Here is a 55916-nt window from a genome sequence, read left to right as displayed (position 1 = left end):
GGATGGGGCCTTTGCGCAATTTTACCGCTGCCGGGCGGGCATTTCCTTGCGGATGGGGTTGTATCGGGGTGTCATATCGCAATACTGCCGCTGATCAGGTGGCGGTCTGCGCCATTTCCTGCCGGGGCTTGTACCAAGGGGCATGGTTCATGCCCCTTGGAGGCCGGCGACCGCCGGCCCGCCGCCCATGCGGCGCAAGCCAAGCCACCGGATGGTGGCGCCCGGCGCTGAGGGAACAGGCGAATAACCAAGCGGCACAGCGAAGCATCAGCCCCGGCGGGTCTCGATCCAGCCATCCACCACCTGTTCCAGCACGCCCAGCGGCACCGAGCCATTGGCCAGGATCGTATCGTGGAAGCCCCGGATATCGAAGGCAGAACCGAGTTCCCTCTTTGCCTTTGCCCGCAATTTCAGCAATTTGCGCAGGCCCAGATAATAGGCGCAGGCCTGACCAGGATAGACGATGTAGCGATCCACCTCCCGTGCGGCCACCTCGGCGGTGAAGGCGGAATTGCTGGTGAAATAATCGATGGCCTGCTGGCGCGACCATTTCTTCACATGGATGCCGGTATCCAGCACCAGCCGGATGGCCCGCCAGAGTTCGAAGCTGAGCCGTCCGAAATCGGCATAGGCATCTTCGTAAAATCCCAGCTCCTTGGGCAGCCGTTCCGAATAAAGCCCCCAGCCTTCCACATAGGCGGTGTGGGTCTGGTGGCGGCGGAACTCCGGCAGGCCGGTCATTTCCTGCGCCAGGGCCATCTGCATATGGTGGCCGGGCAGGCCTTCATGGAAAGCCAGCACCTCCATCTGCCAGATCGGCATTTCCTTCATGTTGGAGAGGTTGACGTAGTAAATGCCAGGGCGGGAGCCGTCACTGGCCGGCGGGGAATAACGGGCGATGGTCTCGCTGCCTTCCCGGTAGAGGTCAAACCGGCGCACCTCCAGCGAGGCCTTGGGTTTCAGGGTGAACTGGCCGTCCAGCACCCCATTCACCTTCTCCAGAATCAACCGGGCGCCGGCCAGATAGCCGGCGCGACCCTCTTCATCATTGGTGAAGTAGAACTGGGGATCGCTGCGGAGGAACTGGTTGAAGGCGACCAACTCGCCGCTGAAGCCGGTGCGCGTCTTCACCGCGACCATCTCTTCCTGCAGGCGGCGCACCTCCTGCAGGCCCAGCGCATGGACCATCTCCGGTTCCAGGTCCAGGGTCGTATGGCGCTTCAGGCACCAGCGGTAATAATCCAGCCCATGGGGCAGCTTCCACACCCCGTCACGGTCATCGGCCTGTTCCAGCAGATGGGTCAATGCCGCCGACAGCCGGGTCCAGGCCGGCGTGAACATTTCCCGCAGGGCCTGGGTGGCGGCAGCAACCAGCATTGCCTGTTCTGCCGGGGGCAGGTTTGTGCGCCCCAGCCGGTTGCGAAAGCTGGACAGCAGGCCCGAATCGCTCACGCCTTCCGGTTCGAACGGCCGGCCGATCAACGTATTGCGCACCGCTTGCAGGCTCTTTTCCACCGAAAAGCGCGGTGGGATGACGCCCTGTGCCGCCCGCCGCTCCAGCGCGCCGATCAGCTGATCCACCGGCTGGGCGATGCCGCGCACCCGCGCGATCCAGGCCTGGGCATCGGCCGCATCGCGCAACGGGTGATAGGTGGAAAGAAGATCAATGATCTGCCCATGGCGGCCGTTGAAATGGCCAGCCGGATAGGCATTGCCGCGCCAGCGCGCCGCCCCCAGCCTTTCCTCAGCCTGATATTCCCATAACCGCTTGTTCAGCCGCCCGGCGGGCGACAGGGTGGCGGCGGGGAAATCCCGCCGCAGCCGGGCCAGATCCTCGGCCAACCGTGCATCGTCGGCCGCCAATGCTGCCTCCGACAGATCATCCCAACGGCTCTGGTCGCCGGGCAGGCCCAGCCTGGTCCGCAATTCCGGGGAACGGTTGGCCTGGGCGGCAAAGGTCTCGGCAAAAAAACGGTTCAGCGCCGCGTCGCCACCGGCGCCGGCTGCCTGCACCGGCATTCCCCGCAGCAATCCCCAGCCCAGCAAAGCACCTCCGGCCGATAACAAGGCCCGCCGCCCGATCACGGGCGGTGCGGGGGGGTATTGCGGGCGGTGAGGCGGGTTCATGCACAATGTCCCTTGCAGCCAACATCCCGGACAGGCGGTGTCATACTAGCGGCACCAGCCTCCGCTGGCTTGGCTACGCCGCTACCAAGCGGCGCGGCGGCAGTCGCAGCATTACCAACGGACATGAATGATGACCGTTGGTATCAGACACCCATCCCTTCCGCGCAAACTTTAGGCACGGGGATGGCGGCGCGGCAAGTCGCACATTGGCAAAGCTTTAAGGTTCCGCATAAAGCGCCAGACAGGCAGCAGGCGGTGGCGGCGGCGCCTTGGGCGGGGCCGGCGGCTTGGGGCTGGGTGGGGGTGGTTCGAACCAGCTCATCAGCTCCGCCCCGCAGCCGTCGCCGGGCGGCGGTGGTTGCTGCCCCTCGCACTGGCCGGCCCCGGCGGGGCAGGACAGGCGGACATGGAAATGCGCGGCATGGCCGAACCAGGGGCGCAGCTTGGCCAGCCAGGCCCGGTCGCCGGTTGTCTGCTGGCAAAGGGCCAGCTTGATGGCCGGGTTGACGAAGATGCGCGACACGCGGGTATCTTCGGCCGCCAGTTGCAGCAATCTGGCCTGAGCCGGGCCGAAACGGCTGGGGTCTACCCGTTGGGCCTTGGCATTCACCATGCTGGCGAAATCCTCCCGCTCCCGTTCCGGGGCGGGCAGTTCGGGTAAATCCAGCACAAACCAGATATCGGCATCCAGCCCCATCTGGTGGCTGGCATGGCCGGTGGGCATCCGCCCGCCGCGCACCATGCCCAGATCGCCAATGGCCAGCCGGCCCAGCTTTTCCGCACTGGCCTTGCTCGTCAGATCATGCAGATAGGCCAGCAGGTCCGGATGGCCCCAGTTGCGGCGGCGGGACAGGTTCATCACCTGATATCCCGCTCCTTCCGTCGGCAGTTCCACCGCCCCCCGGATGCAGCCATTGGCATAGCTGCCAATGGGATCGGGCGCGCCCTTGCCCGGCGTGCGCAGGCTTTGCGGGGTGGGAGGATCGGCAGCCAGCACCGGGGTTGCCAACAGCAGGAAACCAGCCAGGGTCAAGGCCCACCCGTTGCGCAAAGCCGCCTCCGTCCGTCTGGGAACCCGCTTTATTCTGCCGCCGGTTTCGCGGCTTCGATTTCCGCCACCTTGGCTTCCACCAGCCCGACCAGATGGTCGACAATGCCCTGGTCTTTCAGCCGGTGCGCCGACATGCCGCCCAGATAAATCTGGTGGGTATTCTTGCCGCCACCGGTCAGGCCGATATCGGTCATGGTGGCCTCACCCGGCCCATTCACCACACAGCCGATGACAGAGACGGTCAGCGGCGTGGTGATGTGGGACAGCCGTTCTTCCAGCACCTCCACCGTCTTGATCACGTCAAACTGCTGGCGGGCACAGGACGGGCAGGAAATGACGGTCACACCCCGGCGGCGCAGGCCCAGGCTTTTCAGCATCTCGTACCCGACTTTCACCTCTTCCACCGGATCGGCGGAGAGCGAGACGCGGATCGTGTCGCCGATGCCGGACCAGAGCAACATGCCAAGGCCGATGGAGCTTTTCACCGTACCAGCGCGCAGGCCGCCAGCCTCCGTGATGCCGATATGCAGCGGATAGTCACAGGCATCGGCCAGCCCCTGATATGCTGCAACGGCCATGAAGACGTCTGACGCCTTCACCGAAATCTTGAACTCCCGGAAATCATGGTCTTCCAGGATTTTCGCATGGGTCAGCGCACTTTCCACCAGCGCGTCGGGGCAGGGCTCCCCATAGCGTTCCAGCAATTCCCGCTCCAGACTGCCGGCATTCACGCCGATGCGCATGGAACAGCCATGGTCCTTGGCGGCGGCAACCACCTCGCGCACCCGCTCATGGCTGCCGATATTGCCGGGATTGATGCGCAGGCAGGCCGCACCTGCCTCTGCCGCCTCGATGGCGCGGCGGTAATGGAAATGGATGTCGGCCACGATGGGCACGCGGGCGGCGGCGACAATTTCCTTCAGCGCCGCTGTGCTTTCCTCATCCGGGCAGGAGACGCGGACGATATCGGCCCCCGCCTCCTCCGCCCGGCGGATCTGTTCGATCGTGGCCTTGGCATCGGCGGTGACCGTGTTGGTCATGGTCTGCACGGTGATGGGCGAATCGCCACCCACCGGCACCGACCCGACATGGATCAGGCGGGACTTGCGGCGCAGAATCTGGCGCCAGGGGCGGTGGTGGCTGTGATCGGCGGTCATGGCGATGGGCGTCCGGGCCGTTGGCTGGGTGAACTGTTCAAAATGTAAAGGTCGGCCATCGACCCAGGGAAAACAAGGGGCGTCAGTGACTGACCAACGCCTCCGGCGTCAGCGATTGGCCAACGCCTCCGGCGTAAGGGGCACGCCGCGCATCACCTGCGACTTGGCCCCCAGTGGGGCCAGATCGCGCCCGTCCAGCGTGACCAGCAGGCCCCCGGCATTGCCGGTATTCAGCACCAGCCCCGGCACGTCGGGCGCGCGGAACAGGTCACCCCGGCGCAGCACACGCGACGCCCAGAGTGTGCCCTTGCCGTCCCTCACCTCGATCCAGCTATCCTCTAGCGCGCGGATGGTGAGGCGGACATTGCCTTCCGCCAGACCATAGATTCGGCCACTTGGTGGCACATCGGCGGTGCCGGCCGGCTTGGGTGCTGTGGCGGCGGTGGGTTGGGCGGCGTCGGTCGTCACCACCGGTTCGGCCTCTGGCACGGCCGGATCGGCCGGCGGCGGCGGGGCCATACCCTGGCCCAGGTCGGGCAGTTGCGGTACCTCGCTCTCCTCATCCCCTGTCTGGGCGGCGGGGCTGGTATCGGTGGCCGGCATCCCGGCATCGGCCGCCGTGCCGGCCAGGCTGGCCTGCGGCAGGGTAGGGCTGGAGGGGGAATTGCTGGCGCCGATTTCCGGGGCGGTGGGGCTGGAGCTTCCCACCAGCGCTTCCACCTGACCGGCGCTCATCTGCGTGGTGGTCGGGGCAGGCGGTGGCGGCGGGGTGGGCAATTGCTCCCCATAGATCAGCTTGGATAAACGTTCCGGCAGTTCCGGCACCAGATCGCCCACTGACCGGTCGGACGCCGAGAGCGCATACCAGCCGCCATAGACCAGCAGGCCCAGCAGAGCGGCGATCAGCAGCACGGCCCCGCCCGGCACGCGGCTTTCATTCACCGGCTCGGGAAAATAGAGTTCCTGCGCCTGATTCTGGCCCGCCGCATCCTGCTTGAAGCGCAGCAGCACGGCTCCTGCATCCAGCCCCACCGTCTGGGCATAGGTGCGCAGGAATCCCACCGTATAGGCCTGGCCGGGCAGTTCACCCCAGCGCCCTTGCTCGATCGCCTCCAGGTAATGCTGGCGGATGCGCAGGCCAGCGGCCAGTTCCGGCAGGCCATAACCCAGCGCCTCGCGCTGTTGGCGCAGCCATTCACCAACATGACGCGGGCCGCCGGCCGGCTGCGGCTCTGCTGTGGCGCCCGCCGCCTTGTCGCGCATGTCCTGTGATCGTCCTTGATGATCCGCCATGGCTCCCCTGCTGGTTTGGCCCCAGCCCGTCTGATGCCGGCACCAGTCCCCATCATGGGGCGCCGCCGGAATGACCACCTCTCTCTTAACAACCCCATCCTCGTGGCGCAACAAGGGTGCCGGGGGATGGGGGGTGTGACAATTGCGGGCGGCTCCCCTGTTGCCTGCATGGGGGTGCGGCAACAAGGCAGACTGGTGGTGCGGCAGGAACATCGTTATAAAAGTGTGTAACGTGATGTCCGGGTGCCGAAGGCAGGTGTCACCCCATCATGTGTTCGACCGCTGGCGCGGCGGGGTTATTGGAACGGCAAACCGTCCCCCCGATGCCGGACAACCAGCGGGGTTGGATTTATGGACAGTGTCAGCGATGTATGTGATTTACATGGCCCTCGGGCTTCTGATCGGCCTGCCGTTTGCCGGAATTTTCTACTACGCTATCTGGGTGATGCTGACGGGCGATGCGGCTGGGCCAGACGGCCGCTTCTGATGCGGGCCGGGAAGCGCTGCGGTCTGCTGTGCCCGGCGGCCTTCCTGGTTTTGCTGCTGCTGTTGTTCAGTTGGCGCCCCGCCCTGGCGGGTGCGGACGCTCCGCCGTTGCGTGCCCCCGGTGTGGCCGCCGATGATGCGCGCCGCATTGTCGATATCAACAGTCCGCCCTGGGATGCGGTTGCCCGGGTGCAGACCAATATCGGCAGCCGCTGCACCGGCACCCTGGTGGCCCCCCGCCTGGTGCTGACAGCGGCGCATTGCCTCTACAATCACCGCACCCGCCGGCTGTTGCAGCCGGTTTCGCTGCATGTGCTGTTCGGCTATGCGCTGGGGGAATATCGCACCCATCTGACCGTTGAGTCGGTGCAGGTGGGGGCGGGCTATGATGGCACCCGTCCCGGCGCCAGCCTGGGGCACGACTGGGCGTTGCTGCGCCTGTCGGGTGATGCTGGCGTGCGTCCCCTGCCCTGGCAGGGGACGCCCCCGACGGCCGGTCAGGCCGTGGCCGTGGCGGGTTTCAGCCAGGACCGCACACATCTGTTGATGGTGGATCGTGATTGCCCTTTGCGGGAGATGCGGGAAACTGATGCGGGACGCCTGTTGATCCATGGCTGCTCGGCAAGCCGGGGGACCAGCGGTGGGCCGGTGCTGCTGCACCTGGGGGGGGTATGGCAGGTGGTCGGCCTGAATATTGCGGCCGGCGCCACGGCCAATATCGGCCTCTGGCATCCCGCGATTCAGGCGGCTATCGCTGGTCGATCCCCTGCTGCGGTGGCACCCTGATCCTTTCGGGTTACTCAAAAAAAGCTTGGCTTGTCATCGTCCGATCACAGACCTCCGGCGTTTGTTTGTGGCAGGGTTTCGGCTTGAAACCCTTGCGCGCGCTGTCAGTGCGGGCGTTTAACAGGATATAGGAAAAAGCAGATGCGTCGTTCCATCGCCGCCGCGCTCGCGGTCCTTCTCGCCGCCGGAAGTGCCTTTCCGGCGCTGGCGCAGAATAACCCAGCCCCGGCCGAAGGGGCCCAGGCCACGGGTGCCGCCGCCGGTGCCGGTGCCGCCGGTATCGCCAGCGGCAATCTCACCACCGTTGCCGTGGTCGGTGGCGTTGCTGCCGTGGGCATCATTGCCGTTGCCGCGTCCGGCGGGGGCGATGATGAACCGTCGGCTGGTGGCCCCCCGACTTCCACCAGCACCAGTACGGCCACCAGCACGGCGCGCTGATACTAACGGTCATCATTTATGACCGGTTAGTACGGCGGCGACTGCCGCCGGCGATTGAGGGGCATGAAAGCGTGACCTTCGGTCATGATTTCGTGCCGCTGGTATGATATGGCGGCAAGGCTCCGGCCCCTTCCGGCGCCTGCCTGTCCGTTGAAGGCCCGGCCCCCGCGTGAAGCAGGGCCGGGCCTTTTTCGTTCCGGGCTTGGCCGGGTGGTGGCATTGCCGCTATAGTTCCCGCCTTGCCACCCGGTGGGCGGCACCCATGCCCCGTAACGGAGCCCTCACACCATGAACGACCTGTTGTCGGGCGACGATATTGACCGTTCCTCCGTCATGTCGGTGCCGGTACAGGTGTCGGTGCGCCTGGGCCGGCGCCGCCTGCGCATCAGTCAGCTGTTGCGTATGGGACCGGGTGATGTGGTGGATCTGGAACGTGTGGTGGGCGACCCGGTTGATGTGTTCGTCAATGACCGTATGGTGGCGCGCGGTGAACTGGTGGTGGTGGATGGCCGCCTGGGCCTGACCATCGTTGAATTGCTGCCCCAGGCCACACGCGGCCGCGAACCGCTTGGCCCCGGCCCTGGGGAATGACGGGACGAAGCGTCTTTACCCGGCCCGCACCCGTTCCAGGAACTGCTCCACCTGACGGGACAGGGCGTCAGCTTCGCGTACCAGCTCATCGGCCGCCCCCTGCACATCGCCGGCCATGCTGTCGGCTTCCGCTGCTGCCCGCGTCACCTGCCCGATGGTGGCGCTGACATTCTGGGTGCCGGTGGCGGCATGGGCGACGGAGCTGGCAATTTCCTGCGTGGCGGCCCCCTGCTGTTCCACCGCACTGGAAATGGTGGCGACGATGCCGCTGATCCGGTCGATGGTGCCACCGACGCCGCGAATGGCATCGGCGGCATCACCGGCCACCGCCTGCATGGCATTGATCTGACTGCTGATTTCCTCCGTCGCCTTGGCCGTCTGGTTGGCCAGGGCCTTGACCTCGCTGGCCACGATGGCGAAGCCCCTGCCGGCCTCTCCCGCTCTTGCTGCCTCAATGGTGGCGTTCAGCGCCAGCAGGTTGGTCTGGCTGGCAATATCGCCGATCAGGCGCACGATCTCCCCGATGCGCTGTGCCGCATCCACCAGCCCGGTGACGGTCTGATTGGATTTATCTGCCTCCGCCACGGCATCGCTGGCGATGGTGGCGCTTTCCGCCACCCGGCGGCTGATTTCGCGGATGGAGGCGGAAAGCTGTTCGGCGGCGGCGGCGACCGTATTCACATTCTCCGCCGCCTGTTCGGCGGCGCCGGCCACCGCCTCGGACTGGCGGTTCACTTCATTCGCCACGCCGCCCAACCCCTGCGCGGTGCCGCGCATCCGATCAGCGGCGCCGCCGACATTGGCCACGACGGCCTGCACCCCCTCCTGGAACTCGTCGGCAAGGGCAACCAGGGCGCGACGCTTTTCCAGTTCTGCCCGTTCTTCCAATGCGGCCTGCTCGCTGCGCAGCCGTTCTGTATCGCGCATGGAGCGCTGGAAAACGGAAAGCGCACGGGCCGTGGAGCCGATCTCATCCCGGCGACTTTCGCCCGATACTTTAACGTCCAGATCCCCATCCGCCAGCTTCGTCATGATGGCGATGATCCGGTGCAGCGGGCGGGTAATGCCGGCAATGCCCAGGGCAATGCCCAGAACCAGCACGATGGCGGTGCCCGTCAGCCCCGCCGTCAATGTCACCTGCAGGGCGTTGTCGAAGACGGTCTCGGCTTCTGCCCGATCAGCCTCCATCGCCTTCTGCACGTCATCCGTGGTGACCAGCAACCGGTCCAGCAGATCGGTCAGTTTGATATCGAACCGGTCCACCAGCACGGAGGCCGCCTGGCTGCCCTTGCCGGCCAGGGCCAGCTTGCGGGCCTGTTCGACGATTTCCATCATGCGAGCCACGTCTTCACGCGCCAGATCCAGATCCCCTTTGCGTTCCGGCAACAGCTTTTCGACATTGTTGAGATGTTCTGCCAGTTGGTCGCGTTTCAGGGCGATTTCATCTTTCATGGAATCCAGGATGAAACTGTCCGTTTCTGCCGCGATCATATAGCCAAGCCGGCCGATATCAGTGGCAGATTCGCTGGCGCGCAAGATGGACTTGCTCGATTCTGAGCGCTCCAGCATTTCCTGATAATGACCGCCGATATGGCGCATCTGCGACAAGGCGTAAAGCGAGGTGCCGATGGTCAATATGCCCATCAGGACCAGTGGCAGCACCAGCTTCCAGACGATGGGCAGGTTCTTTAGGGCGTTCATGGCGTCTCCCGGCGCGGATGGCACCCCGCCTTGTCGACGGTGGTGCGCTTTATCCGTCCATTCTGCGTGATATTGGTCATGTCGCCAAGGCTTCAAGTCACTTTTATTTAAATAATTTACGTTTATCGAAATGGTGACACAGGTTTGGCGCAGTCGTTAATGATGGAATTATGACAGTTGTGCTTAGGTTTTTAATGGGTTGTTCATAAAATGAAACTGATCGCTCTGTGATTATTGATGAGAGAAAATCTTATATGAATGATCGATAGAGAGCGGAACCGAGCCGGATTTCTGGGAGATGTTTTTGTCAGGGGACGAAAATCTGCCCACCATTGTTGTTGTTTCACTTACATTCCGTATAGGGGATGTAAGTGATTCATCTAGGTAAGCCGTGTTGATAATGTTGACGGGGCGGGAGAATGGGGAGGGGCACGTATAGGGAGGGGGAGGTGGTATGTATTGGGAAGCCGCCCTGCGCCAACATGGAGAACGGCTCCTTCTCGCCCTTCCCGCAATGAATCTGACCGGCCATGCGGGGCGTGCGCGGCTTGGCCCTTGTCAGGGGGGCAGCACTCCACTATACACACCCGCTCTATCGGACGGCGAGGCCGGGCGTGATGCCCGGGGCATGCCCACCGCCCATATAGATTGAAAAGGACCGAAAATGCCCAAGTTGAAGAACCATTCGGGCGCCAAGAAGCGGTTTAAGTTCACCGCTTCCGGCAAGGTGAAGGCCCAGGCCGCTGGCAAGCGCCACGGTATGAGCAAGCGCCCCCTGAAGATGAAGCGTAACGCGCGTGGTACGTTCGTTATGTTCAAGGCCGACGGCGAGAAGATCGCCGAGAATTTCCTGCGGGTTAAGTGAGGAGGCTGACTAATGGCACGCGTTAAGCGGGGCGTCACCACCCACGCCCGTCACAAGAAGATCCTGAAGCTCGCCAAGGGCTATCGTGGTCGCGGTTCCAAGTGCTATCGCGTTGCGATTGAAAAGGTCGAAAAGGCGCTTCGTTACGCCTACCGCGACCGTCGCAACAAGAAGCGTGATTTCCGCGGCCTGTGGATTCAGCGTATCAACGCCGGTGCGCGTCTGCACGGCCTGAAGTACTCCACGCTGATCCACGGCCTGAAGCGCGCCGGCATCGAACTGGACCGTAAGGTTCTGTCCGACATCGCCGCCCGCGAGCCGGATACGTTCAAGGATCTGTGCGGCAAGGCCCAGGCCGCGCTGCAGGCCGCCTGATCACCCGTTTGGGTTTTCAGCGGACAGACGTTTGGGAAAAGGGGCTGGCCCGTTGGGCCGGCCCCTTTTTTCTTGTCCGGCGTGGTCGCCCCTCTTTGTGCTATCATCGTCAAATCCAGTGATGATGGAGATTCCCCATGGGCTCGCTGCTCATCCGCAACCTTGATGACAGTCTGATCAAGGGGCTGGCGGATCGTGCCAGCCGTTCTGGTCGAACCGTGGAGGAGGAGGTGGCCAGCATCCTTCAGCATACGCTGGCGGCAGGGCAAAGCCCCGAGCTGATCGAGCGTCTGGCCTCCCTGCGTGCCGCCACGGCCGGCATGTGCCGAACGCCATCGGAACTGCTGCTGCGCGAAGATCGGGACAGCGACCACCGATGAGAGTCGTGCTGGATGCCAGCGTGGCCATCAAGCTGGCCACGACGGAACCGGATTCGTACCAGGCGGAGCCACTGGTTTATTGTGGGCTGCACGCACCAGACCTGATGTTTGCCGAAATCACCAATATCATCTGGAAAAAGCAGGCGCGCGGGGATCTGACGGTGGAACTGGGCCAGCAGGCGCTTGACGCATTGTCCAGCCTGCGCCTGACCGTGACCCCATCGCACGACCTGATGGGGATGGCGTTGGAACTGGCATCAGCCACCAGCCATCCCGCCTATGACATGTTTATGTGGCCCTGGCGATTCGGTCGGGTATCCCCTTGATCACTGCCGACACAAGGCTGGTGGGCCGGATACGGGCCTTGTCACCCACCCCCTCATGGGCGTACCTGATCACGCCGCTGGCTGAATTCCAACCGGGCTGATGCCCCTTCATTGTTTTCCAGGACCATCATGGACACGCTCGACACTCTTCAGTCCGAATTGCTGGCCACCATCGCCGGGGCCTCCGACAGCGCCGCGCTGGAGGAGGTGCGGGTGTCGGCCATGGGCAAGAAGGGCCGCATCACGGCGCTGATGGGCGACATGCGCACCCTGACGCCGGATGAGCGCAAGACGCGCGGTGCCGCCCTGAACGCCGTGAAGATCGCCGTGGAAGCCGCCATCGAGGCGCGCCGGGGTGAACTGAAGGCCGCCGAACTGGCCAAGAAGCTGGAGGCGGAGCGCATCGACGTTACCCTGCCGTCCCGCCCGGAAAGCCAGGGCCGCATCCACCCGATCAGCCAGACGGTGGATGAGATCGTGGCCATTTTCGGCGCCATGGGCTTCACCGTCGCCGAAGGGCCGGATATCGAGACGGATTTCCATAATTTCACCGCCCTGAACATCCCGCCGGAACATCCGGCGCGGCAGATGCACGACACCTTCTATCTGCCGCCGGCTGCCGATGGGGCGGCGCGCGTGCTGCGCACCCATACCAGCCCGGTGCAGATCCGCACCATGTTGACGGAAAAGCCGCCCATCCGCATCATCGCCCCGGGCCGCACCTACCGTTCCGACTATGATCAGACCCACACGCCGGTGTTCCATCAGGTGGAAGCGCTGGTGATCGGGGAAGATATCCATATGGGCCATCTGAAGGGGACGCTGCTGGAATTCTGCCGCGCCTTCTTCCAGATCGACGATCTGCCCATCCGTTTCCGCCCCAGCTTCTTCCCCTTCACCGAACCGTCGGCAGAGATCGATATCGGCTGCGCGCGCAAGGGCGGGGAGCTGAAGCTGGGCAATTTCGGCGATTGGCTGGAAATTGGCGGCAGCGGCATGGTGCACCCCAAGGTGCTGGAAAATTGCGGCATCGACAGCACCAAGTATCAGGGCTTTGCCTTCGGCATGGGGATCGAGCGCATGGCCATGCTGAAATACGGCATCCCCGACCTGCGCACCTTCTTTGAGGCTGATCTGCGCTGGCTGAAGCATTACGGCTTCGTGCCGCTGGACCAGCCCAATCTGGCGCAAGGGCTGGCCCGCTGACAGGAGCACGGGTTACGGTTGATCCCGTAACCCGCCCTATCGTTCGTAGATAATAAAAAAAGCCCGGACGGTGCTGCCACTGTCCGGGCTTTTTACGGAAACCACCGTGCCGATCAATCCTTCAGATCGGCCCAGAGTTCCTTGACCTTAGCGAAGAAGCCTTCCGACTCGGGATTATGGCCGGCCTCGGCCTCCTTATCGAACTCCTTCAGCAGTTCCTGCTGGCGCTTGGTCAGGTTGACCGGCGTTTCCACCACCACCTGGATATACATGTCACCGCGCGCCGGGCTGCGTAGCACGCTCATGCCCTTGCCTTTCAGGCGGAACTGGTGGCCCGTCTGGGTGCCGGCGGGCACACTGATCTTGGCGCGGTTGCCATCAATCGTCGGCACTTCGACATTGCCGCCCAGGGCTGCCACAGTCATCGGGATCGGCACCCGGCAATGCAGGTTGGCCCCATCACGCTGGAAGAAGCGGTGTGGCGCCAGGGAGAGGAAAATATAAAGATCGCCGGGGCTGCCGCCGCGCAGGCCCGCTTCGCCCTCACCGGCCAGACGGATGCGGGTACCATCCTCCACGCCCGCCGGAATATTGACCTGCAGGGTCTTTTCCTTGCGCACGCGGCCCTGGCCACCGCAATGGCGGCAGGGATCCTTGATCACTCGTCCAGCGCCACCGCAGGTGGGGCAGGCGCGTTCGATGGTGAAGAATCCCTGCTGGGCCCGCACCTTGCCGGCCCCGTTACAGGTGGTGCAGGTGGTGGGGCTGCTGCCCGCCTCCGCGCCTGACCCGCCGCAGGGATCGCACATCACGCTGGTGGGCACGCGCACCTGGGTGGTATTGCCCTTGAAGGCATCCTCCAGGCTGATTTCCAGATTATAGCGCAGGTCATTGCCGCGATTATTGCTCTGACCCGGGGCGCCGCCACGGCCACGGCCCATGAACTCACCGAACATCTCATCAAAGATGTCAGCGAAACCGCCGCCGAAATCAAAGCCGCCCGGCCCGGCACCGGGACGCCCACCACCGCCGCCTTCAAAGGCGGCATGGCCGAATCGGTCATAGGCAGCCCGCTTCTGCTCGTCCTTCAGGCAATCATAGGCTTCGCTGACTTCCTTGAATTTCTGCTCAGCACCCTTGTCACCCTGGTTGCGGTCCGGGTGGTACTGCATGGCCAGCTTGCGATAGGCCTTCTTCAGGTCATCCGCGCTGGCGGATTTCTGAACGCCCAGGACATCATAATAATCGCGCTTCGACATGGCGGCCTCAAGCCCCTTCCCAACCGGTCCGGCCGCCCACCATCGTGTGCTGCTGCCGGATTCGCACCATTCCAACATCTGTCATGCCTTGCCCCATCATGCAACAGGCCCGCCCGGAGATTTCCGGGCGGGCCCGCGCCATTCTGGAACCGGCGGTCCCGCCCCCTGATCAGGGGAAAGGCTGGGGATCAGCCCTTCTTGCGGTGATCGTCGTTGACTTCCTCGAAGTCGGCATCGACCACCTTGTCACCGGCGGGCGCGTCATCGTCGGACGGGCCGGCATCGGCAGCACCGGCGGGGCCTTCCTGGCCGGCCTTGTACAGCGCCTCACCCACCTTCATGGAGGCCTGGGCCAAGGCGTCGGTCTTGGCCTTGATGGCGGCGGCATCGTCACCACCCAGGGCGGACTTCAGCTCGGCAATGGCGGCTTCCACCGCACTCTTGTCGGCAGCAGCGATCTTGTCGCCATTTTCCGACAGGGTGCGCTCGGTGGAGTGGATCAGGCCGTCAGCGTGGTTGCGGGCTTCCACCAGCTCCTTGCGCTTCTTGTCCTCGGCGGCGTGCGCCTCGGCGTCCTTCACCATCTTGTCGATGTCGGCATCCGACAGACCGCCGGAAGCCTGGATGCGGATGGTCTGCTCCTTGTTCGTCGCCTTGTCCTTGGCGGACACATTGACGATACCGTTGGCGTCGATGTCGAAGGTCACTTCGATCTGCGGCACGCCGCGCGGGGCGGACGGGATGCCCATCAGGTCGAACTGGCCCAGCATCTTGTTATCGGCGGCCATTTCGCGTTCACCCTGGAACACGCGGATGGTCACGGCCGACTGGTTGTCTTCCGCCGTGGAGAAGACCTGGGACTTCTTGGTCGGGATCGTCGTGTTGCGATCGATCAGGCGGGTGAACACGCCGCCCAGCGTCTCAATACCCAGCGACAGCGGGGTGACGTCCAGCAGCAGCACGTCCTTGACGTCGCCCTTCAGCACGCCGCCCTGGATGGCCGCACCGATGGCCACCACCTCGTCGGGGTTCACGCCACGGTTCGGCTCCTTGCCGAAGATCTGCTTCACGGTCTCAATGATCTTGGGCATACGGGTCATGCCGCCGACCAGGATTACCTCGTCCACTTCCGACGCCTTCAGGCCGGCATCCTTCAGCGCCGCCTGGCAGGGGCCGACGGTGCGGCGCACCAGATCTTCCACCAGGGCTTCCAGCTTGGCGCGGGTCAGCTTGATGTTCAGGTGCTTCGGACCGGACGCATCGGCGGTGATGAAGGGCAGGTTCACTTCCGTCTGGACGGAGCTGGACAGCTCAATCTTGGCCTTTTCGGCGGCTTCCTTCAGGCGCTGCAGGGCCAGACGGTCCTTGCGCAGGTCAATGCCCTGCTCCTTCTGGAATTCCTCGGCCAGATAATCGATGATCTTGCCGTCGAAATCTTCACCGCCCAGGAAGGTGTCGCCATTGGTGGACTTCACCTCGAACACGCCGTCGCCGATTTCCAGGATCGACACGTCGAACGTACCACCACCCAGATCATACACGACGATGGTGCCGGCACCCTTCTTTTCCATGCCATAGGCAAGGGCGGCGGCCGTCGGCTCGTTGATGATGCGCAGCACTTCCAGGCCGGCGATCCGGCCGGCATCCTTGGTGGCCTGACGCTGGCTGTCATTGAAATAGGCGGGCACGGTGATAACGGCCTGGGTGACCTTTTCACCCAGATAAGCCTCAGCGGTTTCCTTCATCTTCTGCAGGATGAAGGCGCTGACCTGGCTGGGGCTGTATTTTTCACCATGGGATTCGACCCAGGCGTCGCCATTGCCGCCAGAGACGATCTTATAAGGAACGAGGGCGGCGTCCTTCTTGGTCACCGGGTCGTCATAGCGACGGCCGATCAGGCGCTTGATCGCGAACAGCGTATTGTCGGGGTTGGTGACGGCCTGACGCTTGGCCGGCTGACCGACCAGACGTTCGCCGCCCTGCGTGAAGGCGACCATCGACGGGGTGGTACGCGCACCTTCGGCATTTTCGATGACCTTGGCCTGCGTGCCTTCCATAACGGCCACGCACGAATTGGTGGTGCCCAGATCGATCCCGATAACCTTGCTCATGACGACCTCTCGTTTCCGGCAGAACGCCCGCGGCCCGATCCTGTTCCGGCACCGCAGGGGCGATCCCCATGGGTTTTGCTGTATCCATATATGGCCGTACCCGGCCAAACCCCAAGAGCTCGTGATCGGCCCTTGGTGCAAAGCAGATATAGGCACCTGTGACAGATGCTGCAACTGGCACCTTGCGGGTCCGCTCTGTTTCCCGGCCTCAGCACCGTGATCGGGTCTATCCGGCGATGATTCTTTCCCCGAGTCGGCACAGTCAACGTCATAGGACTGACACAGCAATATAAAATAGTATGAGTCCTACGGAAGGGGATTTGGAGAAAGATATGGGCCGCATACAGGAGAAACCAGGATATTTGTCTGGCGCATAGACTGCCCTTATCAAGGGGTTCCAATAAATCCTAAGGCGAGAGGTCGCCCATCAACCAGTTCAACCAGGGTTTGTTTGCACGCCGTTAAAACAGGTGTTATTGTTAAGGCCTGTAAAACGAAATATTAATACGTTTACATCTATCAAAATAGATGGATTTTATGTAAAGTCCTGGAGGTGAGGTAATCAACAAGGCCAGATGACGGCTGGGGGACTCATATGACTTATGCAAACCAGATGCTGATCGCCGAAAATAGCAGCAGCAACCGCGAGCAAGAGGTGGCGATCGCCATCAAGCGCTGTCTGGAAAGTCTGGTGGTGGACGCAAAACGCAGTCAGATGAAAGACTTGGCGGAGTTTCTGGCCCTGGCTGCCCTGGCGGCAGACGATGCGGCCCGGGCGGCGGCCCGCACGGCACCGCGTGCCATTCAGGCCCATCCGGCCTTCGGCGATCTCAGCAACAGTCGCGTTGTCGGCAACTGCTGATAGATAGTATTGGTGGGATGTTTGTGGTTTTTTGTCCGTCTGGAATATAGGCGGACAAGATTTCATTTAAAAAAGCAGAAATGCAGAAGCGATATCAACCGTCATTGATCATGCCAGATCAATGACGGCGGCCGTCGGCGATCCAGAAGGAGACAATGCCGGCGGCATCGGGCGGTGAGCTTTCCGGGTGATACCAGCGGTACACCGCCATGGCCGCGTCCAGGCAATAAGGCTCAGGCGCGCCGCTGGCGCGCATTTCCCGATAGGCGCGGGTGACGGCGGGACGGCAGCAATCGCCATCCCCCGCCATCCCCCCGTCACTGCCCCCTGTGCCGCAGCGGCGCATGGATCACATCTTCTTGGCGGCGGCCAGGCCACCGGCCTGCGGCTGGGTGACCGGGCGGTCCTTGCGCACACCGTACAATTCCAGACGGTGACCGATGAGCTTATACCCCAGCTCGTCGGCGATCTTCTCCTTGATGATCTCCAGATCCTCATTGGAGAATTCCACCACTTCACCGCTCTGCACATCGATCAGATGATGGTGATGTTCGTCGCGCGCCTCTTCGTAGCGGGCGCGGCCATCGCCGAAATCCAGCCGTTCGATCACGTTCGCCTCTTCAAACAGGCGCATGGTGCGATAGACGGTGGCGATGGAAATATGCGGATCGATCTCAATAGCCCGCCGGTAAACCTGCTCCACATCCGGGTGGTCCTGGCTGTCGGACAGGACGCGGCTGATGACGCGGCGCTGTTCGGTCATCTTCAGGCCCTTCTGGACACAAAGCTGTTCGAGGCGGGATGGCATGGGTCGGCTCCGAAAAACGGTCAGCGGCAAATGGTTCCGCCAACATATGGACGAAAACCTCGACGAAGGGGAGGGGGTACGGCAACGAAAAAGGATGTGGAAACAGCTATGCTGTTCCCGTTGGCCGGTATCCCCTTTCCGGCTACCGTCCGACGCGGGCATCGAATGGCGGTAAACCGTCAGTGATGACGCCCGTCCTATTCCTTGAACGGCCCCTTTATCCATCACCGGGGCGGGGAGGCCTTTACGCCAGGCCGGGTGTCTTTAACGGCCTCGACGACACCGCGACCGACTCGATAATTCCCACTGCTGTCGCAATCCCATTTTCACTGCGGATGAGCATACCGATCCGGGCCGCTGCCCGGCGCATGGTACTATCGGCGAGTGCCGACCGAATGGCATGGGCCAATTCATCGACCGTCAGACTTGAATAGGGCAATGCCGGGCCTGAAACGCCAATAGATGTCAAGCGTGCGCCCCAAAAGAACTGATCGGCCATGAAGGGCACGATCACCGACGGGATGCCGGCACGAAGGGCCGATGCCGTTGTGCCAGCGCCGCCATGATGCACAGCCAGCGCGACATGTTGAAATAACCAATCATGGGGCGCTTCCCCCACGACAAACACATCTCTCGATGGTGTCTCAGGTACCAGCCCACCCCAGCCTGCGGCAATGATGGCCCGGCAGCCCACCGACTTCAGTGCCGAGAGAATCAATCTCGTGGTCGATTGCGGATCAGGGAAGGTCATGCTTCCAAAACCGATATAAACCGGCGGCGCGCCCGCTGCGAGGAATTGGGTCAGTGCCTCGGGCGGTACCCATCCCGACGGTTTTTCAAGAAACCAATAACCCGTCACCGAAACATTATCGTCCCAATCATCCGGCCGCGGCACAAGATGCTCACTATAGGCCAGCAATGTCGGCCGCCGTTCGCGGTGAACCTTGGCAATGGGACCGGACAGCGGCCAAGCGGGCAGGCCGATAATGTTGCGCCGGGCCTTGTTCACATAGGATCGGGTCGACTGCCACAGCATCTGGTCGATGATGAAGTGATGAAGCCGGTTGCCCCATGGCGGCAACGGCTGTTGAGGGGGAGCGATCAACGGGCTTGGAAAGGCGCCCGTTGGGACAAGCGGCTGCATACAAGCCCATAGAAAGGGTCGATTGCTGGCCTCGGCAAGCGACAACATCGCGCTCAGGCTGCTGGTCTCCCCAATGAACAGATCCGATCCCGCCGTCTCTCGTTTGATGCCCGTCCACCATCGGTCGATGTTTCGCGCGCATATGGCCCTTGCCGCACGGATGGCAGCCGCCGGCTTCTTGCCGGAAGCGATAAGGCGCAGCCCATCAGCAGAGGCGAGTTCCTCCCGTATATCGCCATCGAGCAGGCCCAGCCGGACACCGGTTCCCTGCAACAAACCCGCACATGCGGGGGTTGTGACGAATATGACGTCATGTCCGCGTGCCGCAAGGGCAGACGCTACGGCTGCAATCGGCTGAACATCTCCACGAGATCCCAAGCTAGTGATAGAAATTTTCATATAAATTACCCCCGATAAAAGGTAATTTTATTGGATCTGAATGTAAATTTACTATAAGGATATTTATCTACTGATCCCTGGTGATTGCCGGCCCAAAAAATCTCATTTCAATCCACCGGATCATAGGCCAGAACGGCATCGAATTCGGCGTTGGCCGGGTCGATATCGGCGCTGATCGGGTCGGCCTTGCCCAGTACCTTGCGCACGAAGCGGCAGGCCACCAGCCATTTGCGCCGGTCGCCCAGGGCCAGATCGGCTACCGCCTCTTCACACAAAAGGGAAGCTGCCGCCGTGTCGGCCAGCAGTGTCAGCAGGCGGCGGCCATGGCGTGGCCCCTGGCCGGGATTGCGGCGCAGGAAGGCCAGCGCCGCGCGGCATTCCTCCAGCGCCCCTTCCAGAATGGCGGTCACATCATCGGCGGCCGCTTCGCGGTTGGGGCTGGGCAGATCGGCCAGGATGGCACCCATCCGGGCCAGGAAAATCTGATCGCCGGCCCGCTTGCCCGTCACCAGCCGCAGCAGTTCCAGGGCCTGGATATTGGCCGGCCCTTCCCAGACCGACACCACCAGACAATCGCGGTAGAAGCGTGATGTCGGCATTTCGTCGGTATAGCCATTGCCGCCCACCATCTCCACCGCCTGCCGGCACGCCGTCACCGCCTGTTCCGCCGTGCGGTATTTGGCCAGCGCTGTCACCAGCCGCAGCCAGTCATCCCCCTGATCGGGGTCGGCCAGATGCGCATCGAAGGCAAAGACCGACTCGAAGGACAGCACCGTGGCTGCCTCCAGCTCCATCTGCATATCCAGCAACTGGTCCTGCACCACCGGGTAATGGCGCAAAGCATGGCCAAAGGCGGTGCGGTGTCCGGCCCAGCCGGCGGATTCCAGGAAGGCGCGGCGCAGCAGCCCGGCGGAACCGACGGCATTATGGATGCGGCTATATTCCAGGGCCGCCATCATCGCCTTCAACCCATCGGGCGGGGCCGCCACTTCCAGGGCGAAGGCGCCCTCCAGGTCCAGTTCGGCCGTGGCCAGCCCACGCGTGCCTGCCTTTTCCTTCAGCCGGCGGGTGCGGTAGTGGTTGGGCGTGCCATCGTCCAGATGGCTGGGCACCAGATAGCAGCCCAGCCCGCGCCCGCCGGACTCCGACCCGTCGGGCCGGGCCGTGGCCAGCGCCAAGCCGGACCCGGCATTGCTGGTGAACCATTTGATGCCATGCAGGCGGAACCCGTCGTTACGGGCCTCGGCCCGCGTGGTGCTGGCCCCCACATCCGACCCGCCATGCAGTTCGGTGGCCCAGGTGCCACCGGACAGGGCATTGCCATCCATCCGCACCAGTTCGGGCAGGTACCGCCCGCGTACGGCCGGCGGGGCCAGCCGGTCCAGCACATAGGCCACCGCCCCCGTCATGGTGACGGGGCAATGGATGGAGATATCGGCCTGGGACAGCATATAGCCCATGGTGAAACAGGCGGTGTGGGAGGGCGCCCCCGTCGGCCCCAGCCCCTCCGGCTGATAGGCCAGCCCCACCGCCCCCCGGCGATAGGCCTCGGCATGGCAGGCGCGGTAATCGGGGTTCAGGATGACGCGGCCCCGCCGGTTACCGTCAATATCATAAGCATCCAGCCGGGGCGGGGCGAAGCGGTCGGTATACTCGGCCTGTTCATCCAGCGGGCCACCGGCCCAGGCCCCAAATTCCGACAAGCGCCCTTCGTGGGCTTCCAGCACATGCGGGCTGCGGCGTTCCAGCAACCGGATCAGGTTGGTGTCGCTGTCGAACAGGTTGCTGCCACGCGCGGTGCGCGGATAATCGCTGTCGCTGGTCATCGGCGTTTCCCCTTGGTTATCCGCAGGATGAACCAAGGCCGTCGCCGGGGAAAGGGGCTTGGGGAAGGTCAGCGATCCGCAAACCGCAGGCGCAACATGCCCGGCTCCACGGCGAGTACCAGGGCAGGGCGGTCTTCCAGCCAGCCCTGGACAGTGAAGCTGCCGGTCTCCCCCTCCCCCAGATCATTCTGATCGGTGAACATGAAACAGGCGCCGGTGCGGGACAGGTTCAGGGTTTCCCCGCGCAGTACCCTGCCTTCCAGGGCCAGCAAGGCGGGGCTGCGCACCGGCACGCGGGGAAAGCGGCGTCGCTCATCACTCACCCGCCGCCTGCTGGTGGCCGGTTCAGGCGGCGGCATCGGTATGTCGCCCCGGTGGCTCAACCATTCTGCCATTTCCACCCAGCGCTGGCTTTCCTCCGGGTCATCGGTATTCAGCGCTGCCTGCCAGCAGGCAATCAGCTTGGCGTTCAGCGCCTCATCCACCGTTTCCATCCCCGAACCCCGCTTATTGATAGGCCTGTCTGATGACCATTCGCCATGACGGTTGTAGGCGGCATCTCCGGTGCAGATACCGCCGCAACAGCATCATGGGGCAGCAAGGTTAAAACAAGCAAAAACCAGCTGCATCAATCATTGCGCAGCAACGGTGCCGCCGGCTGGCTGAGCGCCCGCCAAGTACCGATGAAGCCCAATGTAAGGGTGATGCCGGTGCAGAGCAGGGTGGTCAGCAACACCGATTGCGGCAGGAAGGTGAAACCGAAATCCATGACTTTGGTCAGCACCGCCCAGGCAACCAAGGTACCCAGCAACCCGGCGAAAGCCGATGTCACCAGACCCAGCAAGCCATATTCCAGCAGGAAGGCGCGCAGCACCGTACCGCGCGTGGCCCCCAGCACCTTCAGCACCACCGCATCATAGACGCGGCGGCGGTGCCCGGCGGCAATCGCCCCCGCCAGCACCAGCGTGCCGGCGACCAGTGTCACCGCCGCTGTCAGCCGCACCGCCACACCGACATTGCCCAGAATGCCGGAAATGGTTTCCAGCGCATCCTTCACCCGCACCGCACTGATATTGCTGAAGCGCCGCGCCACCTCCCGCTGGATGGTGGCTTCCGATGCCGGGTCGGCCATGATGGTGGCCAGATAGGTCTGCGGGGCCGCCTCCAGCACACCGGGGGAGAAGATCAAGGTGAAGTTGATGCCGATGCTTTCCCAGTCGATCTCCCGCACCACGGCCACTTCGCCTTCAATGTCGCGGCCCAGGATGTTCAGCGTCATGCGGTCGCCGGGGCCGATGCCGAAGGTGGTGGCGATATCCTTGTAGATGGCCAGCTTGGGCGGGCCCTGATAATCCGCCGGCCACCATTGGCCCGCCAGCACCACATCATCCTTGGGTGCCGCCGCCTGATAGGTGACACCCCGGTCGCCATTCAGCACCCAGGCATTCGCCTTGTCCTTCACCGCCTGTTCGGCTTCCACCCCATTCACGGCCACGATGCGACCGCGCAGGTTGGGCACCATGTTCAGGTCATGCGCGCCGGGCACCGCCAGCACTGTCTGGCGGAAGGCGTCCGCCTGATCGCCCTGGATATCAACAAAGAAAAAGGACGGCGCGTCGACGGGCAGCTTCTCCTGCACCTCGCGCCGGAAATTGCCTTCGATCAGGGCGATGGCCACCAGCACGGTCAGGCCCAGCCCCAGCGACAGCACCACCGCACTGGTGGGGTTGCCGGGCCGGTGGATATTGGTCAGCGCCAGCCGCAGCACAGGGCGCCTGGGCCGGCCCAGCGCCCGCGCGCCCCGTGTGATCAACCAGCCAGCCCCCCAGAAGGCCGCCAGCACCAGCAGGGAACCAACGACAAAGCCGGCGGCGAATAATTGTTCACGCGCCGTCGCCACGGCCAACCCCGCCAGCCCCAGCCCGGACAGGGCAATACCGGCCAGATAGGCCCCGCCGGGTCTTCCCTGCGCCTTCTGTACCAGATCGCGGAACAGGGCCACCGCCGGCACCTGCCGCGCCCGCCCCAAGGGCCAGAGCGAGAAGCAGAGGGCCGTCAGATAGCCAAAGCCCGCCGCAATGGCCAGCGCCCCTGGATAAAGCCCGATGCGGGCGGTGATGGGCAGCAACCCCGCCAGGGCGTGGCCCGTCAACAGCGGCACAATGGCCCCCACGATCAGGCCGAGGACGATACCGACCGATGCCAGGACCAATATCTGGATCAGATAGACCTGGAAGATCAGCGCGCCCGGCGCGCCCAGACATTTCAGCGTGGCGATGGTGGCGGACTTGGTATCCATATAGGCGCGCACGGCATTGCCCACGCCCACCCCGCCGACCAGCAGGGCCGTCAGCCCCACCAGGGTCAGGAACAGGGCCAGCCGGTCGATGAAGCGGGTCAGACCGGGGGCGGCGTTGGTGTAATCACGTAAACGCCAGTTGGCGTCCGCCATCTCTGCCTTGGCCTGATCGCGGAACTGTTCCACCGTCACGCCACTATGCAGTTTCACCTGATAGGACCAGGTGATCAGGCTGCCCTGCTGGATCAGCCCCGTCTGTTTCAGGGCCGCTTCGGACACCATCATCCGGGGGCCAAGGGAAAAGCTGCCCGACCCCGCCTTGTCCGGCTCCGCCGCGATGATGCCACGCACTTCCAGCGTCAATTCACCGACCGCCACCTTGGAGCCGGTTTTCAGGTCCAGCCGGGTGGCCAGCGTATCCTCGATCAACGCGCCAAAGCTGCCATCGCGGGCAGCCAGCAGCGATTGCACATCCACCACCTGCGGCTGGCCATCCGGCCCTTGGATCTGGAATTGGCCATAAAGCGGATAGGCCGGGCCGACGGATTTCAGTTCCACCAGCGCGCTTTGCCCGCTGTCGGCGGGGTCGCGCGCCATGGCCCGCATTTCGGCACTGGTCAGCACCTCCCCCCGCTCGGCCAGCCAGCGTAACTGTTCCGGCGTCGCTTCCCGATAGAGGATGCGGGCCGAAACATCGCCGCCCAGGATGGCGCGACCATCGCTTTGCAAACTGTCGGTGATGCCGGCGGAAATGGATTGCACGGCGGCAATCGCCGCCACGCCGATGGCCAGACAGGCGATGAAGATGCGAAAGCCGGACAGGCCGCCGCGCAACTCCCGCCGCGCTATGCGCAGCGCCATGGCAAGCTGGCCCAGCAGCCCGGCGGCATGGCGACCGCCCGTCGCCTGTCCGGGCAGGGTTGTCACGCTCATGGTGCGATCCCCCCCGCCCGGTCATCGACGATCAGCCCATCCACCAGCCGGATCACCCGGTCGCAGCTTTCGGCCAGGGCCGGATCATGGGTGATCAGCACGATGGTGGTGCCGTGGCGTTCAGCCATGCCGAACATCAGGTCAATCACCTTGCGCCCGGTATCGCCATCCAGATTGCCCGTCGGTTCGTCGGCCAGCAGCAGGGCCGGTTCCGGGGCGAAGGCGCGGGCCAGGGCCACGCGCTGCTGTTCGCCCCCGGAAAGCTGGCCAGGATAATGGGTCAGCCGGTGGCCCAGCCCCACCGCCTCCAGCCCGCGCCGGGCACGGTCGAACGCATCGGGCAAGCCGGCAAACTCCAGTGGAATGGCCACATTTTCCAGCGCCGTCATGGTGGGTATCAGGTGGAAGGACTGGAAGACGATCCCCACCTCATCCCGGCGGAAACGGGCCAGATCATCCTCCCCCATGCGGGTCAGTTCATGGCCATTCACCTGCACCGACCCGCTGCTGGGCGGCTGCAAACCGCCCAAAATCATCATCATGGAGGATTTGCCGGAGCCGCTGGGCCCCACCACGCCGACCCGCTCGCCGCGCCCGACGACCAGATTGATACCTTTCAGGATGTTGACGGGGCCGGCCTCACTCTCCAGCTTAAGATGGACCTGCCGAAGGGCGACAACGGACTCGGCCGGAGAGATGGGCTGCGCCATGAGGGAATCCCGCGTGTTGGACAATGTAATGCGATATGGCCCCGAGGGTGGGTTATTCAACCGGATGATTGCCGTCTTCGGGCTGCTTCTTTTCACTCTGTTCGCGCTAGCGCCCCCGGCTCCGGCGCAACAGGCCGCCCCCACCAAGATCATCGTGCTGGGGGACAGCCTTTCCGCCGGGTACAAGCTGCCGCGTGACGCCGCCTTCACCAGCCAGTTGGAAAAGGCACTGAAGGATAAGGGGTATCATGTGGTGGCCCCTGCCACCGGTGTGTCGGGTGAAACCACGGCGGGCGGGTTGGCCCGGCTGGATTGGCTGCTGGCCGACAAGCCCGATCTGGTGATCGTGGAATTGGGGGCCAATGACGGGTTGCGTGGCATCGATCCCGCCGCCACGCGGGAAAACCTGGACAAGATTCTGACCAAGCTGAAGGAACGCGGCGTGCCTGCCCTGCTGGCCGGCATGATGGCACCGCGCAATCTGGGCAGCGATTACGCCCGCCGCTTTGATGCCATCTATCCCGACCTGGCAAAGAAGCATGATGTACCGCTCTATCCCTTCTTCCTGGAAGGGGTGGCGATGGACCCGAAACTGAACCAGGAAGACGGGATGCACCCGACACAGGAAGGTGTTGCCGTGATCGTGCGCAATATCCTGCCCAGCGTCACCGCTGTGCTGGACAAGATGAAGAAGGCAGGCTGAGTGATCATGGAAGATATGCCGGCGACCGCCCCCCGCTTTGCCAGCAGCCTGGGCACCGGGCCGGACTGGTCACAGGCCGCCAAGGCCTGCTTGGATGGCTTGACCCTGGTCCCCGGTGCCAATCTGGGCATCGTCTATGTCACCGATGCGCTGGCCGACCAGTTTTCCAGCATCGTCACCCTGTTGCGCGGTGTCACCGGCGTGCGCGACTGGGTGGGGACTGTCGGGTTGGGTGTCTGTGCCGGATCGGTGGAACTGTTCGACCAGCCCGCCGTGTCGGTGCTGCTGGGCCGGTTTGACGAAGGCAGCTTTGCCGCCTTGCCGCCGCTGACGGATGGCACAGCACCACTGTCCAGCCTGGAGCCCTGGCTGCGCGACCATGCGCCCCTGCTGGGGCTGGTGCATGGCGACCCGCGCCATGCCCGCCTGCCCGACCTGTTGACCGATCTGGCCGGGCGCACCGGCTGTTTCCTGGTCGGCGGGCTGACGGCATCGCGGGGTGAACAGGCGCTGGCCGCCGGCCCCCTGGTCAGTGGTGAGGGCGTGGGTGGGGTGTTGTTCGATGCCGACGTCCCGGTGGTGACAGGTTTGACCCAAGGGTCAACTGTTCTGGGCGGTATCCACACCATCACCCGCGCCGAAAAGCATGTGGTGATGGAGATTGACGGCAGGCCGGCGTTGGACGTCTTCAAGCAGGATATCGGCCCGGAATTGGCAGGCGATCTGCGGCGTGTGGGCGGCCTGGTCTTTGCCGGCCTGCCCATCCAGGGCTTTGATCGCGGCGATTACCTGACGCGTAATCTGACCGCCATTGATCTGGAACGCGGCTGGATCGCCATTGGGGAAAACCTCAATAATGGCCAACCCATCCTGTTCTGCCGCCGTGACCGCGATGCCGCCCTGGTGGACCTGGAACGGATGCTGGAACAGGTGAAACGCCGCCTGTCCGGCCCGGTGCAGGGCGGCATCTATATCAGTTGCGTGGCCCGTGGCCGCAACCTGTTCGGCACGGATGGCGTGGAACTGGGCCTGATTCGCCAGCATCTGGGGGACTTCCCGCTGACCGGCTATTTCGCCGGTGGGGAGATTTCGAATGCCCAGCTTTATGGCTATACCGGCGTGCTGACGCTGTTCTTGTGAAGGGGGGAGGGGCGGTGCCTTGGATGCGGCTGCCCCCTTCTATCCCAACTCCTCCACGCCCTTTGGCGTCAGGCGCCAGACGCGATCCTGCGGCACGGCAAGGCGCACGGCGCGTTCCGGGGACAGGCCGGCATAATGGCCGCGCAAAATCCGCCCGCTCATCCCATGCGAAATGGCGATGGTGGGGCGGTCGATCTCCGCCAGAAAGGCGAACAGGCGGGCCTGCACCTGTTCATACCGTTCCCCTGCCGGGGCGCGGAACTGCCAGCCATGCGGGCCATGGGCCGACAGCCAGGGGTTGGCGCGGTAAATCTCGTCCCGCGTCATGCCTTCCCAGCGGCCGAAGCTGACTTCCGCGATGCGGGCATCCTGCTGGATGGGCAGGTCCAGATGGCGGTTGATGATGCGGGCTGTTTCCATCGTCCGCCCCAGCGGGGAGGCGACCAGCCGCACCGTCTCCCGCCAGTCGGGGATGGTTTCCACCAGCCGGCGCAGGATGGACCCAACGTGGTCGGCCTGGGCCCGGCCCCGCACTGTCAGGTTGCTGTCCAACTGGCCCTGACAGCGGGCGGCGACATTCCATTCCGTTTGCCCATGGCGCACCAGCAGCAGCGGGTGGGGCGGCAGGGCGGGGGCGGCTTCTGCCGCCTGATCAACAAACGCTACACTCACGGCCATTTCACTTCCGGCGGCAGGCTCATCAGGATGGCTTCGATATTGCCGCCGGTCTTCAGGCCGAACAGCGTACCGCGATCATGGATCAGGTTGAACTCGACATAGCGGCCCCGGCGGATCAGCTGATGCTCGCGCTGGGCCTCATTCCAGGCCAGATGCATCCGGCGGGCGACGATGCGGGGATAGGCATCCAGAAAGGCCAGCCCGACGGCGCGGGTGAAGGCGAAATCCGCCGCCCAGTCGCCGGTATCCAGGTTGTCATAGAAAATACCGCCGGCCCCGCGCGGTTCCCCGCGATGCGGCAGGAAGAAGTAACGGTCGCACCATTCCTTGAAACGGGGATAGTAATCATCCCCATGCGCGTCACAGGCGGCCTTCAAGGCGGCATGGAAATCGGCGGCATCCTCGGCCGTTTCCACAGAATCCAGGAACATCGGCGTCAGATCGGCCCCGCCGCCGAACCAGCCCTGGCCCGTCACCAGCATCCTTGTATTCATATGCACGGCCGGCACCAGGGGGCTGCGCATATGGGCCACCAGGCTGATGCCGCTGGCCCAGAATTCCCCCGTTTCCCCCGCACCAGGGATATTGGCGCGGAATTCAGGCGAGAAGGTGCCGTGAACGGTGGAGACATTCACCCCCACCTTTTCAAACACCCGACCCTTCATCAGGCCCATCACCCCGCCGCCGCCGTCAGCGCCATCATGGTTGGGGCGCGACCAGGGCTTGCGCTCAAACCGGCCGGGCGGCAGAGCCCCATGGGGACCGCCGGCCAGCTCATCCTCCAGCCGTTCGAAAGCCGCGCAAATCCGGTCGCGCAATTCCTCAAACCAGGCGCGGGCCTGGGCCTTGCGCTGGGTAACAATCTCTGGCGGGGGCAAGGGCGTGGGCATGACGGCGGTCCGGTGTTGGCGGGAAGGTCAGGGCAAGGATTTAACCGGAAATGGCGGGGGAGGCGGTAGGATAAAGTGATGTCTGGCGCAAAGCCTCCCCCACTACGATGGCCGCCGCCACTGCCACATTAAGCGAGCGTGCCCCCTGACGCATCGGCACCAGCACGCGGGCATCGGCGGCGTCATGCACATGATCGGGCACGCCGCAGCTTTCCTGGCCCAGCAGCAGAATGTCATCCGGCTGGAAGGTGAAATCCACATGCGGCACGGCGGCGCGCGTGGTCAGCAGCACCAGCCGTCCCTGGCGGGTCTGGTTGAACCGTTCCCAACTGCTGTGGCGGGTGATATCGGCGTGATCGGCATAATCCATCACGCTGCGGCGCAGACGACGGTCATCCAGGATGAAGCCGCAGGGCTCAATAATATCGATCCCCACATCCAGGCAGGCGCCCAGACGGATCAGGGTGCCGGCATTCTGCGGAATGTCCGGCTGGTAAAGGGCCAGTCTCAAGGGAAAATCTCAAACGCACCGGGCGGAAAGGGGAGGGCAAATCAGGTCAGCACATCCAGGAACATGCCCCGGCGATACCGGGCCGGCAGGCGCAGAATGCCGTCCACCAGCAAGGCGGCCAGTTCCTTGGGATTGGGCCAGCGATTGCCGGGACGCCCCAGCGGAATGCCCCGGCCGGATACGCCGGGCACGGCAGCCGGACCGGTGCGGCGCCCACCGCTTTCCGCCACCGAACCGCCAACCACATTGCCTGTCGATGAACCAACCCGTGAATCGACCATGGGCACGCCCTCCTGTTGAAGTTGCCATCATACCAAGAGCCATGGATCATGGCTCTTGGTATTTACCTGTTCCCTCAGTTGCCGGGCGGGCGCTTAAGGCACCCTTGGCTTCCGCGCCACGAAGTGCTGAGCCGGCGGTCGCCGGCCTCCAAGCCGCCTTCCAAACCCTCATGTCATCCTGGAAGCTACGGGTGGGTATGAGCGGCTGGCTGAGGGGCACAAAAGTGTGACCATCGGTCATGATTTCGTGCTGTTGGTGTAAGGCCTGATCACCCTGCCATTATCCGATGTTTCCACGGAGGAGATAATCAGCTGTGGGTAATTGACCAATTGATTGTTAATCAGATATGGTAGTTCGCTTTAATTTTTTGGGGGGATGAAGTGAACTGGTATCTTAAAGTTATGCGCCAGTATGCGGATTTCAACGGCCGCGCCCGGCGCAAGGAATATTGGATGTTCCTTCTGATCAATATCATCATCGCTGTCGCCTTAGCTGTCGTCGAGGGTGCGATCCTCGGCACTTCGGGCGTGCTCGGTGTGATCTACGCGCTGGCGATATTGATTCCTTCCTTCGCTGTTGCTGTGCGCCGCCTGCATGACAGTGGGCGCAGTGGCTGGTGGCTGCTTATTCAATTCGTTCCGGTATTGGGCTCCATCGTTTTGATCGTCTTCTGCTGCATGGACAGCGAAGAAAAGGACAATCAGTACGGCCCCAATCCCAAGCTCGTCACTGCCTGACATCAAGGTTGTGACAAAAGCAAAGGCCGGTTGCTTCGTGGGGAGGCAACCGGCCTTTTTTCTTGTCAAAGCCCGATATCAGATCAGGAAACTGTCAGGGTTGGGGATCGGCTTATTCTCGATCGCCTTCAGCAGGGCGAAGATGGTGCGTACCAGATACCAGACAAAAACCACCATCAGGATCAGAAAGCCGATGCCGATAAAACTGGTGAGCAGACCGATCAGGCTGACAACAAACCCGATCCAGAAGGTGCGGATGGCGAAACTCAGGTGATCGTACCAGATGTCGCTGCCCATCTCCCCCCGCTTCAGATAGGCGATGATGACAGCCACCAGCCCGGTCAGGCCGACAAAGCAGCTTGCCACGTTCAGCGCATGGACGATGATGACCAGCTCGCGCGATTTGGTCCCGCCCTCTCCCACAGAATAACTCATGCTGGTTTCCCCATTAACCTTAGCCCCGGCTGATTGAACCCCGCATCACCACCGGCGGCAAGGGAAATACAGCCGGCCGCCTCAATCCCCTGCCGCAGCGGCCGGCACGGGGCCGGAGAGCGGCGGCAGGGCCAGCAGGCTGGCGGTGGCGGCCAGTTGCATCACCAAGGCCCCCACGGCCAGCGTGATCAGCCCTGCACCCAGGAAGGGCGCGACAAGGGCGGTGCTGGCGGCGGCAAACAGGGTGATGGCCAGAATGACCAGGGCCGATGCCCGGTCATCATCCCCCCGCCCGGCCATCATCGCGCGCAGGAAACCCGGCGGCCCGCGCAGACCCAGCCCGATATTCATCGGCGCCAGCAGCAACGGCAGCAGATGGGGATTATTCCCGCCCGCCAGCGCATAGGCCAGCAGCAGCAAGGCGGAAACCAGGGCCGACAGGGTGCCGATCAGGATCAGCCGTTCCGCCCCGATCCTGCCCGCCAGCGGCCCCGCCAGATTGGCGCAGAGGATGAACAGGGTGACGCCAATCATCTGCATCAGGATGAAATCCGCCATCTCCCCGCCCATGCTGCGGGTGATGACGGCCGGGGCGCTGAACACCACCACCAGCAGGCCGCCCAGCAGCAGCGATTGGGACAGGGCATAGCGCAGAAATACCGGATCACCCAGCAGCCTTGGATAGGAGCCCAGCGTGCGCGGTGCCGGCCCCGCCGGCAACAGGCCGCGCCCGGCGAACAGGCAGAGTGCCACCAGAACCGCCAGCCCGCCCGTCACCAGAAAGGGCAGCCGCCAGCCGCCCAGCACCACCAGCCCGGCACCGGCCAGGGGGGCCAGGGCGGGGGCCAGCGCCTCGATACTGCCCAGCGCGCCCAGCGCCCGCATCGCCCCTTTTTCATCAAACAGACGGCGGATCATGCCGGGTGCGAAGACGGCCGGCGCACCCCCCAACAGCCCCTGCAGCAGGCGCAGCCCAATCAGCACATCCAGATTTTCCACCGCTGCACAGGCCAGCGACAGCACCAGTTGCGACAGGATGGAAAATAGCAGCAGCCAGCGCCGGTCCACCCGCGTGCCCAGGCTGCCGAACAGCAGCAGCCCCGCCGCCGTACCGCCAATATAGGCGGCGATCACCAGTTGCGCCTTGGCCACCCCGCCATCGGGCCACAGCGCCATGTCCGGCAGGGCGGGCAGCACCAGATCCACACCCGCAATGCCCAGCAGGGTGCCCATCACCAGCAGGATGCAGACCAGAAGCCGGGCCATAGAAGTCACCTTGCAAAGAATAGTTCCGATATAGGATGTATTTATGCCCCCATCCCTTCCCCCCGGTCAAGCCATCGGCGATAAAACCGCGTGCAGGATCGTCATGGGCGGGGCACGTCCCCGAATAACCCCGCCATGGCGCCATATTTGATGGCATCATGACGATAGCGCCTTGCCGGAGATGCCGCCGATGTCACCCTTGTTCCTGCACCATTTCACCAGCCCCATCGGCACCATCCTGCTGGTGACGGATGTGTCGGGCCAGTTGCGGGCGCTGGATTTCCTGGATTACCGGGAACGGATGGACAGGCTGCTGGCCCGGCATTATGGCCCCGTCAGCCTGACCGAGGCTCCCACGCCCGCTCCGCTGGCCCAGGCGCTGGGGGATTACTTCGCCGGCGATCTGACGGCGCTGGAACGGGTGGCGGTGGCCACCAACGGTACGGATTTCCAGAAATCCGTCTGGCATTGCCTGCGCGCCATCCCCGCCGGGCAGACGGTGACCTATGGCGAGTTGGCCCGGCGGCTGGGCCAGCCCACGGCGATGCGGGCGGTGGGGCTGGCCAATGGGGCCAACCCGATCGGCATTGTCGTGCCCTGTCACCGGGTGGTCGGGGCCAATGGCACGCTGACCGGCTATGCTGGCGGGCTGGAGCGCAAGCGCTGGCTGCTGGCACATGAATCCGCTGCGGGGCTGCCGCTGCTAGAGCAGATCGCGGAAAAGCGGCATCGCTTTGGAGCGTGAATCTGCTCGCTGAACAAGGAGTTAGAGCCGGGTGCGTTTCCGGTTAAACGCACCCGGCTCTAACCCGGCATGGCAGCACCCGCCCCGCCGCCCCTTGACCGGTGCGCGGGCAAGCGGCACCTAATCCCCCATCATGCCGCGCGATAAGCAGACCCCGCAGAAGACCCTGCGCCACCCCGCCGATCTGGCCGATCATGGGCTGGTGGCACCCACCGATGTTGCCGCCCTGGAACGGGTGGCGGCGCAATTTGCCGTGGCGGTGACCCCCGCCATGGCCGAACGCATCGACCCGACGGACCCGGACGATCCGGTGGGCCGCCAGTTCCTGCCCGATGCGCGCGAATTGCTGGTGACGGAAGGGGAACTGGCCGACCCGATCGGCGATGAACCCTTCACCCCCGTCAAGGGCATCACCCACCGTTACCATGACCGGGTGCTGCTGAAACCGGTCCATGCCTGCCCGGTCTATTGCCGGTTCTGTTTCCGCCGCGAAATGGTGGGGCCGGGGTCGGACGCGCTGGATGCGGGCGAACTGGATGGGGCCATCGCCTATATTCAGGATAACCCGCAGATCTGGGAAGTGATCCTGACCGGCGGCGACCCGATGATCCTGTCGCCCCGCCGCATGGGCGACCTGATCGCCCGGCTGAACGACATCCCGCATCTGGGGCTGGTCCGCATCCATAGCCGCGTGCCGGTGGTGGACCCCGACCGCATCAATGCGGAGATGGTGGCCGCCCTGAAAGGTACCCGCATTCCCACCTGGGTGATGCTGCACGCCAACCATTGGCGCGAACTGGGGCCCGATCAGGTGGCCGCCATTGGGCGGCTGGTGGACGCCGGCATCCCCATGCTGTCGCAAAGCGTGCTGCTGCGCGGGTTGAATGATGATGTGGACACGCTGACCCGCACCTTCCGCGCGCTGATCAGCGCGCGGGTGAAGCCGCATTACCTGCATCATGGCGATCTGGCCAAGGGAACGGGCCATTTCCGCACCAGCGTGGCAGCGGGCCGGGCATTGATGCGGCAATTGCGCGGCGATGTGTCGGGCCTGTGCCAGCCCACCTATGTACTGGATATACCCGGCGGCCATGGCAAGGTACCGCTGACCCAGGATTATCTGTCGCCCCAGGGCGAAGATGGCATCTGGCTGGTGGAAGACCCGCGCGGCAGCCGGCATTCCTATCGGGGATAGGTGGCCTTAAATGTCTGTTCGGAAAGTTATCGTGCTTTTCGAAACCCCGCCATCTCACCACCGTTATTCCCGCCTGCGCGGGAATGACGGTTAAGTGGCTGGAAAGAATAAGAACTTTATGGGCGGACACTAAACCCCTTCATCCCCCGGATAGAAGGCATGGGTGAAGTAAAGCCCATCGGCCGGTGAGGTCGGGCCGGCAGCGGCGCGATTGCAGGCGGCCAGGGCGGCGGAAACGTCATCGGCGGTCCAGCGGCCTTCACCCACCAGCTTCAGCGTGCCGACCATGTTGCGCACCTGATGGTGCAGGAAGGAGCGTGCCCGCGCGATGATCTGCACCTCTTCCCCCACCCGGCGGACCGAAAGGTGGGAGAGCGTTTTCACCGGGCTCTGCGCCTGACAGAGTGAGGCGCGGAAGCTGGTGAAATCATGCTGGCCGACCAGCCGTTGCGCCGCCTCATGCATGGCCTCGGCATCCAGCGGATGCAGCACCAGCCAGGCCTTGCCGGCATCCAGCGTCAAGGGGGCCCGGCGGTTGACGATGCGATAGAGATAGGCCCGGCCGATGCAGGAAAAGCGGGCATGGAAATCGCCTTCCATCGCCTCGGCCTTCAGGATGGCGATGGGGTTGGGCTTCAGGTGGAAATTCAGCGCCTCGCGCAGCTTGTCCGCCGCCACCGGCTTTTCCAGATCGAAACTGGCCACCATGGCCAGGGCGTGGACGCCGCTGTCGGTGCGGCCGGCAGCATGAACGGTGACGGTTTCCTGGCAGAAGCGGCGGATCGCCTCCTCCAGGCAGCCCTGGACGGAAGGGCCATGATCCTGCCGCTGCCAGCCGAAAAACGGCCTGCCATCGAACTCGACGGTGATTTTCCAGCGCTGCGCCATGGGACGGGTCACGGTCCTTCGAATGACCGGTCATGGACCAAGCTGGGTACCATGCGCCGCGCCTCCGCCACCTTATTCAGGTCCAGATCGGCGATGACATGGCCCACCCCTTCCCCGGCATCGGCCAGCACCTCGCCCCAGGGGCTGATGATCAGGGAATGGCCATAGGTGCCGCGCCCGCCATCATGCAGCCCCGTCTGGGCCGGGGCCAGCACGAAACAGCCGGTTTCAATGGCGCGCGCCCGCAGCAGCACATGCCAATGCGCCCGGCCCGTGGGCACAGTAAAGGCGGCGGGCACGGTGATCAGGCCGGCCCCGGCCTTGGCGAGCGCCCGGAACAGATAGGCAAAGCGCACATCATAGCAAATGGAAAGCCCCAGCCCGCCCCAGGGTGTGGGTACCACCACGGCCCGCTCACCGGGCCGATAGGTGGCGCTTTCGCGGTAGCTTTCACCGCCGGCCAGATCCACATCGAACATGTGGATCTTGTCATAGCGGGCGACGATATCGCCATTGGGGGCCACCACGAAGGCGCGGTTGGCCACCCGGCCATCGTCCAGCAGACAGCCCAGCGTGCCGGTCATGATCCAGGTGCCGGTTTCCCGCGCCAGATCGCGGAAGAAGGGCACGCCGGGATGGCTTGCCTCCGGCTTCACCCGGGCCAGGATCTTCTCCCGTCCCTGCGCCATCAGGGAAACATTTTCCGGCAGACAGACCAGTTGCGCCCCATCGGCCACGGCCCTGCGGATCAGGGCTCCGGCCTGGACCAGATTAGGTTCGATCTCCGGCCCGGCATTGACCTGAATGACGGCGGCACGCAGCATGTTGGGGCTGGTCATGATGGGGTCAGATCTCAGCCAGCCAGGCCCAGCAGGCCATCCAGCTTGCCGGCCTTTTCCAGGGCATAGGTATCGTCGCAGCCGCCAATATGCTGGCCATCGATGAAGAGCTGCGGCACCGAGGTACGACCGCCCGCACGCTCCACCATCTCCGGCCGGCGGCGCGGCTGGGCATCCACATCGATTTCATCATAGCTGACGCCCTTGGCATCCAGCAGCTTCTTGGCCCGCGCGCAGTAACCGCACCAGGGGCTGGTATAAATCTCGATCGTGGGCATCGGTTTCATCCGGCAGTGGCAGGTTTCATCAATATGACGCTGCGGACGGCCGGCGCAAACCCCGTTACGCTGCAAAGCACCCTTTCGCACCGGTCCGGTTGGTGGAACGGGTCACCCCGCGGCCAAAGCCTCCCCCGACACCAGGGCGGGTCCACCGGTATCATATTGGTGCAGCATGGCGGTCGCCATATCCTGTTCCAGCGGCTTGGCATAATGGTAGCCCTGGGCCCGGTCGCAGCCCATTTCCCGCAGCAGGCTGGCCTGGGAGGGGTTCTCCACCCCTTCGGCCACCACGCCATATTCCATGATGCCGGCGATATGCAGAATGGCGCTGACCAGGGCCATCCCCTTTTCGCTGCCTTCCATACGGGTAACGAAGCTGCGGTCGATCTTGATCGTATCGACCGGCAGTTCCTGCAGATAGGCCAGCGAGGAATAGCCAGTGCCGAAATCATCGATGGCCAGGGCAACCCCCAGCGCCCGCAGGCCTTTCAACACCTCTGGCACCCCACCGCCGTTGCCGATCAGGCCACTTTCGGTGATTTCCAGATGCAGCCATTCCGGCTTGCAGCCGGTCATTTCCAGCACGCCCTGCACCCAGCGGGCAATATCCAGCCGCGACGGGTCCAACTGATAGGGGGAAAGGTTGACGGAAACATAGATCGGCTCCTGCCGCTCCCGATTCCAGCGCACAACCTGCCGACAGGCCTGCACCAGAATAAAGTTGCCCAATGGCATGATCAGGCCGGTTTCCTCCGCCACGGGCACGAAGATGGTGGGGGGGATGGGTCCGCGCTCCGGGTCTGTCCAGCGGGCCAGCGCCTCGAACCCGGCCAGCTTGCCATCGGACAAGCGGATGATCGGCTGGTAGACGACGCGCACCCCGTCATTGCCCTGGATCGCCTGACGCAGCCGGTCATATAGGTCGTGCCGTTCGGTCAGACGGGCCCGCATGGCCGCATCGAAGATGCGCCGCCCACCACCGCCGGCAGACTCTGCCTCCGCACTGGCGATTTCTGCGTCGCGCAGCATTTCGGCCGCCGCCTCTTCCTGGCCGCAATGGGTGACGACACCCAGGCTGCCCGTGACGAAAATCTCCCGATCCTCCAGGGGGAAGGAGGCACGCAAGGCATCGCGCACGGCGGCTGCCAGCGTATCGATGCGGGCAGCCCCGTCTTCCACCAGCAGCACGGCAAATTCGCCCGTATCAATGCGGGCCAGCAGATCGCCGGCGGAAACCGCCCCGCGCAGACGCTGGCCCACCGCCGCCAACAGCTGGTCGGATGCCGCCTCCCCGAGGGCTGCCTTGACATAGCGGAAACGGTCCAGGCCGATCACCGCCACCGCCACTTCCATCCCCACGGCCAACGCCTGTTCCAGTGCGCGCAGCAGATGGTCGCGGTTGGGCAGGCCGGTTGTGCGGTCAAAATTGGCCAGCTTGTGCAGTTGCTGTTCGGTGCGGCGGCGGTAAAGTTCCGCGTGCCGGTCGGCCAGCAGATGGTGCAGTTCCTGCGCCACCTCCAGTTCCAGCGGCGACCAGCGGCGGCCAGCTTGGCGCAGCAGCAGCAGGTGGCTGCCATGCAGCTCAATATCCAGCACGTCGGCGATGCCGATCTCGTCCTGGTCGACCGATCCGGCGGCCCGTTCGATCCAGCGCAGCCCGTCGCGCCGGCCGGTGGCTGCCGCATCCAGCAGGCGCAGCCAATGGGCAGGCGATGGCCCGCCCCCGCTGCTCCAGCTGCGGCCATCCATGCTGATGGCCATCTGGTCATGCGGCAGGATTTCGCCCAGCACGGTGCGGGCGGCGGCAATCCCATCGATCAGGCTGGCATGTTCGCGCAGCAGGCGACCCATCCGGGCCAGTCCGCGATTGGCAGCACTGCGCAGCACCGTAATGGAGCGTTCCTCCAGCGCGCCAATCTGGGCGGCGGCGATCTCCCCCAGCCCTTCGAACAGGGCGCGCACATGCAGCCCCACCGGGTGCGGGCGCCTGCTTTCGCACCAGAGATAACCCCAGAGCCGGCCACCACACAGGATGGAGACGATCAGCACGGTGCGCACACCGCGCGCCCTGGCATGGGCTTCAACCATCCGGGTGCCGGGGCGCAGGGCTGCCCGTGACAGGTTGATGGGCTGGCCGGTCACGGGGTTGAGGACGGGCAGCACCGGCACCGGCGGCGCATGGATATCCAGCAGCAGCCGCACCCGGTTCAGTTCCAGCAATGCCAGGATGGAGGGCGGCAGCGGCTGAAACGGGGGGCCATCCTCCACCGCAGCGCTGGCACAGGACACAGCCACCACCTCCGGCGGTGCGGCACTGGCCAGCCGTACCATCAGGGCGCGGTCAAAACCGGTCAGCAGCCTGGCATCATGGGTAATGGCAGCGGACAGCGCCGCGACATCGGTGATATGGCGATAACGCCGGATGGCCGTGCCGAAACCGTTGATGGCGCCATTGGCGGCATTGCCCATCGACAGCGGTTCCAGTTCCAGCACGAATCCACCGGCATCCCAATGGCCCTGCAGGGCCACCCGATGCCGTCCCCGGCCGCTGACCACCGTCACCGGTAACGGGCCCAGCCCGTCCGGTTCCGCCCTGGCCAGGGCCCGGCCCAGCAGATTGGCCGCGGCACGCCCGATCACCGCCCGCACCGGCTGCCCCAGAATCTCCGCCAGGGGCTGGCCGGCCAGCAGTTCCACATTGGCGCTGGCCTGAATGATGCGCAGATCGTCCCCCTGCAGCACCAGAAGCCAGCCATGCGGCTGGATATGATCCATCAGCCCCGGCCAGGAACTGGCAGCCGGTTGACCATCGGACAGGGAAACAGGGCCAGGCGGATTCACCATCGGCTGAGGGGCCTTCATCTTCAACGCGTGGAGATCACAAAATCCTGCCCGACAGGGTATGGGGCAATTTCATATATCGAAACGCTACCCAACGGAGGTTAAGAAATGATTGGGGATAAAAAGGTTTCCTCATCATAACCACACGTCGGACCATGAATTAGAGTGCGCGGGCGCGCCGTTCGCGGCCGACAAGAATGCGATGTTTCCCCCCGGCACTGCAACATCTTCTCGAAGGGATGCCTATACGGAAGGATAATCGGTGCAGGGAGAGGTAGCGAAATTGCATAGGCAGTGCCGCCCGTGCTAACGATAACGGCAAAATAATGTTCTGGTTGGAGTGCGCCCCAACAATGTGGATCGACAGCTTGGAGCCGACCAGCGGATCGCCTGCCCGTGCGGATGAAGGTGAAGGGCCATATGGCTGGCAATGTCTGCCCGGCCTGGGGAACATCGCCCAGCTCACCGCATCTTTGTTGATGATTCTGATCGGGGGGCGGCCATGATCGGCTTTCTGCGTCGCCTGACCGGGCAAAAGGCGGAAACGCCGGCCACCGCCCTTACTTCGCCGGTGACCAGACCGGAGGTACCGGCATCCCCGGTCGAGCCTGACAGGGAACCGGTGGCAGTCGCCCCAACCCCGACGGCTGCTGCCCCAGCGCCGGTACCACCGCCGCCCGCACCGGCCCATCCGGGTCCGGGGGAGCCGACCGGTCCTGTCTTCTCTTCCCGCGCCGTACGGGATGCGACGGTCGTGACCGGTGCTGTTGAGTCCCTGGGCCGGTTCGTCAACGGCCAGGATGTCATCGGCGATCTGATTCACCGGCTGGAGATGCTGACCCCGGATCAGGTGAATTTCCTGCAGCTGTCGGCCGAACCCGGCCTGATCCAGCGCGCCCTGCAACGGGCGGAAGTGCAGAAGGGCACCAAAGCCGCAGCCCTGCGCAAGCTGCTGGGCGATCTGGCCGGTGGTGCCATCCCGGAGGCGGACAGAAGCGATTCCCTGTTGATGCCCACGGGGCCGATTCTGCCGCCGCTGGCTTCCCTGAAGCCCAAGCAAGCCAGTCCCGGTGGTGTTGCCGAATCGCCGACGGCCCCTGTTGTCACCCCGACGCAGACGTCACCCGCCCGACCGGCCCCCCTGGCCCCGCCATCCATCATGCCGGGTGCGACGGCTTCTTCCAGCCAGGCCGCCTCTGTTGCCGCGGCTGTGGCGGCGGCTCCCTTGCCCCCCCGTCCACGATCCGTCCCCCCGTCCGCCCCCGTCGTGCCAGCGCGGGCAGAACCGAAGGTAGCCGTCAGGCCGGACGCCGACAGGGCCACTGCCAGTGACACTATATCCGCACCGGCGATGGTGAGCCTGTCCCTCCTTGCCACCGACGCCACCTCCGAAGCACCTCCTCCGGTTCCGGCCCCACCGCCCAGCGTGCCGGCTGCGGAATCTGCCAGCTTGCCCCGTCTGGCCCGCGCTGATGCGGAAACCAGGCGCGCCCGCCTGATGGCCGCTTTGAACGATCACCTTTCCGCCAACGAGGCCGCCCCATGAGCATCCCTACCAGCGACGTCAATGATGCGGCCCATCAGCAGAAGGGCGGCGCATCGGCCGATGGCGACGACACCGCCGGCGGCGCGCTGACCACCAGCGTCGTTTCAGATCCGGTGGTGGATACGGTCGATCCCTTCGATTATGCCGAAGCCATTGTGCGCGATCTGGCATTGCATGTCGGCTCGCGTCTGCGTGACTTCCGTTCTGATCTGGCGGCCATGCATTCGGCCGTGGTGCAACTGCCCGAAACCATGCGGATCAACAGTTTGGGCCAGTCGATCCAGGATCTGCGCGAACGGCTGGCGCACCTGACCGGCGTGGTCAGCCATCAGGTTTCCCGCTATCCGGAGGAGTTGGAGCGGGTGTCGCGCATGGCGACCGACACGCTGAACCGACTGGCCGGCCTGGAATCCTGGGTGGCTGCCGCCCGCCAGACCGTGGCCCAGGGGGGTGACGGGCCCGCCCTGCCGGTACCGACCGGCGGATTCGTCGGTCAGGACCAGTTGAATGCCATTATCGGGCAGGTGCATGACAATATTGTCCGGCTGGCCAATGCCGCGCGGGAGCTGCAGCTGGATGTGCGCGACCTGCGCTCCGACCTGAAGACTGTCAGTGCGGGCAAGCCCCTGCCGGTCGAACCGTTGGAAGAGCCGGTGGTTCCTGCCGTGGATTACGGCCCGGCCCTGTCCGATCTGGACCGGCGGTTGAGCACGCTGGAAAATGTTCCCAGCCTTGCACCGACCCCACCGGCCCCTGATCATGGCCCGGCCCTGTCCGATCTGGATCGGCGGTTGCGTGCCGTGGAGACGGCCCCTGTCGTACCGGTCCCCCCGGTACCGGTCCCCGAAACCGTCGACGCCGCGGCGCCCGATCTGGCCGGGCTGCTGTTCGGTGCCTGGCACCGTCTGGCCCAGCCCGCCGGGGCTGAGGCGCTGGCCCAGGCGGTGGACAGCGTGCTGAACGCCCTGCGCCCCCGGCTGCAGCGGATGTCCGGCCCGGTCACCCTGGCCAAAGGGTCCGGGCTGGTGGCGGTGGGGCAGGGGGCTGGTGGTGTCGTGGTGCTGGTGGCGACAGAGGATCTCTGCGGCCATCGCTGGCAACTGGAGGCCCAGGGGGCGGAAATGCGTACCCTGGACCCTGCAGACCGTCCGGCCCTGCGCACGCCTTGCTGGCGTGCCCTGCTGGGGGCGGCGGCCATGGCGATGCGCGCCGACCCTGCCGCCCGTGTGCTGCCCCTGCTGATCTATGGCAATGGCCAGATCGACAGCCTGCCCTCGCGTGAGCAGGTGCTGTCCTATGGCCGGCAGATCGGTGCGGTTTCGGCGGCCGAACAGCTCTTGATGATCGGCGCGGCGGACCTGTCCCTGCCGGGTCTGGCCCGCCCCCAGGAAGCGCTGAACGCATTGCTGGCGCTGGTGGCCTGATCGTGTTGGATGGTTCGGGCGCTCTTCAGCCGCAGACCTGAAAAGGCATGGTGTCTCCCCCCTGGAAGATATCGCCCCGGGGGAAACGCCATGCGCGTCAGACTGAACCGACTTTCCTTCGCCGAAAGGCCGGTGATGGGCGGGCAGGAGCGGTCAGGCCTTGTCCGCCGCCTTGGTCACCGCGCGCTGATAGGCGGGGCGGGCCTGCATGGCCTGCAGCAGCCGGGTGATGTGCGGGCTGTTCTGCGCATTCAGGCCGGCGCGCATCACCGCCACTTCCAGCGGGAAGCTCATCATGATGTCGGCGGCGCTGAACTGGTCGCCAGCCAGCCAGGGGCTGCGGCCGGCTTCCTTTTCCACATAATCCAGGTGCAGCTTCACCTGTTCATTCACCATGCCCCGGATCGGCAGGGCCAGGATGCCCATCTTGCCGGCGATCAGCTTCAACAGCAGCTGCGGCATCAGCGAGCCTTCGGCATAATGCATCCAGTAGCGATAGCGCCAATGCGCCTGCGCATCCGTGGCGGCCGGGGCCAGATGGGGGGCGTAGGCGGCCAGGATATATTCGATGATCAGGCCGGTTTCGGCCAGCACCTGGCCATCCATCTCCACGATCGGCAGCTTGCCCAGCGGGTGCAGATTGCGCAGCGCCAGCGGCGCGCGCATGGTCTTGGCGTCCCGCTTGTGGCGCACCACCTCATAATCCAGGCCCACCTCCTCCAGCAGCCAGAGCACGCGCAGGGAGCGGGAAATATTCAGGTGATGCACGCGGATCATCAATCGTCCCCCCAATGATTTTCCCATCCGAAATAGCACGAGCGTGCGCTTTGTCAATCAGCCGTGATGGGACGGTTCGTCCCCTTGGAAAGGGCTGGCTGACGGCCTTATCATCCCTGCCTTACAGCGTTGCAGGAACCGGCCATGCCCCTGTCCCGTGCCCCTCAATCGCCGGCGCCAGCATCCGCTGGCTTGGCTACGCCGCACGAGCGGCGCGGCGGCAGTCGCCGCCGTACCAACGGTCATGAATTATGACCGTTGGTATTGTTCACCGCCGGAAAGCGGGTGTCCCCCTGCTGCTGGTTTTGCTGGCCGGCGGCTGTGTGCCGGCGCCGGCGCCGGCCCCCATGGTTTGTGCCGGGCTGGACCAGTGCCGGATGGCCGATCCGTGTGTGGATATCCGCCGGGCCGGGGTGGCGGCGGGCAAGCTGCCCTTTGCCGACCGTCCGGCGATGGCGGTGGCCTTTGACCATGCCTGCCAGGGCAGCACCATCGGCGCCTTCCTGATGGCCGATGCCTTTGACCATGGCGGCGGCGGTTTGCGGCGCAATGATGATCTGGCGGCCCGTTTTTACCGGCTGGCCGCCACCCCGCCTCCCCCTATTCGCCCCGGCCTGCCCCTGCCATCGCGGGAGCCGCCGCTGGCCGAGGCCGCCTATCGGCTGGGGCTGATGCATTGGGAAGGGCGCGGCGTGCCGCAGGATCTGGGGGCGGCCCGCATCTGGCTGTCGCGTGCCGCCAATGCCGGGCATGAACAGGCCAGGCTGGCCCTGAAGGGGCTGGGGCCGGGGGTGGATGATCCGGCTGCCCCCTGATCATCCATGTCACAAAATATTCATCGACCGAACGCCCGGTAGCAAAACAAACCTGACAGGGGATTGACCCATGTCATCGCCTTACCATTGGCGGGGTTTATGGTGCGGCCATGATCTGTCAGCATCACCCGCAGCGTCGTGACCAGACGATGGGTTGAGCCAGCGAGAAGGAACGCCCGATGACGATCCGCAACCTGGACCGGTTGTTCAAACCGACCTCTGTCGCCCTGATCGGGGCCAGCCGGCGGGACCGGTCGGTGGGCAAGGTGATTGCCCGCAACCTGTTCAATGCCGGGTTCGAAGGCCCGGTCATGCCGGTGAACCCGCGCGAAGACAGCATCGAAGGCGTGCTGGCCTATAAATCCGTTTCTGATTTGCCGGTGGTGCCCGATCTGGCCGTCATCGCCACCCCGCCCGCCACCGTGCCGGGCCTGATCGCCGAACTGGGGGCGCGCGGCACCAAGGCTGCCGTCGTCATCACCGCCGGTTTCGGGGAGATGGGGGAGGAAGGGCGCAAGCTGCAGCAGGCCGTGCTGGATGCCGCCCGCCCGCATCTGCTGCGCGTCATCGGGCCGAACTGCCTGGGCATCATGGTGCCGGGCCAGGGGCTGAATGCCAGTTTCTGCCATGTGCCGCCGCTGAAGGGTGATATCGCCCTGGTCGCCCAGTCCGGTGCCATCGTCACCTCGGTGGTGGATTGGGCCACGCCGCGCGGCATTGGCTTCTCCCACCTGATCTCGCTGGGCTCCATGTCGGACGTGGATTTCGGCGACATGCTGGATTATCTGGCCCAGGATGCCGGGGTGCGCGCCATCCTGTTGTATGTCGAAGCCATCACCAGTGCGCGCAAATTCATGTCGGCGGCCCGGGCCGCCGCCCGCTCCAAGCCGGTAATTGTCATCAAGGCCGGTCGCAGCGAGGAAGGCTCGCGTGCCGCCTCCTCCCATACCGGCGCCCTGGCCGGGGCCGATGCCGTCTATGATGCCGCTTTCCGCCGCGCCGGCATGTTGCGGGTGGGCGAACTGGACGAGCTGTTCTCTGCCGTGGAGACGCTGGCCACCGGTGTGCATATCAAGGGTGACCGGCTGGCCATCCTGACCAATGGCGGCGGTGTCGGCGTGCTGGCCACCGATGCGCTGATCGATGGCGGCGGCAAGCTGGCGCAACTGTCGCCGGAAACGCTGGAAAAGCTGAACAAGGTGCTGCCGGCCACCTGGAGCCATGGCAACCCGGTGGATATTATCGGCGATGCCGATGGCAAGCGCTATGCCGACGCGCTGAACATTCTGATGGATGATCGCGGCTGCGATGCCGTGCTGGTGCTGAACTGCCCGACGGCCGTGGCCGATGGGCGCGATGCTGCCCAGGCCGTGGTGGCCGCCGTGCAGGCGCGCAACCAGCGGGGTGGCGGTGACCGCAAGGTGCCGATCCTGACCAACTGGTTGGGCGAGCAGCAGGCGGCCCCGGCGCGCAAGCTGTTCGATGTGGCGCGCATCCCCAATTACCACACGCCCAATCAGGCGGTGACGGCCTTCCTGCATCTGGTGCGCTATCAGCGCAACCAGGAACTGCTGATGGAAACGCCGACCAGCGTGCCCGAACAGTTTGATGTGGATATGGTGGCCGCCCGCGCCCCCATTGATGCCGCGCTGAAGGAAGGGCGGCCCTGGCTCTCGGAATATGAGGCGAAGGAAGTCTTGCGCGCCTATGGCATCCCCTGCGTGCAGACGGTGATCGCCGCCAGCCCGGCAGAGGCCGAACGCGCGGCCAAGCGGCTGGGGGGGCGCATCGCCCTGAAAATCCTGTCGCAGGACATCACCCATAAATCCGATGTCGGCGGCGTTGCGCTGAACCTGCTGCCGGCCCAGGTCTGGGCGGAGTCCGAGGCCATGCTGGAACGGGTGCGCAGCGCCTATCCGGAGGCCCGCATCGAAGGTTTCACCGTGCAGGAAATGGCGCACCGGCCCGGTGCACATGAACTGATCGTCGGCATGGTTGATGACAGCCTGTTCGGGCCCGTCATCCTGTTCGGTGCCGGCGGCACCTCGGTGGAGGTGGTGGGCGACAAGGCGCTGACCCTGGCCCCGCTGAACCTGAACCTGGCGCATGAGGTGATGGCCCGCACCCGCGTCTATAAGCTGTTGAAAGGCTATCGTAACCGCCCGGCGGCCGACCTGGATGCCATCGCCCTGTCGCTGACCAAGATCAGCCAGCTGGTGATCGATTTCCCGGAAATTTCAGAGTTGGATATCAATCCGCTCTTTGCCGATGAAACCGGCATTCTGGCGCTGGATGCCCGCATCCGCGTGGTGCCGGTCACCGAACAGGCCCGCCACCGGCTGGCCATCCGGGCCTATCCGAAGCGGCTGGAACATAAGGTGACGCTGCGCGACGGGCAGGAATTCCTGATCCGGCCGATCCGGCCGGAGGATGAGCCGCTGATCCATGATCAGGTTTCCCACACCAGTGTGGAGGATCTGCGCCTGCGCTTCTTCGCGCCGCTGCGCCGCCTGTCGCACCAGATGGCCGCCCGGCTGACGCAGATTGATTATGATCGTGAAATGGCCCTGGTCGCCGTCCCGACCGGCATGATGGATGCCGATGGCAAGGGCCCCGTCTATGGCGTGGTGCGCATCACCGCCGATCCCAACCATGAACGGGCCGAATATGCCGTGCTGGTGCGCAGCGACATGAAGGGCAAGGGGCTGGGATCGCTGCTGATGCGGGAAATCCTGGCCTATGCCAAGGATCGCGGCATTCATGAAGTGTTCGGGGAGGTGCTGCGGGAGAATGTCTCCATGCTGGGCCTCTGCCGCGAACTGGGCTTCGCCGCCCATGACAATCCCGATGATCACGGGATTGTTGAGGTGAGCGTGAAGCTGCAGGGCGGTTGAGGGAGGGGGCGGCCAGGGCCTTTATCCGCCCGGCGGCCCGGTTCCCGAAACAGCGTGGGGAGACAGGCGGGGGGAACCGGCCCCCGCCCGTTCCGCCTGTTGCACCAGGGCCAGCACACGGGCGCAGGCGGGCGCGGTACGGGCGGGGTCGTGGCCCAGCCGTTGCGCCAGGGCCAGCACAGCCCCCTGCAGGCGGTCGATCTCCGTCCGCCGGCCGCGCTGCAGATCTTCCCACATGGAAGACCGGGCCAGCGGGTCCATGCGCAGCATCGCACCGGCCAGCCGGCGGAACAGCCAATCCGGCAGGCGCAGCACAAAGGGCAGCAGCGCCGGCTTCACCCCGCTGACCTTCGCCGGACGGATACCGGCCTGATGCAGCAAAGCCAGCGCCTCCGCCATCTGGGCTGCCAGCAGCCGGCGCCAGCGCCGGTCCGCCACCTGCTGCACCAGCGGCAGGCCGGACAGGGCGTTCAGGCCATTATTCAGGTTCAGCAGCAGCTTGCCCCACAGCACCGCGTCCATGTCGGTGCGGCCTGCCACGGGCCAGCCCGGCACGTTCAACGCTGCGGCCAGTCCCGGCAGATCATCGGCCAGCATCACCGTGCCGGATGTGCCGCGATGAAAGCGGCCATCCGGCATCTGCACAATATTGAAGGGCACCATGCCCGCCAGCACCCGCCGCCCCGGCAGCAGGGCGGCCAGCCGTTCGGCATTGCCGATGCCGTTCTGCAGGCTGATCACCGGGGCGTCGGCGGGGGCGAAGGCGGCGATCAGCTGGCCGATATCACCCGTATCGCCACCCTTCACCGTTACCAGCACCAGCCCGGCATCCGCCATGGCCTCTGCCGGATCGGTGGCCAGCCGCGCGCTGCCGGGGGGCAACTGCCAGTCGGCCCCGTCCAGATCGGACAGGCGCAGCCCGCCGGCCAGCCTTTCCGCCAGCGACGGGCGCAGCAGCAGGGTGACGGGCAGGCCCGCCCGGGCCAGACAGCCGCCGGCATGGCAGCCGACCGATCCCGCCCCGGCCACCAGGATGCGGCGGCCGGGCGCCAATTGCCAAGGGCCCATCCGTTCAGGCCGGATGGTGGCGGGCATGGCCCTTTGCCGCGGGCCCGGCAATGCCGGAGCGCACCAGCTGATCCACCTCCGCCTCAATATTCTTTTTGAAACCAAAGGCGAAGAAGCCCTCTGCCATCAGGAACAGCGGGGCCATGAAGATTTGCAGGATATTGGCCGTCAAGGCCGGCTTGTTGCCTTCAAACTTGTGGCCCAGCAGCTGGATAGCCCAGCCGCCAACAAAGGCAACCGCGCCGATGGTGGCGGCCGTGCCGCCATCCAACCGGCTGACCTGATCGGCCAGCCACACCGTCGGGATGGCCACCACTATCAGTGCCGCGCCGATCACCAGATCCAGGCTCAGGTAATACAGCGCCAGGGCCGCCACCAGCATCATGCCCAGGCTGACATCCATCCCCGCAATGTCGAACCGGGCATAGGATGCGGCCAGGATCAGCGAGAAGACGATGATCGGCACGCCGAAATAATGCGTCAGCCGGTTATGCGGGTGCTGGTGATAGGCGGCGTAGAACGCCATGGTGCGGGCCAGCCGGGTCATGTCGTGGTTCCTCCCTGGATGATTTTATAAAACAGACCGATTGGTTTGTTTTTACATCAGGCGGTGCGGCATGGCAATGATGTTGGCGGGGATAAACAGGCGGGATATGGGAAAAATGGTGGAAGTGGCGGCCACGCGGCGCAGCCAGCCGGAACGGCGGGAAGAAATGCGGCGCCGGCTGGTGGCGGCGACGCTGGATGCCTTGGCTGACCATGGTCATGCCGGGGCCTCACTGTCGGTGATCCTGGATAAGGCCGGGGTCTCCCGCGGGGCTTGGGCGCACCATTTCGACACCAAGGCGGAAATGCTGGCCCTGGCGGCGGAAGGGCTGCTGCGCGAAGCGGTGGCCAGTGCCGGCACTCTGTCTCCGCCGGCGCTGTCACCCAGCGACGGGCCGGCGGCGCTGGGCGCGTTGCTGGAACAGGCCTGGGCCCGCTTCTATGAAGGCCGCCACCGTGACCTGCTGTTTGAGGTGGCGCTGGCCGCCCGCACGGATGCGGAGCTGAAACAGCGCCTGGCCCCGATTTTCAGCGATTTCATTACGGCCGTCGGGCAAAGCTGGGGGCTGGCCCTGCACCCCCGACCGGGTGCGGGGGTGGCTGTGGCCGATCTGATGGTGCTGACCGTCTATATGCTGCGCGGCATGGCCATGCAGGAACTGGCCGCTGGCCCCAGCCCCGACCATGCCCGCCTGCGGGCCCTCTGGGCCGGGCTGCTGGCGGCGCAGGTGACGTTCTGACCAACGCCGTTGGAACCCATGACACAAAGGCGTGGAACCACGGTCTGTATGCGACGTTTCGGATATTGCGTTTAAATGCTCCCTGACTCATATCATGGGGGGGGCATGAGGCTAGACGTGGGAGTTCCCGCGCGAATGCCCGGTCATACAGAGCTGGTAATGCTCCTTAGAACGCGCCGAATAAAAGGCGGAGAAAAATAGAGCACCGCAAGGTGGAGGTGGATGATGAACGCGCTTTTGGAGCGGAACGGAACGATTGTTCCCTCTGAGGAAGATGCGAAGCTGGCGACGGAGACAAGCCGTATTCTTTCGAAGCATTCGGATCAGAATCTGCACGTCCAATTGGACGATGGGCAGCTGCTGCCGTTACCGCGTGCCATCCAGGATCTGATTTCCCATCTGCTTGTGGAGATGTCGCAAGGCAACGCGGTCACCTTGATTCCAGTCCATGCGGAGATGACAACGCAAGAGGCTGCGGACTTCCTGAACGTCAGCCGGCCCTATCTGGTGAAGCTGTTGGAGACGAACCAAATCCCGCATCACAAGGTGGGGACTCACCGTCGCGTGCGGTTCAATGAGTTGAAAGCGTTCAAACAACGGCAAGCCGAGGCCAAGGCGGCAGCGTTGGATGAGCTGACAGCACAAGCCCAGGAACTGAATATGGGTTATTGACGTGTCCCGCTATACCGTCGTCTTCGATGCCTGTGTCCTGTATCCCGCCCCACTGCGTGACTTCCTCATGGAGTTGGCGACGACGGAGCTGTTCCGGGCCAAATGGACGGACGCTATCCATGACGAATGGACACGAAATGTACAGAGGAGTCGGCCAGACCTGACACCGGAAAAATTGCAAAGAACCCGGGAGTTGATGGACGCCAGCGTCCTGGATTGTCTGGTGTCAGGTTATGAACATCTGATTGAGATCATCAATTTACCAGATCCAGATGACCGACATGTTCTGGCGGCGGCCATTCACGCCCGGGCAGATGCAATCGTCACCTTTAATCTGAAGGATTTTCCACGGGAGGAATTGGCACGTTTTAATGTCGAGCCAATGCACCCGGATGATTTCATCCGATATCAGTTAGACCTGAAGGCCGCCTCTGTGCTGATCGCCGCGGGCAATATCCGCCAGCGCTTGAAGAAGCCGCCGAGGACAGGGGGAGAATATCTGGATACGCTGGAAAAGCAGGGATTGCCCAAGACGGTCGCCGCCCTGCGCCCATTCGCCAGCTTGCTGTAAGCAGCAATTTTCCTCCCTGGCCTGATTGCCGCTTCAACCCGCCGGCGGCAATGGCACTGGTTCCGGGTCGCCCTGCAGGTCGGGCGCGGGGCCGGTGGGGCGGCGGGCGCACAGGCGCTGGATCACCGCCGCCTTGGGGCTGGACACTTCGCCCTGTTCGAAAGCCACCACCTGCAGCCCCTCCGCCACCGCCAGCCCCAGCAATTCACCATTGCGCAGCAGAAAGCCGGGGCTGGATGGGCGGCCATGGCGCTGGTTGCCCATGGCGAAGGTTTCATAAATCAAAAAGCCGCCGGGGCGGAGCGCACCGGCCAGAGACGGCAATAAAGGCCGGTGCAGATAATGGGTGACGATGATGGCATCGAAACCGGTCAGCTCGGCCGGCCAGGGGTTGCCATTCTCCAGATCCAGCCCCCGCAGGGTCACCCAAGGCCGGCCTTCCAGGTCGGCCACGCCGCGCAGATCAATATCCACGCCCGTCACCGCACAGCCCCGATCCAGGAAGTGCCGCAGATGCCGCCCGCCGCCGCAGGCCACATCCAGCACACGGGCTCCCGCCCCAATCAAGGGGGTGAAGCGGGCGACCCAGGCGGATGCCGGGGCAAAGGGACGGATCGCGCTATCCATAAGAACACTCATCTATGCTGGGGGCGCTGCCGGGCCTTTGCTACAAAAGAAGCGTGGCCCCAGGAGCCCTTGTATCATCATGCACGATGTCTTCCATCTTCACGATCTGGCCAATGATGCGCAGCACCGGCTGCTGCTTTACTGGCTGGATGTCGCCCGGCGGGACCGGTCGGTACCGCTGGCCGCCTTTGATGAAATGCGCCTGCCGCCCTCAGTCCGGCCCAACTATGTCGTGCTGAGTTTGGGGAATGATGGCATCCGCAAGGCCAGCTTCCTGCGAACCGGCAGTGCCGTGCCGGTCAATCTGGGGGGGAACCCGATCGGGCTGACGCTGGAACAGCTGATGCCCCCCAGTTATGTCAATGATATCGTGCCAGCCTATGCCATCTGCGCCAGCACCTTCAGCCCGCTCTCCAGCCTGGATCTAGTCACCTATTCCGATGGCTATAGCAAGCTGGTGCGCCGGCTGGTGCTGCCCATCGGCCGGACGGCGGGCTTGGGCGGTACGTGTGCGCAATATCTGCTGATGATCTATGCCCCTGCCGGCGGCGCGGACGATATGGCCGACGAGGTGCCGGGCCCCGGCCAATGCCGCACCATGCAGCGGGTGGATTCCGTCGGCATCGCCCTGTTCAAGGATGTGCCGCCGGAACCGGCTGCCCCCTGTTCCAACGATATCGGGCTGTGATCCCCGTTCCGCAGCCCCCGTCTGTTGATATCGGCATTGCCTGTTACGCCGGTTCACGCCATCTATAGGTGGCGTGATGGTTTTTTGACTGATTCTTGCCGGCCATGATCCTGTTCAACCTGAAATGCGCCCACGGCCACCGGTTCGAAGGCTGGTTCCGCAATGGTGCCACCTATGACGCCCAGGCAGCAGCGGGGGAGATCACCTGTCCGGTCTGCGGCGATACCGGCGTGGAAAAGGCGCCGATGGCCCCGGCCATCGCCCGATCGGGCCGCAGCCGGGATGAACAGGAGGTGGTGCCAGCCGTAGCGGAGAGCCCGGCCGTTCCCGCCGCCCCGGCCAGCGATGCCGAGCTGGCCCACCAGGCAGAGATGCTGCGCACCCTGCGGGAAATCCGCCGCCAAGTGGAACAGAATGCCGAGAATGTCGGCGACCGTTTCGCCGATGAGGCCCGCAAGATCCATTATGGCGAGACGGAAAGCCGTGCCATCTATGGCGAAACCAGCCGGGAACAGGCCGAACAACTGCGTGAGGAAGGGGTGGAGTTCGCCTCCATCCCCTGGATTCCCGCCGGGAACTGATACCAACCCGCCTAAAGGTTTAGCTTTAGGCAGGTTGGAGGCCGGCGACCGCCGGCCCGCCCACATGCGGTGCCAGCCAAGTCCGCGGATGCGGGCGCCCGGCGCTGAGGGAGATTGCGGTAAGCGGACATGCGGGGCGCTCACCCCCGCGCCCCATTTAAACTGCTTGACCCTATCGGTGCGATGGCGCATCAAACGCGCACCGTTGACGCCTGTTCGCGCGCGGGACCGTGCTGGACGACATCCCGGCCCGGCCCCGGTGGGAACGGGTGCGTACCTATTTGTGGGCCATGCTGCCCATGATCCCCGTCAAGGGGCCGCCGCAGGTGGCCAGGTGCGCTTTCCCTGAAATCATCTATGTGGAGACATGCGATGTCGATCACGGCTGAGCGCAAGACCGCGCTGATCGAAGAATACAAGACCAAGGAAGGCGACACCGGTTCGCCGGAAGTCCAGGTTGCCATCCTGACGGAACGTATCGTCAACCTGACCGAACACCTGAAGACCCACGCCAAGGATTTCCATTCCCGCCGTGGTCTGTTGGTGATGGTCGGTCAGCGCCGTAGCCTGCTGGATTACCTGAAGGGCAAGGACAAGTCCCGCTACGACACCCTGATCCAGCGTCTGGGCCTGCGCCGCTAAGGCCAGGGGTCCGGCCGTTGCCATCGCCGTTCCCGACCTGATCGGAAAGGTGCCATCGCCTGTGACAATGCCCGTCTTCTTCCGACGCTTCGCCCTTCCGGTCCGCTTTGGCGGGCGGGGGATGGCGTCGCCGGGGAATGCGGGCCGGTCGCCGGTGGTATGGGTGGTGGTGGGGGCCAGACGGGGGGCTTTGGCCCCTTATAGAGTTTGAGGACGGCCAGCCGGAACCTTTCCGGCTGGCCGTTTTCGCTTCCAGCTCGCACCGAATGTAGGGGCTGGGGTGATCGGCAACGGTCACCAGTTAAAGATTTAACAGGCGGGGCCGTCCGATTGGGCCCCGGCCCGGCGCCCAATCCGGGGTGTCACGGGTTTCGGATGGAAGGAACGATAAGATGTTCAAGGTCTTCCGCAAGGAAATGGAATGGGGCGGTCGCAAGCTGGTCATCGAGACCGGCAAGATCGCCCGTCAGGCCGATGGCGCCGTCATGGTCAGCTACGGCGACACGGTGGTGCTGGCCACTGCTGTTGGCGCCAAGTCCGCCAAGCCGGGTGTGGATTTCTTCCCGCTGACGGTGAACTATCAGGAGAAGGCCTTCGCCGCGGGCAAGATCCCCGGTGGCTTCTTCAAGCGCGAAGGCCGTCCGACGGAAAAGGAAGTCCTGGTCAGCCGTCTGATCGACCGCCCGATCCGTCCGCTGTTCGTCGATGGTTACCGCTGCGAGACCCAGGTGGTCTGCACCGTGCTGAGCCACGACCTGGAAAATGATCCCGACATCGTGGCCATGATCGGTGCGTCCGCCGCGCTGACCATTTCCGGCCTGCCCTTCCTGGGCCCCATCGGTGCCGCCCGCGTTGGTTACGAGAATGGCCAGTTCATTCTGAACCCGACCGCCGACCAGATGGACAATGCCACGCTGGATCTGGTGGTAGCCGGTACGCAGGAAGGCGTGCTGATGGTCGAATCCGAAGCTAAGGAGCTGTCGGAAGAGATCATGCTGGGCGCCGTGATGTTCGGCCATGCCCAATTCCAGCCGGTGATCGACATGATCATCGATCTGGCCGAGGAATGCGCCAAGGAACCCCGCGACATCGCCCCGCCGGCTTTCGACAAGGACGCCGTCAAGGCCCGCATCCTGGAAGTGGCTGGCGCGGACGTGAAGGCCGCCTATTCGATCCTGGTCAAGCAGCAGCGTTATGCCGCCGTCGGTGCCGCCAAGGACAAGGCCAAGGAAGCGCTGAAGGAAGAGTTCGCGCCGGAAGCCATTTCCGAGATGTTCAAGGAAGTGGAAGCCGACATCCTGCGCGGTTCGGTGATTGAAACCGGCAAGCGCATCGATGGCCGCACCACCGTCGATATCCGCCCGATCCTGGCCGAAGTGGGCATCCTGCCCCGCGCCCATGGTTCGGCCCTGTTCACCCGCGGTGAAACCCAGGCGCTGGTCGTTGCCACGCTGGGCACCAACCAGGATGAGCAGATCGTGGACGCGCTGGAAGGCGAATACCGCGAAAACTTCATGCTGCATTACAACTTCCCCCCGTACAGCGTGGGTGAAGCTGGCCGCATGGGTTCGCCCGGCCGTCGTGAGATCGGGCATGGCAAGCTGGCCTGGCGCGCCATCCACCCGCTGCTGCCGTCCAAGGAAGATTTCCCCTACACGCTGCGCGTCGTGTCGGAGATCACGGAGAGCAACGGCTCCTCCTCCATGGCCACGGTCTGCGGCACCTCGCTGTCGTTGATGGATGCCGGCGCCCCGCTGGCCCGCCCCATCGCCGGCATCGCCATGGGCCTGATCAAGGAAGGCGACAAGTTCGCCGTTCTGTCCGACATCCTGGGTGACGAAGATCACCTGGGCGACATGGACTTCAAGGTCGCCGGTACCGAAGCGGGCGTCACCGCCCTGCAGATGGACATCAAGATCACCTCCATCACGGAGGAGATCATGAAGATCGCCCTGGCGCAGGCCCAGAAGGGCCGCATCCACATCCTGGGTGAGATGAACAAGGCGCTGAACACGGCGCGCGGCGAAGTGTCGGGCAATGCCCCGCGCATCACCGTCATCAACATTCCGAAGGACAAGATCCGCGACGTGATCGGTTCCGGCGGCAAGGTCATCCGCGAGATCGTGGAGCAGACCGGCGCCAAGATCGATATCGAGGATGACGGCACCGTCAAGGTGTCGGCTGTGGACAGCAAGTGCTCCGACGCCGCCATCAAGTGGATCAAGGGCATCGTGGCCGAGGCCGAAGTGGGCGAGATCTATGACGGCAAGGTCGTCAAGGTGATGGATTTCGGCGCCTTCGTGAACTTCCTGGGTTCCAAGGACGGTCTGGTCCACATCTCCGAGCTGAAGAACGAGCGCGTGGCCAAGGTCACCGACGTGGTGAAGCAGGGCGATGCCGTCAAGGTGAAGGTGCTGGGCTTCGATGATCGCGGCAAGGTGAAGCTGTCGATGAAGGTTGTCGATCAGGTGACCGGCGAAGACCTGTCCAAGAAGGACGCCCCGGCGGAGGGTTGATCCCCTTTGTCGTTGCGGCCCTGAATGGGACGTAAAGAAAGGCCGTCGGGGCAACCCGGCGGCTTTTTTTTCACCCCTACGACCAAGGTAGATGCGGCGGAAATGCACAGAGGCTCTCCCTTTGCGCGCCCTTCATTTCGCACCCGCACTCCGATAGGATGCAGGCCGGTTCAAGGCGGGTGCCGCCCGTCCCTGTTGTTGTAAAGCTGCCAAGAAGGCCCAACGATGGATATCAGCAAGATCCCCTCCGGCAAAAACCTGCCCTGGGATATCAACGTCATCATCGAAATCCCGCAGGGCGGCCAGCCCGTGAAGTACGAGTTGGAAAAGGAAAGCGGCGCGCTGTACGTGGACCGTTTCCTGCACACGGCCATGTTCTACCCGGCCAATTACGGCTTTGTGCCGCACACGCTGGCGCTGGATGGTGACCCGATCGACGTGATGGTGGTGGGCACCACCCCGGTGGTTCCCGGCGTCGTGCTGCGGTCGCGCCCCATCGGCGTGCTGGTGATGGAAGATGATGGCGGCATGGATGAAAAGATCCTGGCCGTGCCGGTGGACAAGCTGCACCCGTTCTACAGCAACATCAGCAGCTATCGTCAGCTGCCGCAGATCCTGGTGGAGCAGATCGCCCACTTCTTCGAACATTACAAGGATCTGGAACATGGCAAGTGGGTCCGCATCGTCCGCTGGGACGAGGCCGACTTCGCCGCCAAGCTGATCCAGGAAAGCTTCGACCGCTACAAGGCGGAAGGTTGATACAGCCCCTGCGGGTGTGTGTTGAAAAGGCCGGTACCCCCAAGGGTACCGGCCTTTTTTCTTGGTTGCATGAAATGCATACGATATTATCCGGGGTAGTATAAAATCAATACATGAGACAAAAATGACGGATGTTGTACAGGATGATTATACGGCCAACACGTCCACCACGGGCACGCTGGCCATCGGCGGGCAGGCTGCCGGCGTTCTGGGGGCGACAAATGATGAAGATTGGTTCGCTGTCGATCTGACTGCTGGTACGGCCTACGAATTTTCAGGTTCATATAGTGATGGTGGTTCCGGCACGACAAGTTTGAGCTTGGTTTTGCGGGATGCCGCCGGTTCATATATCAACTATGCGTCGGGGACATCAGGTTTCACGCCGACAAGTTCGGGCCGGTATTATCTTGACGTCCACGGCTGGCGGGCAGGAAATTACACCCTGTCGGCAAAGGTGACAGACAATGACGACTACACGTCCACCAC

The 55916-nt window shown here is 64.2% G+C and carries 55 protein-coding genes; 27 read left to right on the top strand and 28 right to left on the bottom strand.

Translation table 11 applies throughout. The annotated features are described in order from the left end of the window. Positions 1-267: 267 nt before the first annotated feature. The 4 genes from GE253_RS03445 to GE253_RS03430 form a co-directional block, all read right to left on the bottom strand. Positions 268-2127, bottom strand: coding sequence for a DUF885 domain-containing protein (locus tag GE253_RS03445; protein ID WP_153202683.1), 1860 nt, complete (start codon positions 2125-2127; stop codon positions 268-270). Positions 2128-2344: 217 nt separating this feature from the next. Further along, the gene (mepA, locus tag GE253_RS03440) at positions 2345-3178 is read right to left on the bottom strand and encodes a penicillin-insensitive murein endopeptidase (protein ID WP_153202682.1); all 834 of its coding nucleotides are present in this window, start codon (positions 3176-3178) and stop codon (positions 2345-2347) included. A gap of 29 nt (positions 3179-3207) precedes the next feature. Further along, positions 3208-4335 (bottom strand): flavodoxin-dependent (E)-4-hydroxy-3-methylbut-2-enyl-diphosphate synthase, encoded by a 1128-nt coding sequence (ispG, locus tag GE253_RS03435; protein WP_153202681.1) that lies wholly within the window; start codon positions 4333-4335, stop codon positions 3208-3210. A gap of 108 nt (positions 4336-4443) precedes the next feature. Next, positions 4444-5628 (bottom strand): helix-turn-helix domain-containing protein, encoded by a 1185-nt coding sequence (locus GE253_RS03430; RefSeq protein WP_173012468.1) that lies wholly within the window; start codon positions 5626-5628, stop codon positions 4444-4446. 486 nt (positions 5629-6114) lie between these two features. On the opposite strand from GE253_RS03430, the gene GE253_RS03425 reads away from it, so the two are divergent. From GE253_RS03425 to fliN, 3 genes are all read left to right on the top strand, one after another. Further along, positions 6115-6900, top strand: coding sequence for a trypsin-like serine protease (locus GE253_RS03425; RefSeq protein ID WP_173012467.1), 786 nt, complete (start codon positions 6115-6117; stop codon positions 6898-6900). A gap of 141 nt (positions 6901-7041) precedes the next feature. Beyond that, a complete protein-coding gene (locus tag GE253_RS03420; RefSeq protein WP_153202678.1) occupies positions 7042-7338 on the top strand; it encodes a hypothetical protein in 297 nt (98 codons plus the stop codon). 288 nt (positions 7339-7626) lie between these two features. Further along, positions 7627-7929 carry a flagellar motor switch protein FliN gene (gene fliN, locus GE253_RS03415; RefSeq protein WP_153202677.1) on the top strand — a complete coding sequence of 101 codons (303 nt, stop codon included), beginning with the start codon at positions 7627-7629 and terminating at the stop codon, positions 7927-7929. Positions 7930-7944: 15 nt separating this feature from the next. On the opposite strand, the gene GE253_RS03410 is transcribed toward fliN, so the two are convergent. Beyond that, on the bottom strand, positions 7945-9630 hold the full coding sequence (locus GE253_RS03410; protein ID WP_153202676.1) for a methyl-accepting chemotaxis protein: 1686 nt from the start codon (positions 9628-9630) through the stop codon (positions 7945-7947). Positions 9631-10294: 664 nt separating this feature from the next. Here GE253_RS03410 and rpmI point away from each other — a divergent pair. The 5 genes from rpmI to pheS all read left to right on the top strand — a co-directional run bounded on the left by rpmI (position 10295) and on the right by pheS (position 12782). Continuing rightward, the gene (gene rpmI / locus GE253_RS03405) at positions 10295-10495 is read left to right on the top strand and encodes a 50S ribosomal protein L35 (RefSeq protein WP_029012316.1); all 201 of its coding nucleotides are present in this window, start codon (positions 10295-10297) and stop codon (positions 10493-10495) included. Between the two features lie 12 nt (positions 10496-10507). After that, the gene (gene rplT / locus GE253_RS03400; RefSeq protein WP_089290299.1) at positions 10508-10870 is read left to right on the top strand and encodes a 50S ribosomal protein L20; all 363 of its coding nucleotides are present in this window, start codon (positions 10508-10510) and stop codon (positions 10868-10870) included. Between the two features lie 137 nt (positions 10871-11007). Further along, positions 11008-11250 carry a hypothetical protein gene (locus GE253_RS03395; RefSeq protein ID WP_153202675.1) on the top strand — a complete coding sequence of 81 codons (243 nt, stop codon included), beginning with the start codon at positions 11008-11010 and terminating at the stop codon, positions 11248-11250. Further along, entirely contained in the window at positions 11247-11576 is a 330-nt protein-coding gene (locus GE253_RS03390; RefSeq protein WP_153202674.1) for a type II toxin-antitoxin system VapC family toxin, read from the top strand. Before GE253_RS03395 ends, GE253_RS03390 begins: the two co-directional genes overlap by 4 nt. Before the next feature lie 129 nt (positions 11577-11705). Continuing rightward, entirely contained in the window at positions 11706-12782 is a 1077-nt protein-coding gene (gene pheS / locus GE253_RS03385) for a phenylalanine--tRNA ligase subunit alpha (RefSeq protein ID WP_153202673.1), read from the top strand. A 113-nt stretch (positions 12783-12895) separates the two neighbouring features. Here pheS and dnaJ read toward each other — a convergent pair whose 3' ends face one another. Both dnaJ and dnaK read right to left on the bottom strand, forming a co-directional pair. Next, positions 12896-14041: a molecular chaperone DnaJ gene (dnaJ, locus tag GE253_RS03380; RefSeq protein ID WP_153202672.1), complete on the bottom strand. Its 1146-nt coding sequence runs from the start codon at positions 14039-14041 to the stop codon at positions 12896-12898. A 188-nt stretch (positions 14042-14229) separates the two neighbouring features. Continuing rightward, positions 14230-16152: a molecular chaperone DnaK gene (gene dnaK / locus GE253_RS03375; protein WP_153202671.1), complete on the bottom strand. Its 1923-nt coding sequence runs from the start codon at positions 16150-16152 to the stop codon at positions 14230-14232. 595 nt (positions 16153-16747) lie between these two features. Between dnaK and GE253_RS03370 the strand changes: the two genes are divergently transcribed. Next, positions 16748-17014 (top strand): hypothetical protein, encoded by a 267-nt coding sequence (locus GE253_RS03370; protein ID WP_153202670.1) that lies wholly within the window; start codon positions 16748-16750, stop codon positions 17012-17014. Positions 17015-17132: 118 nt separating this feature from the next. Here the strand turns inward: GE253_RS03370 and GE253_RS03365 are convergent, their stop codons facing one another. The 7 genes from GE253_RS03365 to GE253_RS03335 form a co-directional block, all read right to left on the bottom strand. Then, a complete protein-coding gene (locus GE253_RS03365; protein WP_247878446.1) occupies positions 17133-17360 on the bottom strand; it encodes a hypothetical protein in 228 nt (75 codons plus the stop codon). 3 nt (positions 17361-17363) lie between these two features. Beyond that, a complete protein-coding gene (locus GE253_RS03360; protein WP_153202669.1) occupies positions 17364-17822 on the bottom strand; it encodes a Fur family transcriptional regulator in 459 nt (152 codons plus the stop codon). Positions 17823-18066: 244 nt separating this feature from the next. Further along, the gene (locus tag GE253_RS03355; protein WP_153202668.1) at positions 18067-19365 is read right to left on the bottom strand and encodes a glycosyltransferase; all 1299 of its coding nucleotides are present in this window, start codon (positions 19363-19365) and stop codon (positions 18067-18069) included. Positions 19366-19472: 107 nt separating this feature from the next. Next, positions 19473-21191, bottom strand: a complete 1719-nt coding sequence (locus tag GE253_RS03350) for an acyl-CoA dehydrogenase family protein (RefSeq protein WP_153202667.1) — start codon at positions 21189-21191, stop codon at positions 19473-19475. 68 nt (positions 21192-21259) lie between these two features. Next, positions 21260-21685 carry a PilZ domain-containing protein gene (locus GE253_RS03345; protein ID WP_153202666.1) on the bottom strand — a complete coding sequence of 142 codons (426 nt, stop codon included), beginning with the start codon at positions 21683-21685 and terminating at the stop codon, positions 21260-21262. 134 nt (positions 21686-21819) lie between these two features. Beyond that, positions 21820-24423, bottom strand: a complete 2604-nt coding sequence (locus GE253_RS03340; RefSeq protein WP_153202665.1) for an FtsX-like permease family protein — start codon at positions 24421-24423, stop codon at positions 21820-21822. After that, positions 24420-25133: an ABC transporter ATP-binding protein gene (locus GE253_RS03335; RefSeq protein ID WP_153202664.1), complete on the bottom strand. Its 714-nt coding sequence runs from the start codon at positions 25131-25133 to the stop codon at positions 24420-24422. The genes GE253_RS03340 and GE253_RS03335 overlap by 4 nt, the downstream gene beginning before the upstream one ends. Before the next feature lie 64 nt (positions 25134-25197). Between GE253_RS03335 and GE253_RS03330 the strand changes: the two genes are divergently transcribed. After that, a complete protein-coding gene (locus tag GE253_RS03330; RefSeq protein ID WP_247878445.1) occupies positions 25198-25836 on the top strand; it encodes an arylesterase in 639 nt (212 codons plus the stop codon). Between the two features lie 6 nt (positions 25837-25842). After that, complete coding sequence (locus tag GE253_RS03325) at positions 25843-26976, top strand: FIST C-terminal domain-containing protein (RefSeq protein WP_153202662.1); 1134 nt, start codon at positions 25843-25845, stop codon at positions 26974-26976. 39 nt (positions 26977-27015) lie between these two features. On the opposite strand, the gene GE253_RS03320 is transcribed toward GE253_RS03325, so the two are convergent. From GE253_RS03320 to GE253_RS03305, 4 genes are read right to left on the bottom strand one after another with little or no spacing between them, the layout of a single operon-like run. Next, positions 27016-27654 carry a histidine phosphatase family protein gene (locus GE253_RS03320; protein WP_153202661.1) on the bottom strand — a complete coding sequence of 213 codons (639 nt, stop codon included), beginning with the start codon at positions 27652-27654 and terminating at the stop codon, positions 27016-27018. Then, the gene (gene hemF / locus GE253_RS03315; RefSeq protein WP_153202660.1) at positions 27645-28544 is read right to left on the bottom strand and encodes an oxygen-dependent coproporphyrinogen oxidase; all 900 of its coding nucleotides are present in this window, start codon (positions 28542-28544) and stop codon (positions 27645-27647) included. Before hemF ends, GE253_RS03320 begins: the two co-directional genes overlap by 10 nt. A 40-nt stretch (positions 28545-28584) precedes the next feature. Further along, positions 28585-29055, bottom strand: a complete 471-nt coding sequence (locus tag GE253_RS03310) for a TrmH family RNA methyltransferase (protein WP_153202659.1) — start codon at positions 29053-29055, stop codon at positions 28585-28587. A 41-nt stretch (positions 29056-29096) separates the two neighbouring features. Beyond that, positions 29097-29336 carry a hypothetical protein gene (locus tag GE253_RS03305; protein WP_153202658.1) on the bottom strand — a complete coding sequence of 80 codons (240 nt, stop codon included), beginning with the start codon at positions 29334-29336 and terminating at the stop codon, positions 29097-29099. 381 nt (positions 29337-29717) lie between these two features. Between GE253_RS03305 and GE253_RS03300 the strand changes: the two genes are divergently transcribed. Then, positions 29718-30074: a DUF805 domain-containing protein gene (locus GE253_RS03300; RefSeq protein ID WP_348770768.1), complete on the top strand. Its 357-nt coding sequence runs from the start codon at positions 29718-29720 to the stop codon at positions 30072-30074. Positions 30075-30152: 78 nt separating this feature from the next. Here the strand turns inward: GE253_RS03300 and GE253_RS03295 are convergent, their stop codons facing one another. Both GE253_RS03295 and GE253_RS03290 read right to left on the bottom strand, forming a co-directional pair. Beyond that, a complete protein-coding gene (locus GE253_RS03295) occupies positions 30153-30509 on the bottom strand; it encodes a hypothetical protein (protein ID WP_153202657.1) in 357 nt (118 codons plus the stop codon). Between the two features lie 81 nt (positions 30510-30590). Then, complete coding sequence (locus tag GE253_RS03290; RefSeq protein WP_153202656.1) at positions 30591-31775, bottom strand: MFS transporter; 1185 nt, start codon at positions 31773-31775, stop codon at positions 30591-30593. Positions 31776-31965: 190 nt separating this feature from the next. On the opposite strand from GE253_RS03290, the gene GE253_RS03285 reads away from it, so the two are divergent. Both GE253_RS03285 and GE253_RS03280 read left to right on the top strand, forming a co-directional pair. Further along, complete coding sequence (locus GE253_RS03285) at positions 31966-32520, top strand: methylated-DNA--[protein]-cysteine S-methyltransferase (protein ID WP_247878444.1); 555 nt, start codon at positions 31966-31968, stop codon at positions 32518-32520. 133 nt (positions 32521-32653) lie between these two features. Then, positions 32654-33715, top strand: coding sequence for a lysine-2,3-aminomutase-like protein (locus GE253_RS03280; RefSeq protein WP_153202655.1), 1062 nt, complete (start codon positions 32654-32656; stop codon positions 33713-33715). 129 nt (positions 33716-33844) lie between these two features. Here the strand turns inward: GE253_RS03280 and truA are convergent, their stop codons facing one another. The 4 genes from truA to GE253_RS03260 form a co-directional block, all read right to left on the bottom strand. Next, entirely contained in the window at positions 33845-34603 is a 759-nt protein-coding gene (gene truA / locus GE253_RS03275; protein ID WP_153202856.1) for a tRNA pseudouridine(38-40) synthase TruA, read from the bottom strand. 8 nt (positions 34604-34611) lie between these two features. Next, the gene (locus tag GE253_RS03270; RefSeq protein WP_153202654.1) at positions 34612-35442 is read right to left on the bottom strand and encodes a carbon-nitrogen hydrolase family protein; all 831 of its coding nucleotides are present in this window, start codon (positions 35440-35442) and stop codon (positions 34612-34614) included. A 14-nt stretch (positions 35443-35456) separates the two neighbouring features. Next, positions 35457-35720: a glutaredoxin 3 gene (gene grxC, locus GE253_RS03265; RefSeq protein ID WP_153202653.1), complete on the bottom strand. Its 264-nt coding sequence runs from the start codon at positions 35718-35720 to the stop codon at positions 35457-35459. Positions 35721-35831: 111 nt separating this feature from the next. Beyond that, complete coding sequence (locus GE253_RS03260; protein ID WP_173012466.1) at positions 35832-38567, bottom strand: EAL domain-containing protein; 2736 nt, start codon at positions 38565-38567, stop codon at positions 35832-35834. A gap of 499 nt (positions 38568-39066) precedes the next feature. Here GE253_RS03260 and GE253_RS03255 point away from each other — a divergent pair, with 499 nt between their 5' ends. Both GE253_RS03255 and GE253_RS03250 read left to right on the top strand, forming a co-directional pair. Then, the gene (locus GE253_RS03255; RefSeq protein ID WP_153202651.1) at positions 39067-40110 is read left to right on the top strand and encodes a hypothetical protein; all 1044 of its coding nucleotides are present in this window, start codon (positions 39067-39069) and stop codon (positions 40108-40110) included. Then, positions 40107-41534 carry a hypothetical protein gene (locus GE253_RS03250; protein WP_153202650.1) on the top strand — a complete coding sequence of 476 codons (1428 nt, stop codon included), beginning with the start codon at positions 40107-40109 and terminating at the stop codon, positions 41532-41534. The genes GE253_RS03255 and GE253_RS03250 overlap by 4 nt, the downstream gene beginning before the upstream one ends. Positions 41535-41687: 153 nt before the next feature. Here the strand turns inward: GE253_RS03250 and GE253_RS03245 are convergent, their stop codons facing one another. Continuing rightward, positions 41688-42311 (bottom strand): glutathione S-transferase, encoded by a 624-nt coding sequence (locus GE253_RS03245; protein ID WP_153202649.1) that lies wholly within the window; start codon positions 42309-42311, stop codon positions 41688-41690. Positions 42312-42562: 251 nt separating this feature from the next. On the opposite strand from GE253_RS03245, the gene GE253_RS03240 reads away from it, so the two are divergent. Further along, positions 42563-43126, top strand: a complete 564-nt coding sequence (locus GE253_RS03240; protein ID WP_153202648.1) for an SEL1-like repeat protein — start codon at positions 42563-42565, stop codon at positions 43124-43126. 179 nt (positions 43127-43305) lie between these two features. Next, a complete protein-coding gene (locus GE253_RS03235; RefSeq protein WP_153202647.1) occupies positions 43306-46020 on the top strand; it encodes a bifunctional acetate--CoA ligase family protein/GNAT family N-acetyltransferase in 2715 nt (904 codons plus the stop codon). Between the two features lie 21 nt (positions 46021-46041). Here GE253_RS03235 and GE253_RS03230 read toward each other — a convergent pair whose 3' ends face one another. Beyond that, on the bottom strand, positions 46042-47115 hold the full coding sequence (locus GE253_RS03230; RefSeq protein ID WP_211101324.1) for a 2-dehydropantoate 2-reductase: 1074 nt from the start codon (positions 47113-47115) through the stop codon (positions 46042-46044). Next, positions 47093-47635, bottom strand: coding sequence for an Mpo1-like protein (locus tag GE253_RS03225; RefSeq protein ID WP_153202646.1), 543 nt, complete (start codon positions 47633-47635; stop codon positions 47093-47095). The genes GE253_RS03230 and GE253_RS03225 overlap by 23 nt, the downstream gene beginning before the upstream one ends. 115 nt (positions 47636-47750) lie before the next feature. Between GE253_RS03225 and GE253_RS03220 the strand changes: the two genes are divergently transcribed. From GE253_RS03220 to GE253_RS03210, 3 genes are all read left to right on the top strand, one after another. Further along, entirely contained in the window at positions 47751-48374 is a 624-nt protein-coding gene (locus GE253_RS03220; protein WP_173012465.1) for a TetR/AcrR family transcriptional regulator, read from the top strand. Between the two features lie 222 nt (positions 48375-48596). Then, positions 48597-49046: a helix-turn-helix domain-containing protein gene (locus GE253_RS03215; protein ID WP_247878443.1), complete on the top strand. Its 450-nt coding sequence runs from the start codon at positions 48597-48599 to the stop codon at positions 49044-49046. Between the two features lies 1 nt (position 49047). Continuing rightward, positions 49048-49617, top strand: coding sequence for a PIN domain-containing protein (locus GE253_RS03210; RefSeq protein WP_348770767.1), 570 nt, complete (start codon positions 49048-49050; stop codon positions 49615-49617). Positions 49618-49650: 33 nt separating this feature from the next. Here the strand turns inward: GE253_RS03210 and GE253_RS03205 are convergent, their stop codons facing one another. Continuing rightward, on the bottom strand, positions 49651-50244 hold the full coding sequence (locus GE253_RS03205; RefSeq protein ID WP_211101323.1) for a class I SAM-dependent methyltransferase: 594 nt from the start codon (positions 50242-50244) through the stop codon (positions 49651-49653). A gap of 79 nt (positions 50245-50323) precedes the next feature. On the opposite strand from GE253_RS03205, the gene GE253_RS03200 reads away from it, so the two are divergent. The 6 genes from GE253_RS03200 to GE253_RS25760 form a co-directional block, all read left to right on the top strand. Continuing rightward, positions 50324-50932, top strand: a complete 609-nt coding sequence (locus GE253_RS03200) for a hypothetical protein (RefSeq protein ID WP_153202643.1) — start codon at positions 50324-50326, stop codon at positions 50930-50932. Positions 50933-51036: 104 nt separating this feature from the next. Beyond that, entirely contained in the window at positions 51037-51513 is a 477-nt protein-coding gene (locus tag GE253_RS03195; protein ID WP_153202850.1) for a DUF1178 family protein, read from the top strand. Between the two features lie 372 nt (positions 51514-51885). After that, positions 51886-52155, top strand: a complete 270-nt coding sequence (gene rpsO / locus GE253_RS03190) for a 30S ribosomal protein S15 (protein ID WP_153202642.1) — start codon at positions 51886-51888, stop codon at positions 52153-52155. Between the two features lie 392 nt (positions 52156-52547). Further along, positions 52548-54671 carry a polyribonucleotide nucleotidyltransferase gene (pnp, locus tag GE253_RS03185; RefSeq protein WP_153202641.1) on the top strand — a complete coding sequence of 708 codons (2124 nt, stop codon included), beginning with the start codon at positions 52548-52550 and terminating at the stop codon, positions 54669-54671. A gap of 225 nt (positions 54672-54896) precedes the next feature. Further along, positions 54897-55430 (top strand): inorganic diphosphatase, encoded by a 534-nt coding sequence (ppa, locus tag GE253_RS03180; RefSeq protein WP_089288714.1) that lies wholly within the window; start codon positions 54897-54899, stop codon positions 55428-55430. Between the two features lie 124 nt (positions 55431-55554). After that, positions 55555-55916, top strand: a 362-nt coding sequence (locus GE253_RS25760; protein WP_211101322.1) for a hypothetical protein, incomplete at its 3' end; no start/stop codon positions are given.

Origin of the sequence: Niveispirillum sp. SYP-B3756 (assembly GCF_009495745.1) — a bacterium.
Lineage (GTDB): Bacteria > Pseudomonadota > Alphaproteobacteria > Azospirillales > Azospirillaceae > Niveispirillum.
The sequence above is the reverse complement of the archived record's forward strand: the minus strand, read 5'-3'. Positions and strand labels throughout refer to the sequence as shown.

Excerpts from the sequence above, each read along its gene's own strand:
- GE253_RS03235 (WP_153202647.1), top strand. The coding sequence starts at position 43,306 with ATGACGATCCGCAACCTGGACCGGTTGTTCAAACCGACCTCTGTCGCC.
- rpmI (WP_029012316.1), top strand. The coding sequence starts at position 10,295 with ATGCCCAAGTTGAAGAACCATTCGGGCGCCAAGAAGCGGTTTAAGTTC.
- GE253_RS03240 (WP_153202648.1), top strand. The coding sequence starts at position 42,563 with ATGACCGTTGGTATTGTTCACCGCCGGAAAGCGGGTGTCCCCCTGCTG.
- GE253_RS03215 (WP_247878443.1), top strand. The coding sequence starts at position 48,597 with ATGATGAACGCGCTTTTGGAGCGGAACGGAACGATTGTTCCCTCTGAG.
- GE253_RS03280 (WP_153202655.1), top strand. The coding sequence starts at position 32,654 with ATGCCGCGCGATAAGCAGACCCCGCAGAAGACCCTGCGCCACCCCGCC.
- rpsO (WP_153202642.1), top strand. The coding sequence starts at position 51,886 with ATGTCGATCACGGCTGAGCGCAAGACCGCGCTGATCGAAGAATACAAG.
- GE253_RS03220 (WP_173012465.1), top strand. The coding sequence starts at position 47,751 with ATGGTGGAAGTGGCGGCCACGCGGCGCAGCCAGCCGGAACGGCGGGAA.
- grxC (WP_153202653.1), bottom strand. The coding sequence starts at position 35,720 with ATGCCCACGATCGAGATTTATACCAGCCCCTGGTGCGGTTACTGCGCG.
- GE253_RS03225 (WP_153202646.1), bottom strand. The coding sequence starts at position 47,635 with ATGACCCGGCTGGCCCGCACCATGGCGTTCTACGCCGCCTATCACCAG.
- GE253_RS03330 (WP_247878445.1), top strand. The coding sequence starts at position 25,198 with ATGATTGCCGTCTTCGGGCTGCTTCTTTTCACTCTGTTCGCGCTAGCG.
- GE253_RS03410 (WP_153202676.1), bottom strand. The coding sequence starts at position 9,630 with ATGAACGCCCTAAAGAACCTGCCCATCGTCTGGAAGCTGGTGCTGCCA.
- GE253_RS03445 (WP_153202683.1), bottom strand. The coding sequence starts at position 2,127 with ATGAACCCGCCTCACCGCCCGCAATACCCCCCCGCACCGCCCGTGATC.
- GE253_RS03195 (WP_153202850.1), top strand. The coding sequence starts at position 51,037 with ATGATCCTGTTCAACCTGAAATGCGCCCACGGCCACCGGTTCGAAGGC.
- rplT (WP_089290299.1), top strand. The coding sequence starts at position 10,508 with ATGGCACGCGTTAAGCGGGGCGTCACCACCCACGCCCGTCACAAGAAG.
- GE253_RS03295 (WP_153202657.1), bottom strand. The coding sequence starts at position 30,509 with ATGAGTTATTCTGTGGGAGAGGGCGGGACCAAATCGCGCGAGCTGGTC.
- GE253_RS03230 (WP_211101324.1), bottom strand. The coding sequence starts at position 47,115 with ATGCCCGCCACCATCCGGCCTGAACGGATGGGCCCTTGGCAATTGGCG.
- dnaK (WP_153202671.1), bottom strand. The coding sequence starts at position 16,152 with ATGAGCAAGGTTATCGGGATCGATCTGGGCACCACCAATTCGTGCGTG.
- hemF (WP_153202660.1), bottom strand. The coding sequence starts at position 28,544 with ATGCCCACGCCCTTGCCCCCGCCAGAGATTGTTACCCAGCGCAAGGCC.
- GE253_RS03350 (WP_153202667.1), bottom strand. The coding sequence starts at position 21,191 with ATGACCAGCGACAGCGATTATCCGCGCACCGCGCGTGGCAGCAACCTG.
- GE253_RS03425 (WP_173012467.1), top strand. The coding sequence starts at position 6,115 with ATGCGGGCCGGGAAGCGCTGCGGTCTGCTGTGCCCGGCGGCCTTCCTG.
- pheS (WP_153202673.1), top strand. The coding sequence starts at position 11,706 with ATGGACACGCTCGACACTCTTCAGTCCGAATTGCTGGCCACCATCGCC.
- GE253_RS03270 (WP_153202654.1), bottom strand. The coding sequence starts at position 35,442 with ATGACCAGCCCCAACATGCTGCGTGCCGCCGTCATTCAGGTCAATGCC.
- GE253_RS03290 (WP_153202656.1), bottom strand. The coding sequence starts at position 31,775 with ATGGCCCGGCTTCTGGTCTGCATCCTGCTGGTGATGGGCACCCTGCTG.
- GE253_RS03420 (WP_153202678.1), top strand. The coding sequence starts at position 7,042 with ATGCGTCGTTCCATCGCCGCCGCGCTCGCGGTCCTTCTCGCCGCCGGA.
- GE253_RS03365 (WP_247878446.1), bottom strand. The coding sequence starts at position 17,360 with ATGCGCCGCTGCGGCACAGGGGGCAGTGACGGGGGGATGGCGGGGGAT.
- pnp (WP_153202641.1), top strand. The coding sequence starts at position 52,548 with ATGTTCAAGGTCTTCCGCAAGGAAATGGAATGGGGCGGTCGCAAGCTG.
- truA (WP_153202856.1), bottom strand. The coding sequence starts at position 34,603 with ATGGCGCAGCGCTGGAAAATCACCGTCGAGTTCGATGGCAGGCCGTTT.
- GE253_RS03345 (WP_153202666.1), bottom strand. The coding sequence starts at position 21,685 with ATGGAAACGGTGGATGAGGCGCTGAACGCCAAGCTGATTGCCTGCTGG.
- GE253_RS03200 (WP_153202643.1), top strand. The coding sequence starts at position 50,324 with ATGCACGATGTCTTCCATCTTCACGATCTGGCCAATGATGCGCAGCAC.
- GE253_RS03395 (WP_153202675.1), top strand. The coding sequence starts at position 11,008 with ATGGGCTCGCTGCTCATCCGCAACCTTGATGACAGTCTGATCAAGGGG.
- ppa (WP_089288714.1), top strand. The coding sequence starts at position 54,897 with ATGGATATCAGCAAGATCCCCTCCGGCAAAAACCTGCCCTGGGATATC.
- GE253_RS03340 (WP_153202665.1), bottom strand. The coding sequence starts at position 24,423 with ATGAGCGTGACAACCCTGCCCGGACAGGCGACGGGCGGTCGCCATGCC.
- dnaJ (WP_153202672.1), bottom strand. The coding sequence starts at position 14,041 with ATGTCGAAGCGCGATTATTATGATGTCCTGGGCGTTCAGAAATCCGCC.
- GE253_RS03370 (WP_153202670.1), top strand. The coding sequence starts at position 16,748 with ATGACTTATGCAAACCAGATGCTGATCGCCGAAAATAGCAGCAGCAAC.
- GE253_RS03325 (WP_153202662.1), top strand. The coding sequence starts at position 25,843 with ATGGAAGATATGCCGGCGACCGCCCCCCGCTTTGCCAGCAGCCTGGGC.
- GE253_RS03255 (WP_153202651.1), top strand. The coding sequence starts at position 39,067 with ATGATCGGCTTTCTGCGTCGCCTGACCGGGCAAAAGGCGGAAACGCCG.
- fliN (WP_153202677.1), top strand. The coding sequence starts at position 7,627 with ATGAACGACCTGTTGTCGGGCGACGATATTGACCGTTCCTCCGTCATG.
- GE253_RS03245 (WP_153202649.1), bottom strand. The coding sequence starts at position 42,311 with ATGATCCGCGTGCATCACCTGAATATTTCCCGCTCCCTGCGCGTGCTC.
- GE253_RS03285 (WP_247878444.1), top strand. The coding sequence starts at position 31,966 with ATGTCACCCTTGTTCCTGCACCATTTCACCAGCCCCATCGGCACCATC.
- GE253_RS03390 (WP_153202674.1), top strand. The coding sequence starts at position 11,247 with ATGAGAGTCGTGCTGGATGCCAGCGTGGCCATCAAGCTGGCCACGACG.
- GE253_RS03320 (WP_153202661.1), bottom strand. The coding sequence starts at position 27,654 with ATGGCCGTGAGTGTAGCGTTTGTTGATCAGGCGGCAGAAGCCGCCCCC.
- GE253_RS03260 (WP_173012466.1), bottom strand. The coding sequence starts at position 38,567 with ATGGTGAATCCGCCTGGCCCTGTTTCCCTGTCCGATGGTCAACCGGCT.
- ispG (WP_153202681.1), bottom strand. The coding sequence starts at position 4,335 with ATGACCGCCGATCACAGCCACCACCGCCCCTGGCGCCAGATTCTGCGC.
- GE253_RS03305 (WP_153202658.1), bottom strand. The coding sequence starts at position 29,336 with ATGGTCGATTCACGGGTTGGTTCATCGACAGGCAATGTGGTTGGCGGT.
- GE253_RS03205 (WP_211101323.1), bottom strand. The coding sequence starts at position 50,244 with ATGGATAGCGCGATCCGTCCCTTTGCCCCGGCATCCGCCTGGGTCGCC.
- GE253_RS03250 (WP_153202650.1), top strand. The coding sequence starts at position 40,107 with ATGAGCATCCCTACCAGCGACGTCAATGATGCGGCCCATCAGCAGAAG.
- GE253_RS03355 (WP_153202668.1), bottom strand. The coding sequence starts at position 19,365 with ATGAAAATTTCTATCACTAGCTTGGGATCTCGTGGAGATGTTCAGCCG.
- GE253_RS03335 (WP_153202664.1), bottom strand. The coding sequence starts at position 25,133 with ATGGCGCAGCCCATCTCTCCGGCCGAGTCCGTTGTCGCCCTTCGGCAG.
- GE253_RS03360 (WP_153202669.1), bottom strand. The coding sequence starts at position 17,822 with ATGCCATCCCGCCTCGAACAGCTTTGTGTCCAGAAGGGCCTGAAGATG.
- GE253_RS03430 (WP_173012468.1), bottom strand. The coding sequence starts at position 5,628 with ATGGCGGATCATCAAGGACGATCACAGGACATGCGCGACAAGGCGGCG.